The 57671-nt window shown below is 36.5% G+C and carries 66 protein-coding genes and 3 pseudogenes (1 of these 69 running past the window's edge); 64 read left to right on the top strand and 5 right to left on the bottom strand.

The window, feature by feature from the left end:
- The first annotated feature begins 177 nt into the window (after positions 1 to 177).
- From IGI58_RS11870 to IGI58_RS11885, 4 genes are all read left to right on the top strand, one after another.
- On the top strand, positions 178 to 1224 hold the full coding sequence (locus IGI58_RS11870; protein ID WP_429953239.1) for a glycosyltransferase: 1047 nt from the start codon (positions 178 to 180) through the stop codon (positions 1222 to 1224).
- 20 nt (positions 1225 to 1244) lie between these two features.
- Positions 1245 to 2468, top strand: a complete 1224-nt coding sequence (locus IGI58_RS11875) for a glycosyltransferase family 4 protein (RefSeq protein WP_225532760.1) — start codon at positions 1245 to 1247, stop codon at positions 2466 to 2468.
- A 75-nt stretch (positions 2469 to 2543) separates the two neighbouring features.
- Entirely contained in the window at positions 2544 to 3422 is an 879-nt protein-coding gene (locus IGI58_RS11880; protein ID WP_429953237.1) for an NAD(P)-dependent oxidoreductase, read from the top strand.
- A gap of 112 nt (positions 3423 to 3534) precedes the next feature.
- Positions 3535 to 3765, top strand: coding sequence for a YkuJ family protein (locus IGI58_RS11885; RefSeq protein WP_069663497.1), 231 nt, complete (start codon positions 3535 to 3537; stop codon positions 3763 to 3765).
- Positions 3766 to 3821: 56 nt separating this feature from the next.
- On the opposite strand, the gene IGI58_RS11890 is transcribed toward IGI58_RS11885, so the two are convergent.
- A complete protein-coding gene (locus tag IGI58_RS11890) occupies positions 3822 to 4883 on the bottom strand; it encodes an NAD(P)H-dependent flavin oxidoreductase (protein ID WP_429953235.1) in 1062 nt (353 codons plus the stop codon).
- 278 nt (positions 4884 to 5161) lie between these two features.
- On the opposite strand from IGI58_RS11890, the gene fabT reads away from it, so the two are divergent.
- From fabT to IGI58_RS11950, 12 genes are all read left to right on the top strand, one after another.
- Positions 5162 to 5602 carry a fatty acid biosynthesis transcriptional regulator FabT gene (gene fabT, locus IGI58_RS11895; RefSeq protein WP_069663499.1) on the top strand — a complete coding sequence of 147 codons (441 nt, stop codon included), beginning with the start codon at positions 5162 to 5164 and terminating at the stop codon, positions 5600 to 5602.
- Positions 5603 to 5617: 15 nt separating this feature from the next.
- Positions 5618 to 6577: a beta-ketoacyl-ACP synthase III gene (locus IGI58_RS11900; RefSeq protein ID WP_429953234.1), complete on the top strand. Its 960-nt coding sequence runs from the start codon at positions 5618 to 5620 to the stop codon at positions 6575 to 6577.
- Between the two features lie 49 nt (positions 6578 to 6626).
- A complete protein-coding gene (locus IGI58_RS11905; RefSeq protein WP_087639257.1) occupies positions 6627 to 6854 on the top strand; it encodes an acyl carrier protein in 228 nt (75 codons plus the stop codon).
- A 174-nt stretch (positions 6855 to 7028) separates the two neighbouring features.
- Positions 7029 to 7985 carry an enoyl-[acyl-carrier-protein] reductase FabK gene (gene fabK / locus IGI58_RS11910; RefSeq protein ID WP_429953233.1) on the top strand — a complete coding sequence of 319 codons (957 nt, stop codon included), beginning with the start codon at positions 7029 to 7031 and terminating at the stop codon, positions 7983 to 7985.
- Between the two features lie 112 nt (positions 7986 to 8097).
- The gene (gene fabD, locus IGI58_RS11915; protein ID WP_225532765.1) at positions 8098 to 9027 is read left to right on the top strand and encodes an ACP S-malonyltransferase; all 930 of its coding nucleotides are present in this window, start codon (positions 8098 to 8100) and stop codon (positions 9025 to 9027) included.
- A gap of 3 nt (positions 9028 to 9030) precedes the next feature.
- Positions 9031 to 9768, top strand: coding sequence for a 3-oxoacyl-[acyl-carrier-protein] reductase (gene fabG, locus IGI58_RS11920; protein WP_087639260.1), 738 nt, complete (start codon positions 9031 to 9033; stop codon positions 9766 to 9768).
- A 24-nt stretch (positions 9769 to 9792) separates the two neighbouring features.
- Positions 9793 to 11031 carry a beta-ketoacyl-ACP synthase II gene (fabF, locus tag IGI58_RS11925; protein ID WP_429953232.1) on the top strand — a complete coding sequence of 413 codons (1239 nt, stop codon included), beginning with the start codon at positions 9793 to 9795 and terminating at the stop codon, positions 11029 to 11031.
- A 1-nt stretch (position 11032) separates the two neighbouring features.
- Complete coding sequence (gene accB, locus IGI58_RS11930) at positions 11033 to 11530, top strand: acetyl-CoA carboxylase biotin carboxyl carrier protein (protein ID WP_429953231.1); 498 nt, start codon at positions 11033 to 11035, stop codon at positions 11528 to 11530.
- A 2-nt stretch (positions 11531 to 11532) separates the two neighbouring features.
- Positions 11533 to 11952 (top strand): 3-hydroxyacyl-ACP dehydratase FabZ, encoded by a 420-nt coding sequence (gene fabZ, locus IGI58_RS11935; protein ID WP_225532768.1) that lies wholly within the window; start codon positions 11533 to 11535, stop codon positions 11950 to 11952.
- 7 nt (positions 11953 to 11959) lie between these two features.
- Positions 11960 to 13330 (top strand): acetyl-CoA carboxylase biotin carboxylase subunit, encoded by a 1371-nt coding sequence (locus IGI58_RS11940; protein WP_225532769.1) that lies wholly within the window; start codon positions 11960 to 11962, stop codon positions 13328 to 13330.
- 14 nt (positions 13331 to 13344) lie between these two features.
- The gene (gene accD, locus IGI58_RS11945; protein WP_225532770.1) at positions 13345 to 14211 is read left to right on the top strand and encodes an acetyl-CoA carboxylase, carboxyltransferase subunit beta; all 867 of its coding nucleotides are present in this window, start codon (positions 13345 to 13347) and stop codon (positions 14209 to 14211) included.
- A gap of 1 nt (position 14212) precedes the next feature.
- Positions 14213 to 14998, top strand: a complete 786-nt coding sequence (locus tag IGI58_RS11950; protein ID WP_225532771.1) for an acetyl-CoA carboxylase carboxyl transferase subunit alpha — start codon at positions 14213 to 14215, stop codon at positions 14996 to 14998.
- Positions 14999 to 15306: 308 nt separating this feature from the next.
- Here IGI58_RS11950 and IGI58_RS11955 read toward each other — a convergent pair whose 3' ends face one another.
- The gene (locus IGI58_RS11955; RefSeq protein WP_429953230.1) at positions 15307 to 15699 is read right to left on the bottom strand and encodes a VOC family protein; all 393 of its coding nucleotides are present in this window, start codon (positions 15697 to 15699) and stop codon (positions 15307 to 15309) included.
- Positions 15700 to 15916: 217 nt separating this feature from the next.
- Between IGI58_RS11955 and IGI58_RS11960 the strand changes: the two genes are divergently transcribed.
- From IGI58_RS11960 to IGI58_RS12015, 12 genes and pseudogenes are all read left to right on the top strand, one after another.
- Positions 15917 to 16444 (top strand): YqeG family HAD IIIA-type phosphatase, encoded by a 528-nt coding sequence (locus IGI58_RS11960; protein ID WP_225532773.1) that lies wholly within the window; start codon positions 15917 to 15919, stop codon positions 16442 to 16444.
- Positions 16441 to 17556, top strand: a complete 1116-nt coding sequence (gene yqeH, locus IGI58_RS11965; protein ID WP_429953229.1) for a ribosome biogenesis GTPase YqeH — start codon at positions 16441 to 16443, stop codon at positions 17554 to 17556. Before IGI58_RS11960 ends, yqeH begins: the two co-directional genes overlap by 4 nt.
- Before the next feature lie 31 nt (positions 17557 to 17587).
- Positions 17588 to 17899 (top strand): ribosome assembly RNA-binding protein YhbY, encoded by a 312-nt coding sequence (gene yhbY / locus IGI58_RS11970; RefSeq protein ID WP_087639270.1) that lies wholly within the window; start codon positions 17588 to 17590, stop codon positions 17897 to 17899.
- A gap of 19 nt (positions 17900 to 17918) precedes the next feature.
- The gene (locus IGI58_RS11975) at positions 17919 to 18563 is read left to right on the top strand and encodes a nicotinate-nucleotide adenylyltransferase (protein WP_225532776.1); all 645 of its coding nucleotides are present in this window, start codon (positions 17919 to 17921) and stop codon (positions 18561 to 18563) included.
- Complete coding sequence (yqeK, locus tag IGI58_RS11980; protein ID WP_429953228.1) at positions 18553 to 19158, top strand: bis(5'-nucleosyl)-tetraphosphatase (symmetrical) YqeK; 606 nt, start codon at positions 18553 to 18555, stop codon at positions 19156 to 19158. The genes IGI58_RS11975 and yqeK overlap by 11 nt, the downstream gene beginning before the upstream one ends.
- 7 nt (positions 19159 to 19165) lie before the next feature.
- Positions 19166 to 19504: a ribosome silencing factor gene (gene rsfS, locus IGI58_RS11985; protein ID WP_087639273.1), complete on the top strand. Its 339-nt coding sequence runs from the start codon at positions 19166 to 19168 to the stop codon at positions 19502 to 19504.
- A gap of 1 nt (position 19505) precedes the next feature.
- The gene (locus IGI58_RS11990) at positions 19506 to 20243 is read left to right on the top strand and encodes a class I SAM-dependent DNA methyltransferase (RefSeq protein WP_225532778.1); all 738 of its coding nucleotides are present in this window, start codon (positions 19506 to 19508) and stop codon (positions 20241 to 20243) included.
- 105 nt (positions 20244 to 20348) lie between these two features.
- Positions 20349 to 21518, top strand: coding sequence for a nucleotidyltransferase (locus IGI58_RS11995; protein ID WP_429953227.1), 1170 nt, complete (start codon positions 20349 to 20351; stop codon positions 21516 to 21518).
- Positions 21519 to 21613: 95 nt separating this feature from the next.
- On the top strand, positions 21614 to 22333 hold the full coding sequence (locus tag IGI58_RS12000; RefSeq protein ID WP_087639276.1) for a YebC/PmpR family DNA-binding transcriptional regulator: 720 nt from the start codon (positions 21614 to 21616) through the stop codon (positions 22331 to 22333).
- Positions 22334 to 23085: 752 nt separating this feature from the next.
- A pseudogene (locus IGI58_RS12005) lies at positions 23086 to 25335 on the top strand (hypothetical protein).
- 60 nt (positions 25336 to 25395) lie between these two features.
- The gene (locus IGI58_RS12010) at positions 25396 to 26136 is read left to right on the top strand and encodes a WxL domain-containing protein (RefSeq protein ID WP_429953226.1); all 741 of its coding nucleotides are present in this window, start codon (positions 25396 to 25398) and stop codon (positions 26134 to 26136) included.
- 242 nt (positions 26137 to 26378) lie between these two features.
- Complete coding sequence (locus IGI58_RS12015; RefSeq protein ID WP_429953225.1) at positions 26379 to 27476, top strand: DUF916 and DUF3324 domain-containing protein; 1098 nt, start codon at positions 26379 to 26381, stop codon at positions 27474 to 27476.
- Between the two features lie 281 nt (positions 27477 to 27757).
- On the opposite strand, the gene IGI58_RS12020 is transcribed toward IGI58_RS12015, so the two are convergent.
- Positions 27758 to 28318, bottom strand: a complete 561-nt coding sequence (locus tag IGI58_RS12020) for a YdcF family protein (protein WP_429956322.1) — start codon at positions 28316 to 28318, stop codon at positions 27758 to 27760.
- 179 nt (positions 28319 to 28497) lie between these two features.
- On the opposite strand from IGI58_RS12020, the gene IGI58_RS12025 reads away from it, so the two are divergent.
- The 20 genes from IGI58_RS12025 (at position 28498) to IGI58_RS12120 (ending at position 45492) form a co-directional block, all read left to right on the top strand.
- The gene (locus tag IGI58_RS12025; protein WP_429953223.1) at positions 28498 to 29364 is read left to right on the top strand and encodes an aminoglycoside 6-adenylyltransferase; all 867 of its coding nucleotides are present in this window, start codon (positions 28498 to 28500) and stop codon (positions 29362 to 29364) included.
- Between the two features lie 407 nt (positions 29365 to 29771).
- Positions 29772 to 31244: a L,D-transpeptidase family protein gene (locus IGI58_RS12030; protein WP_429953222.1), complete on the top strand. Its 1473-nt coding sequence runs from the start codon at positions 29772 to 29774 to the stop codon at positions 31242 to 31244.
- A gap of 63 nt (positions 31245 to 31307) precedes the next feature.
- Positions 31308 to 31901, top strand: a complete 594-nt coding sequence (locus IGI58_RS12035; protein WP_429953221.1) for a class I SAM-dependent methyltransferase — start codon at positions 31308 to 31310, stop codon at positions 31899 to 31901.
- 348 nt (positions 31902 to 32249) lie between these two features.
- Positions 32250 to 32570 (top strand): hypothetical protein, encoded by a 321-nt coding sequence (locus IGI58_RS12040; protein ID WP_429953220.1) that lies wholly within the window; start codon positions 32250 to 32252, stop codon positions 32568 to 32570.
- Positions 32571 to 32862: 292 nt separating this feature from the next.
- A complete protein-coding gene (locus tag IGI58_RS12045) occupies positions 32863 to 33102 on the top strand; it encodes a hypothetical protein (RefSeq protein WP_429953219.1) in 240 nt (79 codons plus the stop codon).
- A gap of 317 nt (positions 33103 to 33419) precedes the next feature.
- Positions 33420 to 34181 (top strand): tandem-type lipoprotein, encoded by a 762-nt coding sequence (locus tag IGI58_RS12050; RefSeq protein WP_429953218.1) that lies wholly within the window; start codon positions 33420 to 33422, stop codon positions 34179 to 34181.
- Positions 34174 to 35442 (top strand): hypothetical protein, encoded by a 1269-nt coding sequence (locus IGI58_RS12055; protein ID WP_429953217.1) that lies wholly within the window; start codon positions 34174 to 34176, stop codon positions 35440 to 35442. The genes IGI58_RS12050 and IGI58_RS12055 overlap by 8 nt, the downstream gene beginning before the upstream one ends.
- Before the next feature lie 3 nt (positions 35443 to 35445).
- Positions 35446 to 35817, top strand: a complete 372-nt coding sequence (locus tag IGI58_RS12060; protein WP_429953216.1) for a hypothetical protein — start codon at positions 35446 to 35448, stop codon at positions 35815 to 35817.
- On the top strand, positions 35810 to 36088 hold the full coding sequence (locus tag IGI58_RS12065; protein WP_429953215.1) for a hypothetical protein: 279 nt from the start codon (positions 35810 to 35812) through the stop codon (positions 36086 to 36088). Before IGI58_RS12060 ends, IGI58_RS12065 begins: the two co-directional genes overlap by 8 nt.
- Before the next feature lie 52 nt (positions 36089 to 36140).
- Complete coding sequence (locus IGI58_RS12070) at positions 36141 to 36395, top strand: hypothetical protein (RefSeq protein ID WP_429953214.1); 255 nt, start codon at positions 36141 to 36143, stop codon at positions 36393 to 36395.
- A 212-nt stretch (positions 36396 to 36607) separates the two neighbouring features.
- Positions 36608 to 36844, top strand: coding sequence for a recombinase family protein (locus IGI58_RS12075; protein WP_429953213.1), 237 nt, complete (start codon positions 36608 to 36610; stop codon positions 36842 to 36844).
- A 66-nt stretch (positions 36845 to 36910) separates the two neighbouring features.
- Complete coding sequence (locus IGI58_RS12080; protein ID WP_069662156.1) at positions 36911 to 37090, top strand: 2-hydroxymuconate tautomerase; 180 nt, start codon at positions 36911 to 36913, stop codon at positions 37088 to 37090.
- A gap of 375 nt (positions 37091 to 37465) precedes the next feature.
- On the top strand, positions 37466 to 39406 hold the full coding sequence (gene thrS, locus IGI58_RS12085) for a threonine--tRNA ligase (protein WP_429953212.1): 1941 nt from the start codon (positions 37466 to 37468) through the stop codon (positions 39404 to 39406).
- A 177-nt stretch (positions 39407 to 39583) separates the two neighbouring features.
- Positions 39584 to 41716, top strand: a complete 2133-nt coding sequence (locus IGI58_RS12090) for a peptidoglycan D,D-transpeptidase FtsI family protein (RefSeq protein WP_429953211.1) — start codon at positions 39584 to 39586, stop codon at positions 41714 to 41716.
- Between the two features lie 118 nt (positions 41717 to 41834).
- Positions 41835 to 41984: a 50S ribosomal protein L33 gene (gene rpmG / locus IGI58_RS12095; protein WP_002296119.1), complete on the top strand. Its 150-nt coding sequence runs from the start codon at positions 41835 to 41837 to the stop codon at positions 41982 to 41984.
- A 412-nt stretch (positions 41985 to 42396) separates the two neighbouring features.
- Entirely contained in the window at positions 42397 to 42699 is a 303-nt protein-coding gene (locus tag IGI58_RS12100; protein WP_225532788.1) for a WXG100 family type VII secretion target, read from the top strand.
- Between the two features lie 120 nt (positions 42700 to 42819).
- A complete protein-coding gene (locus IGI58_RS12105) occupies positions 42820 to 43569 on the top strand; it encodes a tandem-type lipoprotein (RefSeq protein WP_429955302.1) in 750 nt (249 codons plus the stop codon).
- A complete protein-coding gene (locus IGI58_RS12110) occupies positions 43562 to 44860 on the top strand; it encodes a hypothetical protein (protein ID WP_429953210.1) in 1299 nt (432 codons plus the stop codon). Before IGI58_RS12105 ends, IGI58_RS12110 begins: the two co-directional genes overlap by 8 nt.
- A gap of 1 nt (position 44861) precedes the next feature.
- Positions 44862 to 45236 (top strand): hypothetical protein, encoded by a 375-nt coding sequence (locus IGI58_RS12115; protein ID WP_429953209.1) that lies wholly within the window; start codon positions 44862 to 44864, stop codon positions 45234 to 45236.
- Positions 45229 to 45492 carry a hypothetical protein gene (locus IGI58_RS12120; protein WP_429953208.1) on the top strand — a complete coding sequence of 88 codons (264 nt, stop codon included), beginning with the start codon at positions 45229 to 45231 and terminating at the stop codon, positions 45490 to 45492. The genes IGI58_RS12115 and IGI58_RS12120 overlap by 8 nt, the downstream gene beginning before the upstream one ends.
- A 329-nt stretch (positions 45493 to 45821) precedes the next feature.
- Here the strand turns inward: IGI58_RS12120 and IGI58_RS12125 are convergent.
- Positions 45822 to 46088 (bottom strand): annotated as a pseudogene (locus IGI58_RS12125) (transposase); the annotation flags it as partial.
- A 65-nt stretch (positions 46089 to 46153) separates the two neighbouring features.
- Positions 46154 to 46612 (bottom strand): annotated as a pseudogene (locus IGI58_RS12130) (ISL3 family transposase); the annotation flags it as partial.
- Between the two features lie 199 nt (positions 46613 to 46811).
- Here IGI58_RS12130 and IGI58_RS12135 point away from each other — a divergent pair.
- From IGI58_RS12135 to IGI58_RS12210, 16 genes are all read left to right on the top strand, one after another.
- A complete protein-coding gene (locus tag IGI58_RS12135; RefSeq protein ID WP_429953207.1) occupies positions 46812 to 46988 on the top strand; it encodes a hypothetical protein in 177 nt (58 codons plus the stop codon).
- Positions 46989 to 47451: 463 nt separating this feature from the next.
- A complete protein-coding gene (locus IGI58_RS12140; RefSeq protein ID WP_088271859.1) occupies positions 47452 to 47754 on the top strand; it encodes a WXG100 family type VII secretion target in 303 nt (100 codons plus the stop codon).
- Between the two features lie 62 nt (positions 47755 to 47816).
- Positions 47817 to 48104 carry a TIGR04197 family type VII secretion effector gene (locus IGI58_RS12145; RefSeq protein ID WP_429953206.1) on the top strand — a complete coding sequence of 96 codons (288 nt, stop codon included), beginning with the start codon at positions 47817 to 47819 and terminating at the stop codon, positions 48102 to 48104.
- Entirely contained in the window at positions 48104 to 48490 is a 387-nt protein-coding gene (locus tag IGI58_RS12150; RefSeq protein ID WP_429953205.1) for a hypothetical protein, read from the top strand. The genes IGI58_RS12145 and IGI58_RS12150 overlap by 1 nt, the downstream gene beginning before the upstream one ends.
- Positions 48480 to 49619 (top strand): T7SS effector LXG polymorphic toxin, encoded by a 1140-nt coding sequence (locus IGI58_RS12155; protein WP_429953204.1) that lies wholly within the window; start codon positions 48480 to 48482, stop codon positions 49617 to 49619. The genes IGI58_RS12150 and IGI58_RS12155 overlap by 11 nt, the downstream gene beginning before the upstream one ends.
- A complete protein-coding gene (locus IGI58_RS12160; RefSeq protein WP_429953203.1) occupies positions 49610 to 50161 on the top strand; it encodes a hypothetical protein in 552 nt (183 codons plus the stop codon). The genes IGI58_RS12155 and IGI58_RS12160 overlap by 10 nt, the downstream gene beginning before the upstream one ends.
- A gap of 18 nt (positions 50162 to 50179) precedes the next feature.
- A complete protein-coding gene (locus IGI58_RS12165; protein ID WP_429953202.1) occupies positions 50180 to 50479 on the top strand; it encodes a DUF4176 domain-containing protein in 300 nt (99 codons plus the stop codon).
- Between the two features lie 363 nt (positions 50480 to 50842).
- Entirely contained in the window at positions 50843 to 51325 is a 483-nt protein-coding gene (locus IGI58_RS12170) for an ATP-binding protein (RefSeq protein WP_429956323.1), read from the top strand.
- Positions 51307 to 52335: a P-loop ATPase, Sll1717 family gene (locus IGI58_RS12175; protein ID WP_429955300.1), complete on the top strand. Its 1029-nt coding sequence runs from the start codon at positions 51307 to 51309 to the stop codon at positions 52333 to 52335. Before IGI58_RS12170 ends, IGI58_RS12175 begins: the two co-directional genes overlap by 19 nt.
- Positions 52336 to 52604: 269 nt before the next feature.
- Positions 52605 to 52868 carry a hypothetical protein gene (locus tag IGI58_RS12180; RefSeq protein ID WP_429953200.1) on the top strand — a complete coding sequence of 88 codons (264 nt, stop codon included), beginning with the start codon at positions 52605 to 52607 and terminating at the stop codon, positions 52866 to 52868.
- Positions 52869 to 53046: 178 nt separating this feature from the next.
- Complete coding sequence (locus tag IGI58_RS12185) at positions 53047 to 53475, top strand: pyridoxamine 5'-phosphate oxidase family protein (protein ID WP_429953199.1); 429 nt, start codon at positions 53047 to 53049, stop codon at positions 53473 to 53475.
- A gap of 325 nt (positions 53476 to 53800) precedes the next feature.
- The gene (locus tag IGI58_RS12190) at positions 53801 to 54721 is read left to right on the top strand and encodes a hypothetical protein (protein WP_429953198.1); all 921 of its coding nucleotides are present in this window, start codon (positions 53801 to 53803) and stop codon (positions 54719 to 54721) included.
- 24 nt (positions 54722 to 54745) lie between these two features.
- The gene (locus tag IGI58_RS12195) at positions 54746 to 55507 is read left to right on the top strand and encodes an alpha/beta fold hydrolase (protein WP_429953197.1); all 762 of its coding nucleotides are present in this window, start codon (positions 54746 to 54748) and stop codon (positions 55505 to 55507) included.
- 225 nt (positions 55508 to 55732) lie between these two features.
- On the top strand, positions 55733 to 56593 hold the full coding sequence (locus tag IGI58_RS12200; RefSeq protein ID WP_429953196.1) for a MerR family transcriptional regulator: 861 nt from the start codon (positions 55733 to 55735) through the stop codon (positions 56591 to 56593).
- A gap of 537 nt (positions 56594 to 57130) precedes the next feature.
- A complete protein-coding gene (locus IGI58_RS12205; RefSeq protein ID WP_087639291.1) occupies positions 57131 to 57415 on the top strand; it encodes a BMC domain-containing protein in 285 nt (94 codons plus the stop codon).
- 19 nt (positions 57416 to 57434) lie between these two features.
- Positions 57435 to 57671, top strand: partial view of a DMT family transporter gene (locus IGI58_RS12210; protein WP_087639292.1) — the beginning only. The gene runs 774 nt beyond the window's last position; 237 of the gene's 1011 nt are visible here — the first part of the coding sequence; it begins with the start codon at positions 57435 to 57437; the stop codon falls past the right edge of the window.

A 57671-nucleotide genomic window follows, 5' to 3' on the forward strand; every position in this document is an offset into this window, starting at 1 on the left:
AATCGATTAATTTTATCTAACAGTTTTGTCATATCAGCGATCTATTTTGTAAAAATTTAGCTTTGTTACTAGGTTTTTTGATATAATTGTTTGTAATCCGAACGAACTAGGTCTTAAGATTGAGTGGAGATTCTTCAACCTGTGGTATAATAGCTTGGAGAAGTTAGGAGGAGCAACGTGAAAGTATTATTATATTTTGAAGGTGAAAAAATATTAGCCAAGTCAGGAATTGGCCGGGCACTTGACCATCAAAAGCGAGCACTTTCTGCTGTGGGAATCGAGTATACATTGGATGCTGAATGCACAGATTACGATATATTGCACATAAATACATATGGAATCAATAGTCACAATATGGTGAATAAAGCTCGGAAAATGGGAAAAAAAGTGATATATCATGCTCATTCAACTGAAGAAGACTTTAGAAACTCCTTTATCGGTTCTAATCAACTATCACCTTTAGTTAAAAAGTATTTGGTAAGTTTGTATTCTAAAGCGGATTATTTAATTACACCAACACCTTACTCTAAGGATTTGCTAGAAGGCTATGGAATAAAAGTCCCGATTGCCTCAATTTCGAATGGTATCGATCTGAAGCGTTTTGAACGTTCGAAAACAAAAGAAGAAAAATTCAAGGAGTATTTTAATATCTCAAGCAATCAAAAAGTAATTATTTGTGTAGGATTATATTTTGAAAGAAAAGGAATCATTGATTTTGTTGAGTTAGCTAGACAGTTTCCAGACTATCGTTTTATCTGGTTTGGTCATACACCAATGTATTCAATTCCAAGAACGATTCGTACGCTTGTTAGAGAAGATCATCCTAAGAATGTTGAATTTCCTGGTTATATAAAAGGAGATATTATTGAAGGTGCCTACTCAGCAGCAGATTTATTTTTCTTTCCTTCTTATGAAGAAACAGAAGGAATTGTGATATTAGAGGCTTTAGCAAGTAAGCAGCAAGTTTTAGTAAGGGATATTCCAGTATATAAAGGCTGGCTTAAAGATAAAGAAAATTGTTACATGGGCTCAACAAATGAAGAATTTGCTTCTTTGATCGAGTCGCTGATCGAAAAAAAATTGCCAAATACCTGTGAGTCAGGATATGAAGTGGCCAAGCAAAAAAGTATTGAACGAATCGGTCATGATTTAAAAGAAGTTTATGAAACAGTATTAAATCGTGGTCATACAAATGAAAGTGAACAAGTCTATCTAAAAAATTGAAAGTAATGGAGGGGAACATTGTGAAATTTGGTTTCTTTACAGATACATACTTTCCCCAGGTCAGTGGGGTTGCTACATCAATAAAAACACTTAAAGAAGAATTGGAGAAAAAAGGACATCAGGTCTATATTTTTACGACTACAGATCCTAATGCAAAGGAATTTGAAGAAGACGTGATTCGAATGCCCAGTGTTCCTTTTGTATCTTTTAAAGATAGAAGAATCGTTGTTCGGGGAATGTGGTATGCTTATCTGATTGCCAAAGAGCTGGAACTAGACTTAATCCATACACATACAGAATTTGGAGCAGGTTTATTAGGAAAAATGGTTGGGAAAAAATTAAAAATACCTGTTATTCATACCTATCATACAATGTATGAGGATTATTTACATTATATTGCCAAAGGCAAAGTTGTTCGCCCAACGCATGTAAAATATTTTTCTCGTTTTTTTGCAAATCATACAACAGGTGTAGTTTGCCCTAGTGAGCGTGTCATTGATAAGCTAAGGGAATATGGAGTGACTGCTCCCATGAGGATCATTCCAACGGGTATTGATATAAAAAAATTTGAAAGACCTGATATCACCGACCAAATGAAAGAAGACTTACGAGAAGAGCTAGGGTTAACTAAAGAGAATATGATGCTTTTATCTTTAAGCCGTATCTCATATGAAAAAAATATTCAAGCAATTATTCAAGGTTTACCAATTATATTTGAACGATTTCCCAATGCTCGTTTTGTGATCGTAGGAGATGGACCCTATGTAGAAAAACTATCTTGCTTAGCAGAAGACCTGAATATTCGTGAAAAGATTCAATTTGTCGGTGAAGTACCTAATGATCAAGTAGCAATCTATTATAAAGCTGCTGACTATTTTGTCAGCGCCTCAACATCTGAAACACAAGGATTAACATACACTGAAGCAATGGCTTCGGGTGTTCCATGTGTAGTTGAGGGGAATGCTTACTTAAATAATCTATTTGACCATGAAAGTTTAGGACATACATTTGAGAGCGATGATGAGTTTGCATCAGCATTTATTTCCTATGTTGAATCAGGGATCAAACCAGATGAAACCATTTTAAAAGAAAAACTTTATGAGATATCTGCTTCTTATTTTGGTAATCGAATGTTTGAATTTTACGAAGATATGATCAAATATTATGATCAACGGTTGGTGGAAAAAGAAGCTGCTGCTTCAATTGAACGTATTAAAGTTAAATTTACATCTTTAAGAAAATAAATGTTAAAACTTTTATTCTTAGTTTATACTGAGGATAGAAGTTTTTTTATTAAACAAAAATAGGGAGGAAATAAAATGCCACAAATAGGATTTATTGGAACAGGTGTAATGGGTGCTTCGATTGTTAGAAACATGATGAAACACGGACTAAAAGTCAATGTCTATAATCGAACAAAGAGTAAAACTGATGAACTTGTAAAAGAAGGTGCGATTTGGAAGGAGACGCCAGCAGAAATCGCTGCTTCAAGCGATATTGTTTTTACAATGGTTGGCTTTCCAAAAGATGTCGAAACGATTTATTTCGATGATAATGGGATCTTCACTGAAAATATCCAAGGAAAAATTATTGTAGATTTGACCACAAGTACACCGACATTGGCACAAAAAATTGCTGAAAAAGCCAGTGACTTAGGTGGAGTTGCTTTGGATGCGCCAGTATCAGGAGGAGATTTAGGTGCAAAGAATGGCACATTAACAATTATGGTCGGCGGAGAGAAAGAGGCATATGATCAGTTACTGCCTGTTTTTAAGACGTTTGGAACAACTGTCACTTTACATGGAAATGCTGGAAAAGGTCAGCACACTAAAATGGCAAATCAAATCATGATAGCAGGAACGATGACAGGGATGACTGAAATGCTTGTTTATGCCAATAAAGCTGGTTTAGATTTGGACAAAGTGATCGAAACTCTTTCTGGTGGAAGTGCTGCAAATTGGTCTTTAAGTAACTATAGTCCAAGAATTCTAAGAGAAGATTACACTCCAGGCTTTTTCGTAAAGCATTTTATAAAAGATTTAAAAATTGCATTGGTTGAGGCAGAAAAAATGGACCTTGACCTACCATCGACGAAATTAGCGGTTGAACTCTATGAAAAGCTTGCTAATAAAGGTTTTGAGAATGATGGAACCCAAGCTTTGATCAAACTTTGGTGGGATGAAGGAAAACGCTCTTAGATCAAAAATTAAAGAACAGCAAAAAAATGAAAAAAAATGACGAAATATCATGCAAGAAACGCAATGTTTTGATACAATGGTACAGAACTAGTTTGCAGAGGGAGGCCCATTTATGAAACATTCACAACTTGTGGCGATCATTAAAAGACTTGAAGCGATGACTGAAGCAACAGACAACGAAATTCAAGTACGCCGCTTTGAAAAAGAAGGCGTAGAAAAATGCATCGTGAATTATGATAAATCGACTGAAACATTTGAATTAACAGAAAGTGATTCTCAACAAAGCTATCAATTTGATAATATCGATATTGTAGCAATGGAGATATATGATTTAATTCAATAAAAGAGAATACTCAAAAACCTTGTGGCATACAATTTGTATGCCACAAGGTTTTTTTACTAAGCGGTTGTCAATTCTTTAAAGATAGTTTTCACAGTAGTTTTTTCTTTGATGCGGTAAGCATTTGAACCAGCAAAGACTAATGCATCCTCTGGTTCTTTCGTCACTGCATTCAACAATGTCTCAGTGATACAATATGGAATCGTTTCGCGATCACAATGTTTATAGGACAAGCAATTACGGCATTTTTCAATCGGAATTTGCTCATGTTTGATTCGCTCAGAAAAACGATTTTTTATTGCTCTACCCGGCATACCTACGGGACTTTTAATGATAGTGATATCTTCTTTTTCAGCTTTGATATACGCCTCTTTAAAAGATTCTGGTGCGTCACATTCTTCTGTCACAACAAAACGTGTAGCCATCTGTATGCCTGAACAACCTAAACTGAGATAATGATCGATATCCTCACGATCAAAAACACCACCGGCAAAAATAACTGGGATCTTTTTATTGAAGTCTGCTCCAAAAGAGTTGACTGTTTCAACGATTTTTATAATCTCTTCGTCCATTTGTTCAATGCTCTGCTCGATCATTTCAGCTTTAAAACCAAGATGTCCTCCAGCTTTCGGACCTTCGATCACAACAAAATCCGCTGTTTTGTTGTACCTTTTTTTCCAGGTACTTAGAAGAACCCTTGCACCCTTATTAGAGGAGACGATCGGTGCTATTTTAGTTTGGCTTCCTTCAACTAATTCGGGTAAATTGATCGGTAGCCCAGCTCCGGAAATAATGACATCCGCGCCAACTTCAACACATCTTTTTACATAACGATCATAGTGAAAAGTTGCCGCCATGATATTGAATCCGATCAGCCCGCCACAAGCGATCTCTTTTGCTTTTTCAAATTGTTTTTGGATGGCGATCATGTTTGCTCTTAGTGGTGACTTTTCAAACAATTCTTCTTGATATCCGATTTGTGCGGTTGATAAAATACCGATGCCACCTTCGCGGCTAACTGCACCAGCTAAATTCGCTAAGCTGACTCCGATGCCCATACCACCTTGGATGATAGGCACTTTTGCAACAAGACCGTCTATTACTAATGGTTTTAAAGACATATTTTTGCTCCTTTGTATTAGTAAAAAAATGTAAATACTTTGATATTCAAACTAAAACAAATGATAGTCAATTGAAAGGAAACTGTCAAATGTTTTTTTTAGAAAGTCAAGAAAATACCAATTTAAAATTTTTTTTATTTAAAATAGTCTTGATATGATGGGCTTTTTAGTTAAGAATAATTAAAAATCAAATATTTTACTTGCAATCTATTTTTATATGCGATATAGTTTGAACATCAAATGATTTGATTATCAAACTATATGGATGGTGCGCACACATGGAACCTAATTTAGAAACAGTCAACGATTATCTTGTCAGTGTCTTCAATGATATTTTAACGATTGAAGAATCTGAGCTAAAAAAATCACAATTTAATGATCTATCCATTACAGAGATGCATACGATCGAAGCGATCGGTATGTACAAAAAGAAAACCTCTTCAGAAGTCGCAAAAGAATTGTCGATTACTGTTGGCACTTTGACTGTTGCAATCAATAATCTTGTAAAAAAAGGTTATGTTGAACGGATTCGAAGTGAGGATGATCGTAGAGTTGTTAAATTAGGTTTGACAAAGAAAGGGAAGTTACTTTTCAGAGTCCACCAACATTTCCATCGAGAAATGGTGAAACGAATTTTAAGCGGAATGGATAAATCAGAAGAGCAGGCATTATTGAAAGCTCTAAAAAATCTTCATGATTTCTTGAAGGAATATAAGTAAAAAGTGAGGGCCAAAATGAACCAATTCGCAAAAATAACTTGTACAGGCCGATATGTTCCTGAAAATGTTGTTTCCAATCAGCGGTTATCAACAATGATGGAGACATCTGACGAATGGATTTCAAGTCGGACCGGGATACGGGCAAGAAATATTGTTACCAATGAAAATACTTCGGACTTATGTATCAAGGTAGCCGAACAGTTATTAAAAAAATCTGGTAAAAAACCGGAAGAATTAGATTTTATTCTAGTTGCTACGATGACACCGGATTATGGGACACCTTCTGTTGCATGTTTGGTTCAAGGAAGTATCGCTGCACAAAATGCATTTGCTTTTGATATAAGTGCTGCATGTTCTGGGTTTGTTTATGCTTTAAGTATGGGTGAAAAATTGATACGTACTGGCAAAAGACTTGGAATGATCATTGGCGGTGAAACTTTGTCAAAAGTGATCGATTGGAATGATCGTACAACAGCTGTGCTGTTTGGAGATGGGGCGGCAGGTGTAATACTTGAAGCAGATACTGAAGAACATTTTCTTAGTGAAAAGCTTCAGGCAGATGGGAAAAGAGCTAAGTCGCTAACTTCAGGATATTTAGAAAACAAGAGTCCTTTTTATACAGAATCTTCAGAAGAATCTAATTATCTTAAAATGACAGGCAGAGATATTTATGATTTTTCTTTAAAAGATGTAGCAAGTAATATTCGTGAAATCGTCGAAGAAGATGTTGATTACTTATTACTACATCAGGCAAATAAACGAATCATCGAAAAAATATCTCGAAAGCTCGCTATTCCAAGAGAAAAATTTTTAACGAATATGGAACAAAATGGCAATACTTCTGCCGCGAGCATTCCCTTATTATTAGATGAATCAGTAGAAGCAGGAGTACTGAAAATTGGCTCTGGACAAAAAATCGTGTTAACAGGTTATGGCGGCGGTTTAACGTGGGGATCGATCCTCTTAACGCTATAAGACTGTGACTATATAAATTAAAAAAGAAATTTATTGGAGGAATATACACATGGTATTCGAAAAAATTCAAGCAATTATTGTAGAAGAATTAGGTAAAGAGCCGGAAGAAGTAAAATTAACAACAAACATCCAAGAAGAGTTAGATGCAGATAGTTTAGATCTATTCCAAATCATCAACGAAATCGAAGATGCATTCGATGTAAAAATTGAATCAGAAGACGGCATCACAACAGTGCAGGACTTAGTGACATACGTAGAAAAACAAACAGCAGAATAATCAAGCTCATTTGCTTACACATAGAATTGGCAAAACAAAGTATTTTTGGGAAGCCAAAGGCTTGCTGAAAATCTAGCTTTTTTACACTGTTAGTTGGAATTAGAAAGGCTGGTACTAAACTTATTGAGTTTTGTTCCAGCTCTTTTTTCATTAAGGATTTAAGGGAGGTCGTTTATGCGATCACAGATTTGTAAGTTGCTTAACATTCAGTATCCAATTTTTCAAGGTGGAATGGCCTGGATTGCAGATGCTTCCTTAGCAGGAGCTGTTTCAAATGCTGGTGGTTTGGGAATCATCGCAGGAGGTAACGCGCCCAAAGAAGTTGTACAGGCAGAAATTCAAAAAATAAAGAAGATGACAGATAAGCCATTCGGTGTCAATATCATGCTGCTTTCGCCATTTGCAGAAGATATTGTCGATTTAGTTTGCGAAGAAAATGTTCCTGTCGTCACAACGGGCGCAGGAAATCCGAGTAAATATATGGCACGTTTTAAAGAACATAATATTAAAGTAATTCCAGTAGTTCCTTCAGTCGCATTGGGTGCACGAATGGAAAAAATCGGTGCAGATGCTGTAATTGTTGAAGGAATGGAGGCTGGAGGACATATCGGTAAGCTTACGACGATGAGTATCGTACCTCAAGTAGTCGATGCTTTATCGATCCCAGTCATTGCAGCAGGAGGGATCGGTGATGGTCGAGGCATGGCAGCTGCATTGATGTTAGGTGCAGAAGGAGTTCAAGTTGGTACACGTTTTTTAGTCGCAAAAGAATGTACAGTACATGAAAATTATAAAGCTAGGATCATAAAAGCACGAGATATTGATACAACGGTTACGTGCCAACATTTTGGACATCCTGTACGGGCAATCAAAAATAAACTAACGAACGAATATGATCGATTAGAAAAAATTGAATTGAGAAATCCTGAACCAGATCTTGTAAAATTTGACGAATTAGGTCAAGGAGCATTGCGAAAAGCGGTGGTTGAAGGCGATGTGGATCATGGCTCGATCATGGCAGGACAAATTGCAGGAATGATTACAAAAGAAGAAACAGCAAAAGAAATTATTGATTCGTATATTATTGAAATGAAACAAGTTTTTGTAGAGAAATATAGCCAGTGGGGATAATAGTCGTTCACATGGCTTTTATGATAAATAAATTGAATGAAACGAAAAAGTTTTCGGGTGACGAATATTGAGAAATGAAGCTCTTTCGATTTTAAAAGTAAGGAGTAATAGTATGAGAACTGCTTTTGTATTTAGTGGACAAGGTGCTCAATATAGTGGGATGGGCAAGGAATTATTTGATAAAGAAAAAATCGTTCAAGACACGTTTGAAGAAGCTAGTGACGTTTTAGGCTATGATATGGCAGAACTTTGTTTTACTGAAAATGAGCGTCTCAATGAAACGATGTATACACAACCAGCTATTTTAACTGTAAGTATTGCTTTTTTCCGCTTATTGCAGGCAAAAGGCTATCGACCAGATGTCGTAGCAGGACTCAGCTTAGGTGAATATAGTGCACTTGTTGCAAGTGGAGCCATTTCATTTAAACAGGCTGTTCAGCTAGTGGCTAAACGAGGCAAATTTATGTCGGAAGCAGCACCTTCGGGGACTGGGAAAATGGTCGCAGTGATGAACGCAGACCGTTCATTGATTGAAGAATGTTGTCTAAAAGCCAGTGAATTTGGGATCGTTTCTCCAGCAAATTACAATACTCCTCAGCAAATTGTGATTGGAGGAGAAGTGACCGCCGTTGATCAAGCAATAGAATTATTGACAGAGGCTGGAGTAAAACGAATGATCCCGCTAAATGTCAGTGGTCCTTTCCATACCGCACTATTAAAACCAGCTTCTGAAAAGCTTGCGGCCGAATTAGATCAAATTGAGTTTACTGAGATGATGATTCCTGTAATCAGCAATACAACAGCGCAAGTAATGAAACAAGCTGAGGTCAAGCAGTTATTGGAACAGCAGGTTATGTCTGCCGTACGTTTTGCAGATAGTATTGAAACAATCAAAAAAATGGACGTTGATACAATTATAGAAGTTGGGCCAGGAAAAACATTGACTGGCTTTATCAAGAAGATCGACAAAGAAATTCAAACAGCTCGTGTGGAAGATGAAAAAACATTAGCTGAAGCAGAGAATCTTTTGAGTGGGAGGTAACCTATGGACGTAAAAGGAAAAAATGTATTGATAACTGGCAGTACACGCGGCATTGGCAAGGCAGTTGCTTTGGCATTTGCTAAAGAAGGTGCAAATGTTGCTTTAAACGGACGTGGAGCAATCGATCCAGAACAAATTGCAGAGCTTGAAGCGTTTGGTATAAAATGTATCGGAGTTTCAGGAGATATCGCAGACTTTGGTTCTGCAGGTGAGATGATCCAAGAAGTCGTTGACAGCTTAGGCTCAATCGATGTGTTAGTGAACAATGCAGGGGTCACGAATGATAAATTATTATTGAGAATGACAGAAGAAGATTTTACTCGTTGTATCCAAATTAATTTAACTGGAACGTTCAATATGACACAACATGCAGTTAAGCGGATGATGAAACAACGTAGTGGAAGAATCATCAATATGTCCAGTGTTGTTGGTGTGATGGGAAATATAGGTCAAGCAAATTATGCGGCAAGTAAAGCTGGAGTGATTGGGTTGACTAAATCAGTTGCAAGAGAAGTAGCAGCAAGAGGAATCACGTGTAATGCAATCGCACCGGGTTTTATTCAAACAGAAATGACAGATGTATTATCAGATAAAGTAAAAGATCAGATGAGTCAGCAAATCCCGCTGAAATCTTTTGGACAGGTCGAAGATGTCGCTGATGCGACGATCTTTTTAGCTAAAAGTCCTTATATTACAGGGCAGGTCCTAAATATAGATGGCGGCTTAGTAATGAACGGCTAAAAAATGCTTGAAAGGAGCGATCGCATGAATCGCGTAGTAATCACAGGTTACGGTGTTGCATCACCGATTGGAAATGATGCAGATACGTTTTTGGAAAGCTTGCAAACTGGGAAAAATGGCATAGGGCCGATCACGAAGTTTGACGCTAGTGAAACAGGTATAACATTAGCCGCAGAGGTCAAAGAATTTCCATTTGATAAATATTTTGTGAAAAAAGATGCCAAACGAATGGATCTATTTTCATTATATGGCATTTATGCAGCATTAGAAGCAATGGAAATGAGTCATTTAGATACTGAAAAAATTGATGTTGACCGCTTTGGTGTAATGGTAGGTTCTGGCATTGGCGGCCTGCAAACCATTCAGGATCAAGTGATTCGAATGCACGATAAAGGACCGAAAAGAGTTGGTCCGCTATTTATCCCGATGGCGATCGGCAATATGGCTGCTGGTAATATTGCTTTACGTGTGGGTGCAAGAGGAATTTGTTCTGCTACAGTTACAGCATGTGCGACAGCCAATAACTCTATTGGTGAGGCGTTTAGAAACATCAAGCATGGCTATTCTGATGTTATTTTAGCTGGAGGAGCAGAGGCTTCGATTACTGAAATCGGCATTGCTGGATTTGCTTCATTGACAGCTGTAACTTCTTCGGAAGACCCTAACCGTGGTTCGATTCCTTTTGATAAGGATCGTAGCGGTTTTGTCATGGGAGAAGGTGCTGGTATTTTAGTTTTAGAGTCACTGGAACATGCTCAAAAACGTGGAGCTGCGATTTTAGGAGAAATCGTTGGTTATGGTTCTAACTGTGATGCTTACCATATGACATCACCAAGACCAAATGGCAGTGGGGCGGCGAAAGCAATGCAGTTAGCTATTGAAGAAGCATCTGTAGAAGCTGCTGCGATTGGTTATATCAACGCTCATGGTACCAGTACACCATCGAATGATGTAGCAGAAACGAAAGCCATTCAAACAGCCCTAGGAGAGGCTTCAAAAAATGTTCGAGTGAGCAGTACGAAGAGTATGACAGGACATTCTTTAGGAGCAACTGGCGGAATCGAAGCAATTGCAACACTTAATGCATTGCAACACCAATTCATCCCGCCAACGATCAATATCGAGCAGCTTGATGAAGCGATCGAAATCGATAATATCGTTATCAATGAAAGTCAAAAACATACGTTTGATTATGCTTTGACGAATTCGTTTGGCTTTGGTGGTCATAACGCAGTACTTTGCTTAAAACGGTGGGAGGATTAACATGAATATCAATGAGGTAAAAGAATTATTAACACAATTCGATCAATCTACACTGACTGAATTTGATTTAAAAGAAGGTTCATTTGGTCTTTATATGAATAAAAATAAAGGTACGCAAAGAGTTGTTTCTATTGATGAGAATCAGCCAGCCGTGAATTCTAATCCAACTGTTCAAACAGTTTCAGAGCATTCTGTGGAGCAAAATACAGCGGTCAATGAGCCTACTGAAAGTGCTCCTGTTCCGTTAGCAGAAAATACAGAAGAAATCGTTTCGCCAATTGTTGGTGTTGTTTATTTGAAACCAGCCCCTGATAAAGAAAATTTCAAGCAGGTTGGGGATACTGTGAAAAAAGGTGAAGTCATCTGTATCGTTGAAGCGATGAAATTGATGAACGAGATTACTGCGACTGTTGATGGCGTAATCACTGAGATTCTGATACAAAATGAAGATGTTGTTGAGTTTAATCAGCCATTATTCCGTGTATCAAAAGGAGTGTAAGTATGAATATTCAGGAAATCAAAGAAATCATTCCCCATCGTTATCCTTTTTTATTATTAGATACAGTTGAGGAAATCGTTATTGGCGAAAAAGTGATCGCTAAAAAAAATGTTACGATCAATGAGCCGTTTTTCCAAGGGCATTTTCCAGGTGAACCGGTCATGCCGGGGGTTTTGATACTTGAGGCCTTAGCACAAGCTGGCGCTGTAGCATTATTATCTATGCCTGACTTCAAAGGGAAAACAGCGTATTTCGGTGGTATTGATAAAGCAAAATTTAGACAAAAAGTTGTTCCTGGCGATACATTGATGCTAGAGGTAGAAATTGTGAAAGTAAAATCAGTTGCCGGGATCGGCAAAGGAACTGCGACTGTGAACGGTAAAAAAGTAGCAGAAGCAGAATTGACCTTTATGATTGGATAGGTGAGCTATGTTTTCAAAAGTTTTAATCGCAAATCGAGGAGAAATAGCAGTTCGGATCATTCGTGCATGCCGTGAGCTAGGTATTCAGACTGTTGCAGTATACTCTGAAGCTGATAGGGAAGCATTGCACACACAACTTGCAGATGAAGCAATTTGTATTGGACCGGCCAAAGCAGCAGATTCTTATTTAAATGTTCAGCACGTATTGAGTGCGGCAATCGTTACGAATGCAGAAGCGATTCATCCTGGCTTCGGTTTTTTATCAGAAAATAGTCAGTTTGCTGCGATGTGTGAGGAATGTAATATTACTTTTATTGGTCCTAAGGCAGAAACGATCGATGCAATGGGCAATAAGATCAATGCCCGCACGTTGATGCAAAAAGCAGATGTTCCAGTGATACCTGGCAGTACTGGAGTAATCAATTCGGTAGAGGAAGCACTGGAAATCGCAAATACGATTGGTTATCCTGTAATGTTGAAAGCTGCAGCTGGCGGTGGAGGCAAAGGGATTCGTAAAGTTTTAACGAAAGATGAGCTGCCGCAGCATTTTACATCTGCTCAACAAGAAGCGAAGGCGGCTTTCGGTAACGATGATATGTACTTGGAGAAGATCATTTATCCTGCGCGCCACATTGAAGTTCAGATTTTAGGTGACAAATATGGGCATGTGATCCATTTGGGCGAACGTGATTGTTCCTTGCAAAGAAACAATCAAAAAGTTCTTGAAGAATCTCCATCTATTGCTATTACACCTGAAAAGCGCCAGTTGTTAGGAGAAACAGCTGTACGAGCTGCTAAAGCTGTTCACTATGAAAATGCCGGAACCATTGAATTTTTGATGGATGCAGATGGAGAATTTTATTTCATGGAAATGAATACGCGTATTCAGGTAGAGCATCCAGTTACAGAAATGGTTACAGGCATCGATCTTGTAAAAGCACAGTTAAAAATTGCTGCAGGTGAAGAATTACCTTACACGCAGAAAGATGTGATAATGACTGGTCATGCCATCGAGTGCCGAATAAATGCGGAAAATCCAGCATTTAATTTTGCTCCTTCACCAGGGAAGATCAATAATTTATTATTGCCAAGCGGTGGTATGGGGCTAAGAGTAGATAGTGCAATGTATTCGGGCTATTCAATTCCGCCGTATTATGATTCGATGATCGCAAAAGTTATTGTTCATGGATCGGATCGAATGGATGCCTTGATGAAAATGCAGCGAGCCTTAAATGAGATCGTAACAGATGGCATTATTACAAATGCTGAATTTCAGCTGGATTTGATCACTCACGACAATGTATTGGCTGGAGAATACGATACTAGCTTTTTACAAGAAACATTTTTACCAAATTGGAAACCAGAAAGCGATAATTAAAAAGGAGCAGGTGTATGGCTTTATTTAAAAAGAAAAACTACATTAGAATCAATCCGAATCGCGCGGGGGACCAATCTTCTGTAAAAAAACCAGCAGTTCCTGACAATATGTGGGCCAAGTGTCCATGTTGTAAACGAACACTCTATACAAAAGATATGGGGGCAGAGAAAGTCTGCCCTTATTGTGGTTATAGTTTTAGGATCGGTGCTTGGGAAAGGCTTGCGTTGACGGTTGATGAGAAGAGTTTTGAAGAATGGGATACAGACATTGTAACGAAAGACCCGCTAAACTTTCCGGATTATCTAGAAAAAATCACTAAAATGCAGGAAAAAACGGAGCTTCATGAAGCTGTTTTGACTGGGAAAGCCCGTATTGATGAACAAGAAATTGCGATCGGTGTGATGGATGCTAATTTTATTATGGGAAGCATGGGAACAGTTGTGGGGGAAAAAATCACCCGCTTATTTGAACGAGCAACACAGTTGCGATTGCCGGTAGTCATTTTTACAGCTTCCGGTGGAGCACGAATGCAGGAAGGGATTTTTTCTCTGATGCAAATGGCAAAAATTTCAGCCGCTCTTAAGCGTCATAGTAAGGCTGGGTTGCTTTATGTAACAGTTTTGACGGATCCAACGACTGGCGGCGTTACTGCTAGTTTCGCAATGGATGGCGATATTATTTTAGCTGAGCCGCAAAGTTTGATTGGTTTCGCAGGACGTCGTGTGATCGAACAGACGATTCGTCAAAAATTACCTGATGATTTCCAAAAGGCAGAATTTTTACTGGATCACGGCTTTGTCGATCAAATTGTCGCTAGAAATCAATTACGGGAAGTTCTTAGTAAATTGATAAAGCTCCATACGATGAAAGGGTGGGAATAAAATGGAAAAAACAGCCAATGATATTGTCACCCTAGCCAGAGCACAAGATCGTTTTACATCTTTAGAATATATCGATGCAGTTTTTGATGACTTTATGGAATTTCATGGCGATCGCTATTTTGGTGATGATTTAGCAGTTGTCGGTGGTATTGCGACTTTAGATGAAAAACCGATCACTGTAGTCGGCATTCAAAAAGGGCGTAATTTACCAGAAAATATTGATCGCAATTTTGGTGCGCCGCATCCAGAAGGATATCGGAAAGCCTTACGATTGATGAAACAAGCAGAAAAATTTGGTCGCCCAGTGATTACTTTTATTAATACGGCGGGTGCTTATTGCGGGATTGAAGCAGAGGAACGCGGTGAAGGTGAAGCAATTGCCAGAAACTTATTGGAAATGTCTGATTTAACAGTTCCGATTATTGCCATCATTATCGGTGAAGGCGGCAGCGGCGGTGCTTTGGCGCTTGCTGTAGGTGATGAAGTTTGGATGCTGGAGCATACGATTTATGCGGTATTGTCTCCAGAAGGATTTGCTTCGATATTGTGGAAAGACGGTAGTCGTGCAAAAGAGGCAGCGGAACTGATGAAAATCACAGCAAATGAGTTAAAAGAATTGACGATCATTGATCGAGTGATACCAGAAGAAATGAATGGTGAAGCTTTAGAACAACCTCAAATCAATCGAATGATTCAAAAAGCACTTATTAGTAAATTAAAAGAATTAGCCCAACTTGATACAGAGACGTTACTAGAAAAACGTTACGAACGTTTCCGTAAATATTAAGCCAAAACGGGAATGTGACTGGTTCGAGCAATTGTAGTAAAAATAGAACAGTCCGTTTTTTGTATTGCTCAGTTTTTTGAAATTGCCGAGGAACCTGACTTTTGGCTATTATTTATCAAGAATTAGAGAGGTTGAGACAGAGGTGTTCAACTCTGAGAAATAAGAAAGAATTCACGGAAATTGATCTTCAAATTTTTGTGAATTTCAGCTTATATCCGAAGGAGTTACTTCTGTTCTCACCGTTTATTCATTTTAAAGGGACTGGGTGGTAACTCATAGAGTTATGTCCCAGTCCCTCGTTTTTTCCATCAATCACTGTAGACTTCTGAGATCGACCAGATAAAGCCAAAAGGATCTTTGATATTTGCTACTTTGAATTTGTTTGGAACAATGGTTATAGGCATTTCTAAAGTACAGCCGGCATCAAGACTTTTTTCTACAAGTTCGTCAACATTGTCACAGATGAGTTGGATGCAAAATGGTGTGCCGTTTAACGTTAAAGGAGACTTTGCTTCGGAGCCAGGTTGCTCATCTGCTAATGCGAATAAACTTTCACCGATACGAAAGCGAGCAGAACTGCCTTCCTCTGAATGATTCAGTTCGATTCTTTTAGCATTAAACAGCTCTTCATAAAAGTTTATGGCTGTCTCTGTTTTTGGAACAAAAAGATTGATAGATGCTTTTTTGATCGTTACGCTCATTGAGATTCCTCGTTTCATTTTGTTTAAAAAAAGTGTACCATACAAAGTGAAAACAAGGGAAAACGATTGCTTATAACAGAAATTATGTATGAATGAATTTCTGATTAGCATTTATAGAAATTTTTAGGAAAATGCAGTATAATACATACTTAAGGAGTGCTGGTCTAGTACTCCTTTCATTATGAGAAAATTCATCGTGAGGATGAAAGGAGTTTCTATGTTTTCAAAATTTAAACCAACATGGATGGTTGATGCGATCTATAAAATCACCCCGAATCAATTAAAAAAAATGGGGATCAAAGCGGTCTTAACAGATTTAGATAATACATTGATTGCCTGGGACAACCCTGACGGCACAGAAGAATTACTAACGTGGATCTTGGAGATGAAAAATGCTGGGATTCCAGTTGTAGTTGTGTCTAACAATAAATCCAGCCGAATCAAACGAGCTGTCGAAAAATTTGATCTAGCGTATGTATCAAGAGCTCTGAAGCCTTCTACAAGAGGATTTAGAGAAGCTGAAAAAATGTTGAATTTAAAGCCAAGTGAGTTAGTGATGGTGGGCGATCAAATCATGACAGATATCCGCGGTGCTAATGCAGCTGGGATCAGAAACATTTTAGTACGTCCTATCGTAGATACGGATGGCTGGAATACACGAATCAATCGATTTTTTGAACGTAAAATCATGAAACACTTAGCGAAAAAGCACCCAGATATGGTGTGGAAAGGCGGACTAGAATGAGTGAACTTGAAGAAATTCACTGTATAGGCTGTGGCGCAGTCATTCAAACAGAGCTTCCTGATGAATTAGGTTATACGCCAAAAGCGGCGTTAGAAAAAGGCTTGGAGACAGGCGAGGTTTATTGCCAACGCTGTTTTCGCTTGAGACACTATAATGATATTCAAGATGTTCATTTAACTGATGATGACTTTTTACGTCTGTTGAATGAGCTAGGTCGTGAAGATGCTTTGATCGTGAACGTCATTGATATTTTTGACTTCAACGGGTCACTGATTCCAGGTCTGCATCGTTTTATTGGTGATAATCCAGTATTGATGGTGGGCAATAAAGTCGATATCTTGCCAAAATCATTAAAGAAACCGAAAATGATCCAGTGGATGAGAGAACGGGCGCATGAAGAAGGATTGCGTCCAGTTGACGTATTATTGACAAGTGCGAAGAAACCACAGGAAATGGAAAATTTGCTTGAAACGATCGAAAAACATCGTGAAGGTAGAGATGTTTATGTAGTGGGGGTGACCAATGTTGGGAAATCAACACTGATCAATCAAATCATCAAGCAAACGGCTGGTGTGAAGGATGTTATCACAACGTCGCAATTTCCAGGGACAACATTAGATAAAATCGAGATCCCGTTAGATGATGGTCATTTCTTGATCGATACGCCAGGAATCATTCATCGTCACCAAATGGCTCATTATCTAGGTAAAAAAGATTTGAAATTGATTGCTCCGCAAAAAGAAATCAAACCAAAAGTTTATCAGTTGAACCCAGAGCAGACCCTATTCTTGGGTGGATTAGCTCGTTTTGATTTTGTTCAGGGGGAACGTAGTTCATTTATCGCTTATGTTTCTAATGATCTGTCTATCCACAGAACGAAGTTAGCAAAAGCAACAGAGTTTTACGAAAAACATGTTGGCGGATTGTTACAACCGCCGCGCCCAAATGAAGTGGCAGACTTTCCAGAGTTGGTTCGCTTTGAATTTTCGATCAAAGAAAAAACAGATATCGTCTTTGCAGGGTTAGGTTGGATCACTGTGACGCAACCTTGTGTAGTTGCAGGCTGGGCTCCCAAAGGCGTCGATGTTTTAAGAAGAAAAGCATTGATATAAAAACGAGTGAACATAGAGAGAAGGAAAATTAGTGGAATTAAGAGGAAAACAAAAGCGTTATTTACGTAGTCAAGCCCATCATTTACAACCAATCTTTCAAATCGGTAAAGGTGGATTAAATTCAGCGATGGTCGTACAGATCAACGAAGCACTAGAAAAGCGCGAACTGATCAAGGTCACATTATTACAAAATACAGATGAAATAGCTGAAGAAGTAGCAGAATCTTTAAAAACTGAGATTCATTGCGACATCGTTCAAATCATCGGTCGTGTACTCGTTTTATTTAAACCATCATCAAAAGAAAAATACCAAAAGATCTCTAAAGAAGTTAAAGCAATTTAAACCTTGGAGGGAAGTAAAAATGGGGACAAGTACGAATGCTGCATTGAAAACGCAAGTGATTGTTGAAGAAGCTGAATTATTTCAAAAACGAAAGCAAGTAGGAATTTTAGGCGGTAATTTTAATCCAGTTCATACAGCTCATTTAGTGATGGCTGACCAAGTGCAACAACAGCTTGGTTTGGATAAAGTTTATTTGATGCCGAGCTATTTGCCGCCGCATGTGGATGAAAAACAGACGATCGACAGTGAGCATCGCTTAAATATGCTGGAGTTAGCGATTGCTGACAACAGCAATTTAGCGATTGAACCAATTGAGTTATTTCGTAAAGGCAAAAGTTATACCTATGATACGATGAAGGCCTTGACCCAAAACAATCCCGATACAGATTATTATTTCATCATTGGTGGAGACATGGTAGAATATTTACCAAAGTGGTATAAAATCGATGAATTATTGACACTTACCAATTTTGTTGGGATTCGCCGACCTAATTATGGGACGATCACACCGTACCCGATCATTTGGGTCGATGTTCCGCAAATGGATATTAGTTCGACCTTGATTCGTGAAAAAATGAAAAATGGCTGTTCGACTCGTTACTTACTGCCTGATAGTGTGATACACTATATAGAAGAAAAGGGGCTGTATGTCGATGAAATTTAGCGGAGCTTATACATCCTTAAAACGAGAAGAACTAATGCAAAAAGTTCAAATGCGTATGAGTGAACGTCGTTTTTTACACGTATTAGGTGTGGAAGAAATGGCTGTTGCCTTAGCAGCTAAATACGGTGCTTCCGAAGAAAAAGCCAGTATTGCAGCTTTGACTCATGATTATGCAAAAGAACGTCCAGATGAAGAATTTGAATTAATTATTCAGCGGGATGGATATGATCCTGAGCTTTTAGCCTATGGAAACGCAATTTGGCATGGGTTGGTCGGTGCTAGTATGGTGGAAAGAGAGCTTGGTATAGAAGATGAAGAAATTCTTCAGGCGATTCGTCTTCATACAACAGGTGCTGCTGAGATGAGTTTGTTGGATAAGATCATTTACGTTGCTGATTATATTGAACCTGGTCGAGATTTTCCAGGAGTGAAGGAAGCAAGAGAATTAGCTTTACTTGATTTAGATCAAGCTGTTGCTTACGAAACGAAGCATACACTGATGCATTTAATTGAAAAAGAACAAAAAATTTATCCCAAAACAATTGAAACATACAATTATTGGGTAAGTAAGAAAAGAGGAAAAGATCATAGATAGTCAACAGATATTAGAAATCGCTGTAAAAGCAGCGGATTCAAAACGTGCAGAGGAAATCGTCGCTTTAGATGTACATGAGATTTCACTTTTAGCAGATTACTTCATGATTTGTGAAGCCACAAGTGAACGTCAAATCAACGCTATTGTGGAAGAAATCATTGAAAAAGAAGAAGAAGCGCAAGTAGAAGTAAAAAGAATCGAAGGGAAAGATGGCGGGAAATGGGTCTTGATTGATCTAGGTGAGATCATTGTCCACGTCTTCCAATCATCAGAGCGTACTTTTTATAATCTAGAAAAACTTTGGTCAGATGCACCAATGGTCGATCTTCACGCTTGGGTCGAGTAACATGGCGTATGAAACATTTGCTTTTGTATACGATGAAGTAATGGACGACAGTCTTTATGACGAATGGCTGGCTTTTTCAAAGCGTCATTTACCAGAAGATAAAAAAGAGGTCTTAGAAATGGCTTGCGGTACAGGTGCATTGGCTGTGAATTTTGCGAAGGCGGGTTTTTCAGTAACGGCATTGGATCTATCTGAAGAAATGCTGATGATGGCAAGCAAGAGAGCGGCAGAAGAAGAGGTCCATATTCAGTTTGTTCAAGGGAATATGATGGATCTATCTGAAATGGGCCAATACCAGGCAATCACCTGTTTCTCTGATTCTCTATGCTACATGGAAAATCGTCAGGAAGTTCAGCAAGTCTTTGATGATACCTATCAAGCGTTGGAAGAAGAGGGTATTTTTATTTTTGATGTCCATTCTGTTCATCAAGTAGATCATGTGTTTCCAGAGTATAGCTATCATTATCAAACGGAAGAGTTTGCTTTTTTGTGGGATAGCTACCCTGGAGAAAAAGAACACAGTATTGAGCATTTTCTGACTTTCTTTGTGAAGGAGCATGAGAGTGATGAAGTGTTTATTCGTCAGGATGAACTTCATAAAGAGCGGACATATTCTATGGATAATTACTTGATGATGCTTGAAAGTGCGGGATTTGCGAATGTTGAAGTTTATGCTGATTTCACAGATGAAGCACCCACAGAAGAAAGTAAACGCTGGTTTTTTGTCTGCCAAAAATAAAAAGATACTTAAGATCGACGTGTGAGCAGTGTGAAGCTTTTGAGCTTTTTCCTGCTCTTTTTTTATAAGGAAAGTAAAAATAATCTGAGTAAAGGAGAAAACGAAATGAAGAGCTGCGGTATCATCGTTGAATATAATCCTTTTCATAATGGCCACCAGTATCATACAAAAATGGCTCGGGAACTAAGTCAAGCGGATGTAGTGATTGCTGTCATGAGTGGAAATTTTTTGCAAAGAGGAGAGCCAGCGATCATCGATAAATGGACGAGAGCAAAAGAAGCGCTAAGTCATGGTGTTGATTTAGTGGTCGAACTGCCATTTGCTTATGCTGTGCAATCGGCAGATTATTTTGCTAGGGGGGGCATCAAGCTTCTTCATGCGCTGGAGTGTGATTCATTATGCTTTGGTACAGACGATCGCTCTGAGATGGATTATCAAAGATTTGGTGCGTTTGTGAAAGACCACCAAACTGAAATCGATCAGCAATATCAAACGATCAAAAATAATGGGATGAGTTATCCACAACAGATGACAGAAGTTTTTCGCAAAATTTATCCTGAAAACGGACTTAATTTTTCTACGCCAAACCATATCTTAGGCCTAAGTTATGCAAAAGAAAATGCTCATTATGATAAACCGATGGTGTTATATCCGCTAAAACGAGAGCAGGCTGGCTATCACGACTTGAAGATACATAGCCGATTTGCTAGTGCAACGGCGATTAGGCAAGCTGTTTTTGCTAATGAACTTTCAGGAATCAGACAAGTTTTACCTGAACAAGTAAGTAAAGATCTGGAACAAGCTGCTATCGTGTCATGGGAAAATTATTGGCCGTTATTGAAATATAAATTGATCAGTAGTTCAATCGAAGAGTTGCAGGAGATTTATCAAATGAAAGAAGGCATTGAATATCGCCTAAAAGAAGCTGCCAAGGATGCTGATTCTTTTTCTGTATTTATAGAAAAAGCAAAAACAAAGCGTTATACTTGGACACGTTTGCAACGTTTAGCAACTTATATTTTAATTAATGCAAATCAACAGGAAATCGAAGCTTCCTGGCGCCATAGTCATTTACATGTATTAGGTTTTACAGAGAAAGGACAGCAGTATTTAAAAGAAAAGAAAAAGACCGTATCGTTACCCTTGATCACTAAAGTATCTAAAACTTTGAATGATCGATTGTCATTAGATATCCGTAGTGATCAGATTTATCGTTTAGGAAATACTGCTATTTCGGAACAAAATTTTGGTCGAAGTCCAATCCGTTTGCCATAAAAGCAAAAAAGACTTAACAAAAGTTTGATTGACAAGTATAATAAGAAAGGCGCAATAATCAAAAAAACTATAATGAATGAAAGCGAAGTGAGAATATGGGTCGTAAGTGGGCAAATATTAAAGAGAAAAAAGCTGCCAAAGACGCAAATAACAGCCGAGTTTATGCAAAATTCGGAATCGAGATTTACGTAGCAGCGAAATCGGGTGATCCTGACCCTCAAGCAAATCAAAAATTACGGTTTGTTATCGAGCGCGCAAAAACATATAATGTACCAAAACATATCATTGATCGAGCAATTGAAAAGGCGAAAGGCTCAGGAGACGAACAATACTCTGAGTTACGCTATGAAGGCTTTGGTCCAAATGGATCGATGGTGATCGTAGACGCACTGACAAATAATGTGAATCGTACAGCTTCTGATGTGCGTGCAGCTTTTGGTAAAAATGGTGGAAATATGGGTGTCAGTGGTGCTGTTGCTTACATGTTCGATCATACAGGTGTGATCGGTTTTGCTGGTGATGATGCAGATGATATTCTTGAATACTTGATGGAAAAAGATATCGATGTTCGTGATGTAACAGAAGAAGATGGACAAATCATTGTTTATACTGAGCCTGAGGATTTACATGCAGTGCAAGAAGCATTAAAAGAAAAAGGCATCGAAGAATTTTCAGTGGCAGAATTAGAAATGATTGCACAAAATGATGTCGAGCTGTCTGGAGAAGATCTAGAAAAATTCGAAAAAATGATTGATGTGCTGGAAGATTTAGATGATGTTCAAAAAGTATACCACAACGTTGACTTAGGTGAATAAGGGATTTTTTAACAGAATGATACAAAAGCCGCTTTGGTTCTAGCAATAGGAGTAGTAGCCGAACAATATGTTTTTCGTCTTGCTCGTGTGTTGCAAAATTGCTGAAGAATCTGACTTTTGAATATCGTTTATAAAGAAAGTAAAGACCTGAACAAAACTAGAATACAGTTTTGTTCAGGTCTTTTTTTGTACCTAAAAAGAAGACAAAAAAACCCTTCATACACACACTATATGAAGGGAAACACAATATGAAAAACTAAGAACAAGAATATAATATCACTTTCTTTTTAAATTCTCAAATATTTAGCATTTTATAGAAATTTTTGAGAATTTATAAGATGAAGAAATCTATTTATATAATCTTTCGTTATTTAATTGAGTGTGTTAGAAAAGAAACCATAGCGTACTATATTATAAAATAATTTTAAATATTCTTTTTATGTTTCATTTATAACAAGTATTAATCAATAAATAATCCTAAAAAAAACAAAGCGTAGCATAAGGAAATCAACCTCAAAATATAAGCTGTTATTAATAGAAATTATTCTTCGATTTCTGTTTCAATTATTTTACTTTATCATTTTAGCAGTATAGAATCTATGTAAAACTATTGTTTATATAGATAACTAAATAACATTTAGATAATAAAAGCGGCTGTGAAAGTAAATTTGGTTAAGGGGGAGAGGAAGTTGAAAAGAGTAGGAACTGTTTTGTCTTTATGTGTTCTGCTATTATTCGTCATTGGAGATTCTATTCGAGCAACTGCTGATGAGAGTCAGACTACGCTTCAGACAACTTCTACAGAAAATTTGAATGAATCAACAGAACCATCCAATGAGATATCATCAGAAATAAACATCCAATCAACGAATCAAACAGAGGAAACAATCAATAGCGAAGAAGAAGTCGTAGAAAATGAAACCGTTCCTACAGATGTCAAAGAGTATGTGGCACCAGATCCTCGAACAGTTTCTGTCGGAAATAGTACGCTCAGTTCTTCGGTAGCCAGCGGTTCATATGGACAGGATATCGTTACGATTTCTTATGAATACAGTATCACCTTGATTGGACTGGCTATCAATGATAAACCTATTATTGCTATACAACTACCATCTGAGATCGCTAACCAAATAAACAACGATGTCACAAAGCAGCAGGATTTTTTAGCTTTACTCACAGGGACAGTCAGCTATCCTGGAACCACAAATCAAGATATCCATAGTACGACGAATTCAGTCAGTTTATCCTACAATAATGTTTATAATTCCATTTATGTGACGTTTCCAACGAGTTCATTAGTTTTACTTCCAGGAACTAAATGGTCTGTTTCTCTCTCCTTTGATGTTGGTGCGATGTATAAACGGGGGATCTCGATTCCAGCAGCCACAGGGGCAAATTATCCGATTCGAGGAACCTTTACAGATGTCGGCACAGGGTTAGGGGCAATCAGTATCATTGTCGGAAACAATACTAAAACAGGGACGATCAATAAAACGCCGTTGGTTTTAGGCACATATCCAGTGCCGCGTGTCACGCCAGCTAGCGTCAATGCACTTTCCCATCTTCAAACAAATGTGACCGGGAATATCCAGCAGACATAAGACAGTGGCTATAATTATACCGTTCAGCTCACTATCAATCATACAGATGGGACAACGACACCGATTATTGTTAACAATATACCAGTAGACAGTTCGGGAAACTTTAGTACAACATTATCTTCTGCGCTTGAGTATGGTGATACGCTATCTTCAATCGTTTATGCTAGATCCAAAACAAATACGGATTATGTTCAAAGTGCATCTTCAACACTTCGAACAGTGAGCTGGACGATCAATCCAGTCAGTGCTATCACAGCAGTCGGCGGGACAACTCAATTGTCAGGAACAGCAACACAAACTTCACTGGGCAATTATCAAGTGAAATTACAAATAAACAACGGTACGACCTATACTACTTCTTTAAATGCTAATGGAAGCTTTCTGTTTTCTGGGTTACCCACTTTCCAAGGTGGAGAATCTGTCAAAGTCTGGATCCAAGGTCTAAGTACACGTACAGGGGCTCAGCTTTTAGCAAGTAGTGATTTCATACGGACAGTTCCTTATCCAATTCCACAAATCTCACTCGTTCAAACGATTGAACGTAGAAATGCTCAAGGCAATTGGGAGTCTGCATCATCGGTCGTTACGGGTCAAACTGTTCGTTATACCTTGACGGCTACTTTAATTAATCAACCGGCAACATGGATGAACCAACAATTGAAATCGTCGATTCCAGCCGGTTTAACGCAATTGAGTGCAGCAACGTTGACGAAAAAATCAGCAGCTGGTGTCAGTACACCAGTCTTGGGTGTTCAGCTCTTAACAGATACGAATTCAAATACACAATATTGGTATTATCAAAATACATTAGCAGCGAATAATTTTACTGAAGCCAATACCAGTTTTATCTTGCAATATACAGGAGTTGTAGCTGATGGAGCTGTAGATCAAACCCTTGCATTTTTAGATACGATCAACGGGAGTGATGGTGGAGGAACAGCAATTCCTACACAAAGCAGTACCACTTCTACAACAGTAAAAAGCGGTGCATTACGATTTGTTCAGTCTCCTACACAAATTTCATTCACTAAAATACCGATTCCAAATAAAACAACTGCTTACAGTCCTAGTAATATAAACGCTCCTCTTGTTATTGCAGACGGCCGTGTGACAAAAAGTCAATGGCATTTGCTTGTTAGAGAAAGTCAAGCGATGCACTCGACAACAACAAGTAAAACAGTCAATCAGGCGTTTGCTTACCGGAAAAGCGGGGTTGATTATCCGATTACTACGTTAGCTTCAGAAGTGTATGCCTATACAGCAGCAGATGATACGAACGTTCAGATCCCTTGGAATCAGCAGAATGGACTGTTTTTAAAAATAGGTCCAGATATCAATATAAATGTAAATGAGGCATATACAGCTGAATTACAGTGGATTTTATCTGATACACCAATTTAAATTGCTTTAGCTTCTTTAATCAGGAAGTTAAAATAAAAAAATGGAAAGAAGGAAGTAAAAATGAAAAAGGTATTCTTTATCTCAGGCGTGTTTAGTGCATTAGCGATTTCTTTTAGTTTCTTTGGTGGAAGCAGCGTTGAGGCAGCACAAGCAGGTACGATCAAATCAAATGCAGATATTACATTCGCTTTAGACAATTCAACAACGTCCCCAGTGAATCCAACCGATCCGACACAACCTGTGACACCAAATCCAGCAGATCCTCATCAGCCTGGAACCGCAGGCCCATTGAGTATCGACTATGTTTCTAACTTTCATTTTGGCACACAGCAAATTAAACCGGGAAGTGCTACATACTATGCCCAACTGGATCAAGTTCAAAATAGTGGAGGAAATCTTATCAGTGTACCAAACTATGCGCAGGTAACAGATAAACGTGGGTTGAATTTAGGTTGGAAGTTATCAGTAAAACAAGATGCACAATTTGCGACAAGCGATACGACGCCAGCAGTTTTAGATAATGCTGTTTTAAGCTTTCTAGCAGCGACACCAAATTCAACTCAGTTGATTGCTTTAGCGCCAGTTTCAGTACCAGTGATCTTAGACCCAACAGGTGCTGCAACGTCTCGAGTGGCAACTGCTGCAGCTTCAACTGGGATGGGTACTTGGACGCTTGCCTTTGGTACAGGTGCAAGTGCTGCACAAGGGGTGCAATTAACAGTACCTACAGCAACCAAAAAGGTAGCTTCAAGCCAATACAAAACAACACTGACTTGGATTTTAGATGATACACCATTATAGGTAAGAAAGATTTAAGTAATTTCTGAAAAGAGGTTGAGACAGAAGTGTTTAATCCCGAGAAATAAGCAAGAATTCACGAAAATTGCTTTCCAAACTTTTGTGAATTCTTGCTTATTTCCGAAGGGATTGCTTCTGCTCTCACCGTTTATCCGGATTACAGGTGTCCAGGATTTGACTCGTAGAGTTATGTCCCAGTCCCTTTTCAATTACATAATTAAAGGTATCTAAAAGGAGTTTTTATGATGACTAAGAGTAGGCTAAAAAAAGGATTCGCACTAATTTTATTCTTTATTTCTTTTGTTGCTGGTCATAATGTCTATGCGAATGAAATGGATTTTTCTGTAAGAGCCATTTTACCGGAAAACCAGCGAAGTCAAGATGCCAGTTATTTCGATTTGAGGGTAATACCCGGACAAAAACAAACGCTCGATATCGAATTGACCAATGATACGGACCATGATATCACGATCATCACTTCTGCCAATTCAGCGATTACTAATGATAATGGAATCGCTGATTACTCTCATAAGAAGACGAAAAAAGACCCATCAGCTGCAATAACGTTTAGTGAAATAGCACAAATGCCGGAAGAAATCGTTTTGGCAAAAAAATCCAAAAAAATTGTAGAATGTGTCATTACAATGCCGGAAAAATCATTTGATGGTTTTGTTTTAGGCGGACTATACTTTGAACAGAAGAAGGATGAGGCAGAAGAAACGAATAAAAATGAAGCCGTAGCTATCGGGAATCGTTTTTCTTACGTCGTTGGAGTTTTGCTGAGTGAAACGGATCAGGAAGTGAGACCAGAGTTAGCTTTGAATGAGGTTAAGACAGACCAGTTCAATGGAAACAATATTGTCACGATGAATATTCAGAATAAACAATCAGCAATGATCAAAAAGCTGCAGGTAGATGCAAAACTTTATTATGAGCAGGAGAAAAAGCCGCGCTATGAAAACCATCAAGAAGCTCTGACAATGGCTCCCAACACCAATTTCAACTATCGAATCGATTTAAAAGAACAACCCTTTGTAGCAGGGAATTATACAGTAAAAATCAAAGCGAATGATGGTTATAAAGATTGGACTTGGGAACGGAAATTTGACATAAAAGAAAAAGAAGTAAAAAAATATAATGCAACAGCTGTGAATTTACCTCCTGAGCCAAAAAAACAATTCCCTTGGGCGATCGTGATCAGTATAGGAATCGGACTTCTTATAGTTATCGTTGGTATCATTTATTATTTCAAACAGAAAATGAAAAAGACACAGCAAGTGCACCAAGAAAAATATGATGAATTGAAAAAGAATCTCGATCAATTAAATGAAAAAGAAAAATAGATAAGTCCGAATATATCACGTAACTTAAAATAGTTAAACAATAGTAACAGAATGCAAACATAAATATCACAAATTCTTCACAGTTGAGCAGTATTATTAGTTCATACAAAACAAACAACCCTAACAAAACACTTTTTCATTTTTAACTCCTTGCCCGCCCTTCCCCGAGGGTGGGCTATTTTTTATTAGATTTCCGTTTATTAAAAAAATCATCTGATTTATCTTTTGACATACGAGATAAACCAGATGAAGCAGAAATAATAGTATTTAATTCGTAACGATCAATGATCAAAAATTAGGCCGTATCCTAAGGCGCAAACTTCTCTAATATAAGTTTTGATTTTTGCTGAGGATCTTGAAACAGCTGGAAGCCCGCTAACACTAGAAATTCCTAAGCGTTTGGCTAATAATTTTGATCGATAGATATGAAAATCGCTAGTTACGATGACCGTTTTGCTGAGTGATTGTTTTTTTTGTGCATTCTGAATGTTTTCTTTGGTTCGGGTAGAGGTATCCTCTTTTAAAATTTGAGTGTCGGGAATTCCCTTGACTCTTAAATATTCAGCCATGACATTCGCTTCACTATCAGGTTCATCAGCTCCTTGGCCGCCGCAGACGATCACTGTTGCTTCTGGGTGCTCCTTCAGATAGGGAACCGCGGCATCAAGTCTTTCTTTTAAAACAGCACTTGGATAGGCATTATCTTTTGAAGAACCTTTGACTTGCGCACCTAAAATCAAGACAGTATCTGGATTCTTTACGGGTTGATCCTTTGTTCCGCTAAAAATCATTGCTAGAACAACGGCAGCATATATTGTTCCAATACCAATTATTATGACCACGATTTGTCTCATCCTTTTCACCATACCACAACCTTTCATTATTCAGTTTAGTAGATAAACGAAAGTAGTGGCAGGCAATTTATTTTATTTAAACTATTTTTAACTTTTTTTAGAAAAGCATAATATCGTTAGTCATTTATAGTACACTATATATGACTTGAATGAAAGGGGAGAGACATATGAGAACAGAGCAAGAAATGATTCGCTTGATTTTAGATACCGCTAAAAATGATTCTCGAATCTTAGCTGTAGGAATGAATGGTTCAAGGACAAATCAGCGGGTGCCAAAGGATACATTTCAAGATTTTGATATTGTCTATATCGTTGATGCTGTTGCTCCATTTATTGAGGATCAAGAGTGGATCGATCGCTTCGGTACACGTTTGATCATGCAGACGCCAGAAACTATGACGTTGTTCCCTGCGACTAAAAATGGACGTTTTACATATTTAATGCTTTTTGAGGATGGAAATCGGATCGATTTGACTCTGTGTCCAAAAGAGCAGGCAAACAATTGGAATGAGGGAGACCGTTTGGCGGAAATCTTATTGGATAAAATACAGATACTGCCTATTTTATCTCAAGCGACAGATCAGGATTATTGGGTCAAAAAGCCGACACAAGAAGAATTTTTGGATTGCTGCAATGAATTTTGGTGGGTGAGTACTTATGTAGTCAAAGGACTGTGCCGAAATGAATTACTGTATGCTGCTGATCATCTATATGAACATTGCCGCAAAGAGCTTTTACGATTGTTGAGCTGGCAAGTGGGGGCAGAAAATGATTATGCACTCAGTGTCGGGAAAAACTATAAATACTTGCCGAACTACTTGTCGGATAAGGATAATGAGCTGTTGTCAAAGACGATGAGGATGTCAAATAGTGAACAGCTATGGGACTCTTTGATTTTACTACAAAAGGCATTCTGTTCTTACGCACGAATTTTTTCACAAATGAACCATTTTGGTTATGATCATAGTCAAGCAGAAAAAGTGATGACTTATACAAAAAAACACTACTTAGTATCAGAAAACAAGCAGTACTGATGGAATAGAAGGATAAAAGAACATTAAGAGTTTATTTTACTTAAATCATTTATAAATAATTTGGAAATTAGTGAAAGTTATTAGAAAATGGGCTTTTTTCCTAGCCCTGATGTGTGGTAGAATGATAAGTGCACTGTATCAAATTTTGATACATACGATTTCCTTTATATTTGAAAAAAAGTAAAATTAAGCATTTATACATATAAAATAAATTTTTCTCATATATAAGCAAATTAATTGAAGATTGTCAGAATTTTAACTACACTAATCGAATAAAGCTACTTATTTTATATTCGTGAGATATTTTAAACAATTAAAGGAAGCATGGCTTCTTTTCTGCTATTTTAATTAGGGAAACGTATTGAATCAAAGTCAGCATACAAATCATAAAAAAGGAAGATAGCTCAATGGAAAATGAAGAAACAGTCAGCCGCTCAGCTAAGAATGGAAGAGCCCCTCAAAATAACAATCATTCAAACAAAAAGAAAAACCGTTGGTTAGTACCGGTTGTCGGCTTACTGATTGGTTTATCGTTGGTATTTACAGTTGGTCTCTTTTATTTTCAATCTCATTTTTTCGTCACTGCTAAAGCGAATGGTGTAGATATCGGGTTCTTGAGTGTCAAGGATGCAAAGAAAAAATTAGAGGAATTGAACAAGTCTGAGCCAGTAGTGATCAAAGCTGACGGCAAGGAAGAAACGATCGAATTACCTGAAAAGTATGAGATCACAGAAGAATATTTGAAACAAAGCATCAGCAATCGTTCCATCAAATTGCCAATCAATGAAGATTATAAAAACGAGCTGAAAAATAAGCTGGGTGCACTTTCATTCGCAGAAGGAACACCAAGTCAAGATGCTAAAGTCGAAAAAGTTGATGGTGTGTATCAAATCGTGCCAGAACAGCTTGGAACAACGGTGGATAAGGAAGCATTGATCGCTCAGGTTTTGAAAGACGTTGACGAAAATAAAGGCACCTATGTTTATGATGTGAAAGACTTCTATCAAAAACCTGCTGTGACTAAAGATGATAAAGGGCTGCAGGATAAATTAGCGGTATTATCTAAAAAAGAAAACAAGTCGATCACTTTAGATATCAATGGTGAAAAATTGACACTGACTAAAGAAGAATTACAATCATTTATGAATGAGTCAGGGGATGTTGATCCAAATAAAGTATATGTTTGGGTAGAACAAACAAATCAAAAATATGGTTCGATTTTCAAACCGATCATTTTTACAAACGTTCATGGTGTAACAACGAAATATAAGAATAATGGCAGCTACGGCTGGGATATCAATATGCCGCAAACAAGAGATTTGATCGTTCAAGCAATCAATAGTGAAAAAGAAACAGAAGAAATCACTGTACCGATCGATGGAGATGTTACTCAATCATCAACGGTCAATAAAGATTATGTTGAGATCGATTTAAATGATCAAAAAATGTACTTCTTTAAAGATGGTGCTAAAGTCGTTGAAACCGATGTGATCACTGGTCGTTATAATAAAGGAACGGCAACTGTTCCTGGTTTCCATACGATTTTATATAAAGACACAGATACAAAACTAGAAGGTGAAATGCTGGATGGTTCAGAGTATAGTGTGCCAGTAAAATATTGGATGCCATTGAAGAGTTATGGTGGTGTAGTCACACAAATCGGTATTCACGATGCTGATTATAAAGCTGAATACTTTGGAAACAAAGAAGCCTATAAAACAAACTTCGGAAGCAACGGATGTATCAATACACCGGGAGACGCGGTTGCTCAAATCTTTAATGGTGCGTATGCAGGAATGCCAGTCATTATTTATGGACATATCTACGATGATGCTCCAGGAGAATTTGATAAACCAGTTGATTATGGTGAACCAGCGTAAGAGAAAAAAGAAGTCCTTTATGGGCTTCTTTTTCACTAGCATAGGAATGGAGGAAAATGAACGATGAGTGTGTTTGATCGAATTGCTTCACATTATGATTCACCAAAACAATTAGAATTAGCTCAAACGATTCTAAACGAACTTGAAAGGCATTTAGGACTGACAGCTGGAAAAACACTTTTAGATTACGGCTGTGGCACTGGCTTGATCGGGTTACAATTAGCTGATCGATTTGAACATGTACTTCTTGTGGATCCATCTAAAGAAATGATCAAAATCGTCGATCAAAAAGTTGAACAGATGGAACTAAAAAATACTAAGACAAGTGTAGACTATTTTTCTAGTGAACATGTTCTGCAACAAAAAGCGGATGTGATTATTGTTTCGTTGGTTCTGCTGCATATCCCAAATACACAAGAAATTTTAGAAGCTCTGTACCAAGTGTTAACGCCAAAAGGAGCTTTATTGATCGTTGATTTCGATACGAATGAAAAGGTCAGTCATGAGAAGGTCCATAATGGTTTCGATCAAGCGGAACTAAAAGCTGAACTAGAAAAAATTGGCTTTCAGACCGTTCAAAGTAAAACATTCTATCACGGAGAAGAATTGTTTATGAGACAAGATGCTTCAATGTTTCTTCTTCGTGCTGAAAAATAAAATAGAAAAGAGGATAAAAATATGCCATTTGTACATGTAGAATAAATGGTATAGTTGTCATATTTATTGATATATAAGTTTTTTCGTTGGAAATAAAAGTATAGATTGTGCAGTTTGTGTGCTGATAGGTATACTTTTTTTCTAAAAATTTAGGGTGAGCTACATTACCATGTTTTTTATAGAACGTCAATCCATTGAAGAGATAGCTATTTGATAGTTATCTCTTTTTGTTTTATTTAAATGAGAATAGAATTGAAAATTTTTTGAAAAAGACTTGATGAAGTGTTTGAATAGAGTTATCCTATTGATGCAGCGATTTGAAAAGGTTTACAAAAGAGGGTGATTAAAATGTCAACAACAGCTAAGATTAAAAATGCTTTAGTAGCAATGTTAAACGAGGAAGAAAATAAGGCAGGGCTTACATTTTCAGAGGTTTGGGATAAATTGGAACAAACAGATTTTAAAAATGAGCTTTATAACTCAAAAGGGGAAAAGTGTAGTGGAACATTAATCGGATTAACAACTCGTATCAAGCAGAATAAAGTAGAAGGTATTAAAGTAATCAAAAATAGTAATCAGCTTGTGTACGTTTCAAGCAGTAATGAGATTGAATACTTAGTCAATTTAACTGAAAAATACTTACAACAAGCAACAATTAGAAACTGCTGATTACAGCAAAGAACATGCAGAAATTATTAGAAAATATAGCGATTTACTTACTCAATTACAGAATTTTGGTAAACATCTGAAAAAGGAAGGAATTTGAAGATTTAGATTTGATAGAAAATGATTGGAAAACTAATTATGTTTCTGTAGCAACAATTAAAGATTGATAGTTCAATTTTAGATTCTTTACAGAATCGTACTAATGAAGAAGCATTAGCGTTAAAACAACGATTTAAAGTAGCATTTGAAAAGAAAAATCTTGTCTATGAAGATTTTATATAAGAGGTGAAGGAGGATGAATATAGATAAAAATTGGGATAAGCTGTTAAGTAGAACTAAGACTAATACTGAACAGAAATTCAAACAAAAAAAGGAAGTTAAAAATATAGATAGCATCGTTAAAGAGTTAGTATTAGATGCGGATGTCGATGACGATAATATTTGGAATTATATCTATTATCTTAAAAGTGGAAATGATTACATATCTTTTAATGAGTATATTTTAGCACATGCTCTAAAATGTAGCATACACTAAAACATACAAATACATATTAAGATATTTTAATGAAGCAGTGAACAGTCAAGCTATGGAGGTAGCTTAACTATTTACTGCTTTTAATTTTTTTTGAAGAGTATCTTATGAAGAGGATGAAAATAACTATCTTCAAGTAAAAAATTATACTATTACTGAAATGATAGTTATGATAAAATTATTTATAACAAAGTGAGTTTAAACGAGGAATAACGATGTGTTTTAGGAAAAAAGCAAGGATAGAGCATGAATAGCGCTACTTTTTTGTTATAATAAATAATAGACAATAAATTTCATTCTGTTTAGAAGGAGTTACTATTTTGAAAAAGATATTTATACTTTTAGGAGGACTTATAATTATGAGTGGTTTAACTGGTTGTGAAACAAAAGATAAAGCAGAAATTGAACAAAGTTTTGATAAAGTGTTAGCAATGTATCCAACACCGAACTTAGAAGATTTTTATGATAGAGAAGGGTACAGAGATAGTGAATTTGATGACAACGATAAAGGAGTTTGGTTACTTCATTCTAGCATGTCTATTAGTACATCAGAAGACTCTGGTTTAGCATCAGAAGGCATGGTATTACGTATGAATCGAAATAACGGAAAAGCAAAAGGGTATTACTATACAATAACCTTCTGGAATGATTCAAGTAAACCTAAAGGTGAAAAAAGATATCCTGTAACGTATGACGAAAATGGATTTCACTTAACGGAAGAGATAAATGATGAAAAATTAAAAGAAAAAATCATGAATTTTCAGTTTTTTGTTCAATATGGGAACTTTAAGAAACTAGATTCTTATGAGAATATCAGAAAAATGTACAACCCAGAAGTACCAATGTATGAATTGGAGTATCAATTAACAAATGAAGATGAGAATGTTAATGCATTAAGGGAACGATATAATATTCCTACTGAAAATACCCCTATTCTATTGTTAAAAGGGAACGGAGATTTAGAAGGAAGCTCTGTAGGATATAAAGAAATAGAAATACGTTTTTCTAAAAATCCTAGTATAGTGTTTGATGATTCCATTGATTATCAACCGTTATCAGAGGAGGATGTTATAAATGAGTAAATATACTATAAAAGATAAAAATCTTAAAAAAGACAGTGAATCGACTAGTGCGGTTTCTACAATTTCTTATGAAGTAGAGAATGCACATGTAAATAAAGTCGAAAAAAAAGATATAGATAAACAAATATATGATTTACAAAACAAAAATAAATTTCCCTCTAATCTACAGTATATAGACTCATTCTATGACTCTAAGAACAGTTCAAGTGGTGTCGCCTTTTTGGATAAAAACACAGGGAAAGTGGTCGTAGGATTTGCTGGCACAAATTGGGATAATGGAAAATTAGAAGGTTTAAAAGATGTCGGTCAGTGGGGCAATATCGCTACTACGGCAAATAGTCCGACAGCTGATTATTTTAATTCCAGCAATACTTTTATGACGGGCTTAAAAGACAAAGGATATGACATAGATACCGTTACAGGTCATTCTTTGGGTGGACGAAATGGAGCAATTATGGGGATGGCACATGAGGTGCCGAATATTGTATTGTATAATTCCGCTCCATTAATGAATAGCCTTTTTCGTGTTCCAACGCCCAATAATTTAGCAAATATGAACGAGTTAAAAAATATGATTAAGCTATACGAAGGGAATCTGATATATTTTGTTTCTGAAAATGACCCGTTAAATTTGGCTGCTGGAATTGGTAATACCAGTTTATATCCAGGTAAAATCTATGTCATGAAAAATGGAAAAGCACATGACGTGACAGGATTTTTAACAAAAGAAGAACAGGCATTTATTCGTAGTCATACACCAGACTTGAATAAAATCGCTCTTGCTGTACAAAAAGTTAAGGACAATACCAGTAAAAAATTAAATGATTTAGTGAATTTACGTTTGAAATTTTTGAAAAGTGGTGGAGGTCTATCTGCTTCAGAAGAAATTTATTTGGATGCCTCAGAGGCATTGATTATAACGCAAGGAATGAGTGATACACTTCAAATTGAGATTGATGATATCAAAACAATGTACCGAGAGGCACAAGATGATGCAGATACTGTATGGACAAATACGTTAAAAATGGGTGATTCTATTGGAGCGACTTTGACACAAGGAGAAGTATTAAGCGCATTGAGTGTTGGAGGAGCAACGGAATCGTTTGAACGAACGGAACCTAAGCAAGAATATGAACAAAAGATAGCAGAATTAACGTCTATCCAAAGAGAGTATACAGAATTTATTGGACAAGTGAAGTCCGCCATCAATAAACAAGTTGAAACTGACCAAAGCTTAGCTCGTCAAATAGGGAGGGCATAGGTTATGGAAAAAGTATATTTACGAAAATTAGAAGACTTGGAACTAGAATACGAAAAGAAGCAGAGAACAATTGAAGAATCCATAGAAGAGGTTCTGTATGATAAACGGCAATTTAATAGAGAATTGGAAAATCTGTCAGAAAATTATCGCTATCATTACCAACAAGCTAATTTTAGTGAACCAATCGCTATGAGAACTGTCTATCATTTACTAGAACAATGTCAAGACGAGGGGAATAGAGTTGTAACTCAGACTGTCAGAGATTGGGAAGATGAGAAAGAAGAAAATAGAATTAGTTATCGGAAAGAAATGCAATCGATAGAAGACGAACTTACCCTTTTTAAAGAAAAAGAAAGAGGACAAGAACATGAGTAATGAAAAAATGAAGTTAGAGTTAGAACGGTTAAAAAAACAACTGGAAAAAGTCCTAATCAGTACCTGTGTTGCTCCCCCAAGTGTACAAACAACAATTACTAAAAAAGAACTTGTTAAAAGTATGGGACAATCCCGAATGGAGCGATTAAAAAGCAATAGTTCAAACTATATGTCAAATTTCCAATCGTCCGCCAAAGGTGCTTGGGTAACAAAAGCAACGGAAACGTTGGAAACTACCTCAACAAAATTAACAGCAATAGCAACTAAATAACCAATTAATCCCCTGTTATTTGGCGAAATTAGAGTAAAAAGGAGTGTTTCTAATGGACGATAAAGAACTAGAACAGCGCAAAGAAGAACAACGTCAAAAGATTCGTGAAATTGGGCAGAATGCCCGAATCAAAAGTTTGGAAAGCCAATTAAAAACAGAAAAAGAAGCCAATAAGCATTTTGAAAAAATCGGAAAAACGTTGGAAGAAATGCAACAAGTGGTTGATTCTTGGGACAGGAAACATGAGAATACGCCCGAAAAAAGACGAATAGACTTTCATATCATTAAGCCAACAGATTCAAAATGAATCTGTCCAACAAGACTTGTTAGATAGTTAAGGACAAGGAGCAAGATAATGATAAAATCTGGTAGAAAATTGAGAGAATCAAGCAGACTATTTTTTATAACTATTGACTTCTATTTAGTTTAGAAAAATATTTTATGAAACATATTCTTCTTGAAATAATAGTATTTGGAATAGTGTTAAATACTAAAAAAATTATTTCAAGGAGGATTTTTATGAAGAAAAACAAAACTGTAGGGTATATCCGTACCTCAAAAAATAGCCAAAATTTAGGGATTGAGGTACAAAAAGAGGCTTTAGCAAGATATGAAATTGATGAATTATTTATTGAACAAATTTCAGGCAGAAAAGAGAACCGTGTTGAATTAAACAAGGCATTAGAAAGTTTAAATATTGGTAATGTAAAAAGTTTGTATTGTCAATGGATAATCGTCGTAAGTGCTGATTTATAGCGGCTATAACAGCTTTTTTATATAGAGTCAAGAGATATAAATAACGTAGAATAAGGGGAGATTATTATGCCATTTGTACATGTAGAATTAATTGAAGGACGCTCTGAAGAACAATTGACGAATATGGTGAAAGACATTACAGAAGCTGTTGCAAAAAATGCTGGTGCGCCGAAAGAGAATATTCATGTGATCGTGAACGAGTTAAAAAAAGATCGTTATGCTCAAGGCGGCGAGTGGAAGAAATGATCTGTTTGAATTAATGCTTGCTTTTTATTTAAAGAAGTGTTTAAATTAATTCATAAATGATTGATGAGAAAGACAACTGAACTTGTAGGCAGTCTATTAGAGAGGGAAATCTCGGCTGAAAATTTTCCAGACCAGCACAAGGAATGACCACTTTTTCCAACCTTTGTCGAAACAAAGGCGGTCGTACCGTTAACACGTTTGAGGAACATAGCTATTTGCTGTGTTTAAACATTAGGTGGAACCACGAATTTTTCGTCCTAGTATTCGATTATATGATCGAATGCTAGGACTTTTTTTATTTCAGCAAATTTTTGAAAAAACTACTGTGTGTCAATCGATCTTTTCAATCATAAACATTCTTAAGGAGGAAACAAAATGTCAATCAATATTACATTTCCAGATGGTGCAGTCAAAGAGTTTGACGCTGGTTCATCAACACTGGATATCGCTAAAAGTATCAGCAACAGTTTAGCTAAAAAGGCTTTAGCTGGGAAATTAAACGGAACATTAATCGATCTAACTCGCCCGATCGAAGAAGACGGAAGTCTTGAAATCGTGACACCTGATCATGAAGATGCGTTAGGAATTTTACGTCATTCGACTGCGCACTTGATGGCGAATGCACTTCGTCGTTTATTTCCGAACATTAAGTTCGGTGTCGGTCCTGCAATTGATTCAGGTTTTTATTATGATACTGATAATGGAGAGAATGTTGTAACGGCAGAAGATTTACCAGCCATCGAAGCTGAAATGATGAAGATCGTGAAAGAAAATAACCCGATCGTTCGAAAAGTAGTCACAAAAGAAGAAGCACTGGAATTGTTTGCTGATGATCCATATAAAGTTGAGCTGATCACTGATCTGCCTGCTGATGAAGAAATCACAGTGTACGATCAAGGTGATTTTGTTGATCTTTGCCGAGGCGTTCATGTACCGTCAACTGGACGAATCCAAGTCTTCCAATTATTATCTGTAGCTGGCGCTTACTGGAGAGGGAATTCTGATAATCAAATGATGCAGCGGATTTATGGAACAGCATTTTTTGATAAAAAAGAATTAAAAGAATTTATCAAATTGCGTGAAGAAGCGAAAGAACGTGACCATCGTAAATTGGGGAAAGAGCTTGACTTATTTATGATTTCTCAAGAAGTTGGTTCTGGATTACCATTCTGGTTGCCAAAAGGTGCAACGATTCGTCGTACGATCGAACGTTATATCACTGATAAAGAAATCAGTTTAGGTTATCAACATGTGTATACACCGATTATGGCAGATGTGAATTTATATAAAACTTCTGGTCACTGGGATCATTACCATGAAGATATGTTCCCGCCAATGGATATGGGTGATGGCGAAATGCTCGTTCTTCGTCCGATGAACTGTCCGCATCATATGATGGTCTACAAAAATGATATCCATAGTTACCGTGAGTTACCGATTCGAATTGCTGAACTTGGCATGATGCACCGTTATGAAAAATCAGGCGCATTATCTGGCTTGCAACGTGTGCGTGAAATGACCTTGAACGACGGTCACACATTTGTTCGCCCAGATCAAATCAAAGAGGAATTCAAACGTACATTAGAGCTTATGGTAGCGGTCTATAAAGATTTCAATATCGACGACTACCGTTTCCGCTTAAGCTATCGCGACCCGAACAATACGGATAAATATTTTGACGATGATGCGATGTGGGAAAAAGCACAGGAAATGCTGAAAGCTGCTATGGATGAAATGGAACTGGATTACTTTGAAGCTGAAGGAGAAGCGGCCTTTTATGGACCTAAATTAGATGTTCAAGTAAAAACTGCTTTAGGCATGGAAGAAACGCTATCAACTATCCAATTGGACTTCTTATTACCAGAACGCTTTGATCTAACTTACGTAGGTGAAGATGGTGAAAACAATCATCGTCCAGTTGTTATCCACCGTGGGATCGTATCAACAATGGAACGTTTTGTCGCATACCTGACAGAAGTTTATAAAGGTGCATTTCCAACTTGGTTGTCACCGATCCAAGCGACTATTATTCCAGTTTCTGTAGAAGCGCATTCTGATTACGCTTATGAAGTGAAAAAACGTCTACAAGAACAAGGCTTACGTGTTGAAGTAGATGACCGTAATGAAAAAATGGGCTATAAGATTCGGGCTTCTCAAACACAAAAAGTTCCTTATCAAGTTGTTGTCGGCGATAAGGAAATGGATGATGCAACTGTCAATATCCGTCGCTATGGTAGTAAAGAGACGGATGTCATGGATCTAAATATCTTTGTGGACAGTATGGTTGCAGATGTGGCAAACTACAGCAGAAGATAAACAATGCTTTGATCAGAGAAACAGTGCAAGGGTGAATTCCTTTGCGCTGTTTTTTTAGAACAAAATTAGAAGAAATTTTAAATATTTGCTTAGTAAGAGGATTCCCTCTATTTTTTTTTGCATTTTTTCGTTACAATAGAGGGGCAAGACTTTTCTCATATGGAAGGACTAGGATAAATGAAAAAAATGAGCTTTTTAGATAAATTAAAAAATGAAAATGAAGAACCAGATACACAGCGGACCAAAAAATCCCATATCCCATTTCGATTGAATCTATTATTTTTCGTCATCTTTGGATTGTTTGTCGCATTGATCGTCCGCTTAGGTTATTTACAGATTGCAGAAGGACAGGAATATGCTCAAAAAGTCGATGCCAATTCGACTCTGAAAATCAAAAGCAGTGCTCCACGTGGGCAAATTTATGATGCTTCCGGCAATATTTTAGTTGGCAACAAATCCAATTTAGCTATCACCTATACTCGCGGGAAAAAAGTGCAGGCAAAGGATTTAGTTGATATTGCGTATAAGGTAAATGAGTTGATCCATGTACCAGCGGATGAGCTAACAGAACGTGATAAGAAGGACTTCTGGCTGGCAAATCCAGATAATCTAAAAACGGCACAAAAACGTTTGACGGATAAAGATAAAGTGGATGAAAAGGGCAATGCTATTACCGATGAAGGTACGTTATATGTCAAAACCGTGGAAAAAGTTACTCCGGAAGAAATCAATTTCGATGAGCAGACGATGCAGGTCGCGACTATTTTTAAACGGATGAATGCTGTTCAAGAGCTAAATACAGCTTTCATCAAAAATGAAGGTGTGACACAGGATGAGATTGCAATCATTGGTGAACACACATCAGAAATCGCTGGTGTTTCTACAGGAATGGACTGGGATCGTGAGTATCCGCATGAGACAGACCTGACAAGTATACTTGGAAAAGTTTCCTCTGAAAAAACTGGACTGCCGGCAGAAGAAGCTGATGAGTACTTGGCAAAAGGCTATGAGTTGAATGACCGTGTCGGAACCAGTTATTTAGAGAAACAATATGAAGATGTTCTTCAAGGCAAAAAATCGATCTCAGAAGTAACACTGGATAGCGAAGGAAATATCGTGACTCAAACACCGATTTCAAATGGTGCAAAAGGCGAAAACTTGAAATTGACGATCGATATGGACTTTCAAGCAAGGATCGATGCAGTTGTTCGTGCACAGTATCAACAGCTTTTAGCAACCGGAAATGCCAATTATTCAGATGGTGCCTATGTGGTTGTTATGAATCCTAAAAATGGAAATGTTATGGCCATGGTTGCTTTGGATAGAGATCCGGCAACGAATGAGCTGACTTCTAATCCATTGGCAACAATCAATAAAGCCTTTGAACCAGGATCTGTAGTAAAAGGTGCAACGATTTCTGCTGGTTATGAACAAGGTGTAATCACAGGGAATGATGTGTTGATCGATGAACCTATCCAAATTTATGGAAGTAAGCAGAAAGCTTCGGTCTTTAATAATCAGATCGTAGGAAATCAAATACGATTGACAGCAGAACAAGCTCTAGAATATTCTTCGAACGCCTATATGATGAAATTAGTTTTGAAAATGATGAATACCGATTACGAGTATAATATGCAGTTGCCGTACAAAACAGGTGATCCAACCTTATTCGAAGTTTTGCGCAAAACATTTGGTGAATACGGTATGGGTGTTTCCACAGGAATCGACTTACCTGGAGAAGAAACAGGACTTTCTAACAAAGCCTTTAATGATCCTGAATATGCGCCAATGCCAGGTCATCTACTTGATTTATCTTTTGGTCAGTATGATACGTACACAGCGATGCAGCTTGCACAATATGCTTCAACGGTTGCAAATGGCGGTACACGTTATGCACCACGTGTTGTCGAAGGGATTTATGAGAATAATTCAGACGGTTCAATTGGCGAGCTGAAAGAAGCTATGGGACCTAAAGAATTGAATAAAGTAGATATTACGCCAGAACAAATGCAGATTATTCAAAACGGGTTCTATGATGTGGTTCATGGAAACGGAACTTTCACTACGGGGCGCTATATGCAGGGAGCAGCTTTAGATATTGCAGCGAAAACAGGTACTGCGGAAACCAATGTAGGAGAGCATGTTACTGTAAATAGTAATGTTGTCGCTTATGCACCGTCAAATGACCCTGAAATCGCTGTGAGTGTGATTTTACCTCATTTAACAAGTGAAAGCAGCAGACCAAACCAATCAATGGTAACGGCGATCGTAAATGAGTATGCGGCGTACAAAGCTGAAAAAAATTCGTAAAGTAGTTTTCCTTTACAAATTTAGCTAAAAGGGTAGAATTTCATGAATAAACATGGTATGATATTTGAGGCTAAGAAATATCTTAGGAATACGAAATTAGATATAGGAGGGAAAACACATGCGCGTAAACATTACTTTAGAATGTACTTCTTGTAAAGAACGTAACTACCTTACAAGCAAAAATAAACGTAACAATCCTGATCGTTTGGAAAAACAAAAATATTGCCCACGTGAAAGAAAAGTTACTTTACACCGTGAAACTAAATAAGATTTTAAATTATACGCTCAATCCTTTGTCAGATAAGGGATTGAGCGTTTTTTTTGTTTATAAATAGTTTTGAATACCATCAGCTAAAAATTAGCAAATCTAATTAATTTTTTAACAGTTTCTTACTTTGTTTTATCAGTCAGATGGGTATAGATATCCATTATTTCTGTAATGGAACTATGTTCAAGCAGTTCTTATGCTTAACTACAGCTTTAAAAAGCATATAAAGCAAATACAATTAAATAGAATCCTTTCACGGCACGTATAACCTTTTTTGTTTAACTATTCATCACAGTATGACCGTTTTTTATCAAAAATTATCGAGATTAGTAAATAATTTGATGAAAATATTCTGCACGATATGTTAAACTATTATGGTAATCCATTTCGAACAAAAAGGGGATAATGAACTATAGCAGGAGACCGCATTAAATTATCACCACAAGAACTAAGAACCTCAGCAACTAAATACACGGATGGTTCAAACCAAGTGAACGACATTTTACGGAAGTTACAAACAGAACAAGACACCATCCAAGGAAATTGGGAAGGATCGGGTTTTGATAGTTTCAACGATCAATTCACAGCGTTAAAACCAAAAGTGAGTGAGTTCGCAGAATTGTTGGAACAAATCAACAAGCAATTAAACGAGGTTGCCCAGATCATGGAAGAAACAGATCAAAATATCTCTTCTGCAATTGGCAGAGGGCTATAAAAGGATAAACAGGAGCTGTAAAGTTCCTGTTTTTCTCTAGAATAAGCAAAGCAGGTAAAACTCAGTTGCTTATCTTGTGTACATAGACTGGAGGTCATAACGTTGAACAAGAAAAAAATAATGTTAGGCATAATAGGAGGAATATTCATGGTAGGTGTATTGAGTGGTTGTGAAACAAAAGATCAAGCTGAATTAGAACAGAGTTTTGAAAAAGAGTTGTCTATTTATCCGACAAAGAATTTACTGGACTTTTATGACATGGAGGGCTACAGAGATGATGAATTTGACAAAGATGATAAAGGTGTATGGTCGCTTATTTCTAGTATGAATATTGCGCAAACAAAAGAGTCACCTATGTACAGTGAAGGTATGGTGTTACGGATGAATCGAAATACTCGAACTGCGAAAGGATATTTTTATCAATCGATGTATGCCAAAGACATAGAAGATGATACGGAAGAACGATTTTCTGTAACTTATGATGAAAATGGGTTTCATCTAACAAACGAGGTTTCTGATACTAAGCTAAAAGATAAAATATTGAACTTCCAATTTTTTGTACAGTATGGCTCGTTTGAAAAACTAGATCGTTATGAAAATATAAAAAAAATGTATAACCCAGAAGTTCCTATGTATAACCTTGAATATCAATTAACAAATGACGATGCAAATGTAAAAGAATTGAGAACGAGATATGATATTCCAACAGAAGAAGCTCCCACCTTGTCATTGAGTGGGCGGGGTGATTTAGAAGGCTCTTCTGTGGGGTCGAAAGAATTGACGTTTCAATTCTCAAAAGATCCGTCAGTTTATTATAGAGCATCGATAGATTATCAACGATCAAGTGAGGAGGATATGAAAAATGAGTGACTATCAATTAAAAGATAAGGGGCTTAAAGGAAATTCAGAAACGACAAGTGCAGTTTCTGCGATTGCTTATGAGATAGAGAATGGTAAATATGCAGGATTGAAAGAGGATCGTATACGTGACCAAATTAGAGAGTTTCAAAAAAATAATAAATTCCCTGAAAACCTCGAATACGTGGACTCATTTTTAAATAAAGACACAAGTTTAAGCGGTGTCGCTTTCAGAGATCGTAATACAGGCATTGTTACGGTTGGTATAGCGGGGACAAATGCCGACAATGGAACAATCGATTCAATGAAAGATTATCTTGCCGATGCTTCAATCGCGTTCAATGGGTCAAACCCATCGTCTAATTATTTTGCATCTGGAAATGATTTTATCAATAAATTGCAAGAAAAATACCCCGTAGGTACGATCACAGGGCATTCAAAAGGCGGAAGAGATAGCGTTATTTTAGGTGTGGGAAATGATATCCCGAATATTGTAACGTATAACCCCGCCCCAGTTTCACATGATTATTTACAACTACTAACCACTTTTAATAGTCCAATATGGAAATTAGGCGACCGGGCGTTTTCTGCGGCTGATATGAAACAACGCTTCTTTGATTATAAAGGAAATGTGATCCATATTGCCTCCAGTAAAGATATGTTGACGGGGTTGTCTGATCTTGGTAAAGCATATTATTTTGGGCAACGGGTAACGATCCCTAATGGGAAAGGGCATTCGATTACAGGATTCTTGACAGACAAAGAACAACAGTTTATTCGCTCATCTTTAGGAAAATATACAACAGTAAATAAAATTATTGGTCAACAAATGGCAGAAGCATCTACGAGACAGAAGCTAAAAGAGCTTTCAAATTTAAAAAAGAAGTTTCTAAAACAAGGTGGCGGACGTTTGACTTCTTCACAAGAAATTTATTTAGATGCTTCCGAAGCGTTAGCGTTAACTCGTGGCATGAAAGCAACCCTACAAGTAACACTAGATGGGTTAAAAGTAGCATATAAGCAAGCAATGGCGGATAAAGACAGACACTGGACGGATGCTCTATCTGATGCGGGGACGGTGGGTTCTGTTCTTTCTAGTGGGGAGCAATTAGAGAGCTTAAACCAAGGTAGGGCAACTGAGGAACGTATACGCCACCAACCTAAGGCAGAACTTGAAGTATCCCTTGCGAAATTAACCGCCCATGAAGAGAAATACGATCAATTGATTGAACAGACTAAACAAGCAATAGACGAACAAATACAGGCAGATAAAAGCTTGGCGCAACTGGTGGGGATGAATTAAGATGGAACAAGAAAAACAATACAGAAGAGAATTAGAGCAGGTACAGGACGATTTTATCCGAGAAAATAGAAAAATTTCGGATCAATTTGACCAACTTTTTCAAGAAAAACAACGTTTCATTCGAGAGATGGAAGAGACAGGTAATGCGGTTCGTTATACGCTAGGAAGACATGAAGAACAAGCTCTGATAGAATTATCTCAGGTGTATCATCTTATTGATGAGGCACAGGAAGAGGGTCTTTTTTTGGCGAAAGAGCAAGAACGATTGCTAGAAGATAAGCAAGAAGAAATTGCCTTCGAGCATAAAAAACAAACACTTGACTATGAAGAGAAAATAATCGCTTGTCAAAAAGAGAGGAGTGAGGCAGATGCTTGATGGTGTCGGCAAATCATTTAAAGAGATCCAGAAAAAGCTACAAAAAACGATTATTCGCACAGTTACGGCTAGTCAGCATGTCACGATCTCTGAAAATGCAAAATTAATCACGAAGCAAATGGAAACAGTAGCATTTGATGAAATACAGGCGGATAGTAGTGCCTATATAGAAAAATTTAATGCGACAGCAAAAGGACAATGGGTTAAAACGGCTCAGCAATCATTTAAAGAAACTGCCAAAGGGTTTGAACAATAACTATACTTAATGTTCTAAAATAAGAGTCTTGATTTGAAATGAATGGCCGTGTACCATAAATAATGGAAACAGGGTCTTTTTTATGTTTAAATACACTAAAAAGCATCTACACTACAAATAACTTTGAGGCAGATGTTTGAAAAAAACGTTCTACTCGCAACGCTTTTTTTATTGACCTTGACAGTGTTCGTACTGCTTTGTGTATATACGTAGTATTAAAGATAATAGAGTCTAATTAGCTAGGATACTAGAACCTAGTTGTATCCATCAAATAGGAGGCTCTTAAAACTATGAAACAAAATAAGGTTTTAAATTTTGTGCTCAATCCTTTATGGCTCATGGTTATTTAAACCTTCTAATGGTCCATTAGAATAAGACAATTCTAGCGCATGTTTAATTTCATTTTGGTACTTCTTAAACGTACCAATAGTCTTTTGATAGTAGGGAGGAAGACGGCGGAAATCTTCGTCTAATAGTGCATGAAACCGATCAAAGTCTCTTGTCTGTATAGCATAAAGAAAGTCCTGATAACAGGTGTGGCCACTTTTCAACTCGTCATCATACGCAAGTAATCGATCAACGATCTCTGTTTCAGTTAAATAGGTGCGGAAGGAAGAACGCCAAAGGCGTTTTTCAAAATCAAGCTTCGATTGATTTTTTTTGGCTCATAAAATCGTTTCAAGACACGGTAAACAGAGGAAACAGAGACCTTCTTTTGACGTGCGATTTCACTCATAGAAGTGACGTTTCGGAGGCGGTCAGCAATGGACAGCTTCACCTTCGATGAAATCGAACAACCTTTTTCAACAAGACTCGTTTCTGCAACAAATGTTCTGTCACAAGAATGACAGAAGAAACGGCGTTTCTTCAAGCGTAAATACGTTTGATACTCCGAAACATCGTTGAGTAAAATCAAACAGCTTGTAAAGCCCCAACGGATAATTGCTTCCTTTTCTTCTTGATCACAGTGAGGACAAACATGCGCAGTATAATCGAGCGTGCCAGAAAAGACCTGACAGATTCTTCCTTTGACCCGTTCTTTTTTTAAGCAATTTTCATTAAAAGTGATGTTTAAGTCTAGAATATCTAAGGTATTTTTGATAAGATTTGTATAGGACATCTTGATTTCCTCCTTTTTGAATGGTTTTAGACGACTTAATTCTAAAGGATATCAGGGTGTCTTTTCTATTATTTTGCATTAAAAAAGATGCCAGTGATTTCTCACCAACATCAGAAAGTATAGAGCCTAAATTAGCCGTTTATACGGCTTTTTTTGTTGAAAAAATAAAAATATGAAAAGAAGAAAGTAGGAATTTATAATGGCAATTAAAATGGATCAAAATGTAAGTTTAGGACAAGTAATTTTTAAGAACTGCGCACCGATTTTTAACCGTGTGCCGAGATTAAGCCCGCAAGGCCAACAAATGTTTAATGCGGATGGTACACTGCAAATGATGAACTCACAAGAAGTAACCGGAGAGATTCGTGATTTTTGAGTTTGATCGATGGAAAGCCGCTGCACGCAAAATCCCACTTTTTGGAAAGGTGGGTATAAATGAGCACTATAAATTTTAGTGCTCATGTCTGTAGAAAAAATTACGCCCTTTTGACGCACTTCATATGTTCCAACTATGGACTTTATACGGTCGCAACTATGTTCCTGGCACACTTTTTATGTACCCACACCAATCACCTAGCACTGCTAGGATACCCGCTTTTTTGGGTACAGATTTCCCTTATGCTCTTCTTAACTTTTGCTTGCTGTTCCAGGCAATCTAAAGTTGAACGCTCTCTGCAGCGTTTATTTTAGTTCTTTACATGACTAATAGATAAATCCAAAAGACTTATTTTCTATCAGAAATATAGGTCTTTTTTAAATATTTTGATAAAAATAGAGGGCTTATTGTGGTAGACTAATAAAGAAATGGTTTCAATCAAAAAGTAAGGGAGAGAACACATATGGCAGGAGATCGCATTAAATTATCACCACAGGAACTACGTACGTCTGCGACAAAATACACAGACGGATCTAATCAAGTAAATGACATTTTGCAAAAGCTTCAATCAGAACAAGACACCATTCAAGGAAACTGGGAAGGTTCAGGTTTTGATAGCTTTAATGATCAATTCGCCGCTTTAAAACCAAAGGTGAGTGAGTTTGCGGAACTATTAGAACAAATCAACAAACAATTAAACGAAGTCGCTCAAATCATGGAAGAAACAGATCAAAATATTTCTTCTGCGATCGGTCGCGGACTATAAAAAAATTTAGAGAGACCTGGAGCGATTGTCTCCAGGTCTTTTTTTACAAGGAGGAGGAAAATATGGCAATTTCAAGTAATAGCAGTATTGCTGGTAGTGTATCTGCTTCATTCAGTCAATCTGCGAGTGCTTTAAACAGTATCTCTGTATCTGTTGCTTCCGGACAAATCAATGTTGCTGGAAATAGCTCAGCAATTCAGAGTTTTTCGACCTTTCAATCAAGCTTAACGGGTATCTCTACTAGTATTGTTGCAGCAGGAGACAATATCAACTCTGTTGCGAAAGAGTTTGAACGGATTGATCAAAAGATCGCTCAATTACCGAATCTTTCTTTCGGAGGTCTAAACTAATGGATTTAGCGTCTCAACAAAAAATTGAAGATCAAAATTATCAGTATAGACTCCGATTGGAAGAACTTCAGGACGCACAGGTAGAAAATAAAAAAGAACGACGTTTTCTTGAGTCACTACAGGAACAGTTTTATCACGTACAACAACAAGAAAATACGATGTATCAACAATCACTAAACGAAGTTGAGCCAGAAGAGCGTGCTTTCTTCGAGGAGCGACTGACTGAAGGAACACAATTATCACGGAAAGCTCTACAAGAATTTGAAGAGGAACAAGAACAATTACAGAAAGACTATGAAGATTTGTTAGAAAATGAAGATTCTACCCGTTCAGAGCAACGAACGTTTTTAAAAAATGAAGGAGAGGAGAATAAAAGTGGGTCTTAAATTTATTGTGTCAGAAGCACAGACAAGAAGTTCACAAGCGTCACAAGTAAGCAGTCAAGCACAACAAGCAGCTGTTTCATTACAACAAAGTATTCAATCGTTTTTATCAGCACCTCTATCAAGTAAAGCCTATGATTCCGCTAAGAATTATTTTATGGTCGCTTATACCCCTATTTGTCAGTCGATTATTATGACTGGCGAAGCGCTTGCTAGTGCGCACAAGAAATTCCTAAGTGAGTATCAAGCAACTGTTGGTGGTTTAGATACGGATGAAGATAAAATTCAAGCAGAAATTGATGGCTATCAAGACTTGATCCATTCACTTGATGACTTGATTCGCATGGCTAAGACACCAAGACCGGATTTAGAGAGGCGGTCAATGAATGCCTATGAAGCCATGCAAAAGAGACAAGAAAAATTAGAGAAATTACGTACTTATAGCGCTCAGTCTGCTAGTTTCTTTTCGGAGTATGAATCTTCTCAACAAGAATTAAATAATGGTTTAGCTCAAGTAAAAAATTGTACCGCATGGAATGCGTCTTCAGGAACATTCAATATCAAAAAGTTAGATATGAACTGGGCAAAACCGATTAACTCTCGGTGGAAAGATCGCGAAAAAATGAAAACCAAAGTGACCGCGAAAGCACAAGGGAATTTCATAGAAGATACGGTATTTCCTATCAATCAAGATGTTGCAATGGGACTAGGAGAGGAATGGTTAAACCAAAGTGGTCCTAAAGTTGCAACCACTATGTTTAATGCAGGAACGAAGTATTTTGGAGGTACCGAAATTGCTTCAGGATTCTATGCCGGTTCTAAGATTATAGGAAGTGCTGGTAAGGCTATGCCATTTATTGGCGCAGCAATTGATTATGGATCACAAGTAGCTAGCGGAGAAAATGCACATGATGCATTAGCTAAAACCGGTGCACATGCCATTGCTGGGGTTGGTATTGGACTTGCTGTAGGAGCCATTTCGGGATTACCTATTTTAGGAGCTGTAGCTCTAACTGTAGGAGCTGGACTTATAGTTAACACAGCTATAGATTACGCTTACGACAAATTGAAAAAACCGGTTGGGAACGCCGTCAAATCAGTAGGAAAGTGGCTTGGTTCACTATGGAAATAACTACAAAAGAAAAAAGAAAATATACTTATCTCAGCAAAAGTATAGACACAAATATATCCATCTATTTTGAAGAAAAATCTGGTAAATTCTATTCTTTTCAAAATCAAGTTATTGATAAAAAATGGGGATTTTCTGCTATGTTTCTAGCTCCACTAAGCATAATTTTAAGAAATACATTTATACAAAGTACTAAAAATGCATATTTTACCTTTTGTATATGCGGTATTATTTTAGGGATAATCAGTTTATATTTTCTCCATAAATCGTATTCCTCAGATCAATTGATTGAAATAGAACTTTCCAATGAAGAGATTGAACATTGCATAGAAAATCTAAAACAAGTGAAACAAATAAAAATAACCTTAATAGGAATATGGTTGTTTTTATTCACATTAATGTCTGTTATGTTTTTTGACGAAAAAAATTATATATCGTTGTTAAGTTTAAGTTTATTATGTTGCTTTTTGATACCACTTATAGAAAATTTGAATTTCCTTAGAGATAATAGAGTAAAGAAAAGTCTTATGCTAAAAATAAATTGATAAAGAAGGTATTAAACAATGGAATTATTACCAATAGGAACAGTAGTACTTTTAGAAAATGGGGAACAAGAATTAATGATCACATCGCGATTTCCTTTGTATAACAATGAGGGCGACATTGGATATTTTGATTATGCGGGGTGTTTTTATCCGCAAGGGCAATTTAACGAAGGTAATTATTTTTTCAATCAAGAAGATATTAAAGAGATTCTCTTCAAAGGGTATGAATCACCACAAGAAATAGAATTGAGACTTAATATCATGAATCAAATTGACAATACCTCATACAAAAAAATTACAATCAAAGAAACACTGTAATTAAAAATTCAATAACAAACCTCCTCAAAAAAAATGAATGAGATCCACGAAAACGAAAAAACAGAAACCTTGATCTAATAGGGTTTCTGTTTCCCTTTTGAGGTAGACCAATTGATTTTAGTGTTTTTGGTTGCTGAAAGGGTTGGTATGCCTGGTACTTGGTATAATTGTTTATTATGTCAACTAAGCGATTAAATAACGAAACTGTCAGATCAATTGTGTCTTTATTTATAACTAAAAAATTAGTTTTAGCTGAAAAAAACTTGGAGTTTCTAAGGATATTCATAAGAGTGATTTTAAAAAAATTGAGATTAGGACATTAGAAGTGATACTTACTTTAATAATGAAAAGGAGATAATTTATATGAAACTGCAACTTAAAGATTTAGATTTTGGGAAAACTGATGCAAGAAATGAATATGATTTTGATAAGAAGTTTTTTTTATCTTCATTTTATGCACCAATTAGTTTTGATTATAATGATTTTTTAGAGGGAAAAAAATATTTCATAGTAGGTGGAAAGGGTACTGGAAAAACTGCGTTGTTAATGTATTTACACTCTTTGAAAAAAGGAAATTCTAGATTTATTTTATATAAAGAAGACATCGATGAAGAACAAAAATCTGATTTTTTAGATTTGATGAATACAGATTTGAAAAACTTTAACAATAAAGAGATAAGTGCACTTAATTTTGAAAAAGTATGGCAGCTATATTTGCATAAATTGGTAGCTGAAGAACTATCAGAAAAAAAATTTTTTGTTAATAACGATTTTTTTAAAAGTATAAAAAAATTATTGATAAAATTAATAAAGAATCACTATTGTCTGTGGATACATTTTTATTAAAATTAAAATCTGGTTTTAAATATACCTCAGCCAGTATTGATATGAATGTTAATGTACGAGAGAAAGAAAAAGAAATAAGTAGTACATTAAAAGAATTGGATGAATTATATTTGAAATTAACTGTAATAGGTCCAAAAAATTATTTCTTTTTTATTGATGAAATTGAGTTAAATAAAATAGATGAAAATAATTTTGTTAGGGATACAGTCCTAATAAGGGATTTAATAATAGCAGTAAAAAGAATGAATTTTCTTTCAAATAAAAATAAATCTTCTGTTAAATGGATTATGGCTATAAGATCAGAAGTAATGTCTTCGGTTTATTCTTATGGGAAAGAAATAAATAAGTTAATGGAAGACTTTGGGCATGTTCTTAGTTGGACACAAACTGGAGGAAATCATATAGATAATCCCTTGATAAAGATAATCTCAAAAAAAATTAGGGCTTCTGAGGAAAAATTCAATATTAATAACCAGAATATTTCAGATAAACAAATTTTTTATAATTATTTTGTCAAAGAGATTTTTAAAGAAAAATTAGCAACTGAAAATTATATTTTAAGACAAACTTATATGAAACCTAGAGATATAGTAAGACTATGTAATCTGGCTGTATCTAAGTATGGGAATAAGTATTCTTTTTCTCAAGAAGTACTAGAAGGAATTAGAGAGTCGTATGGACAAAATACTTGGTCAGAACTATGTGAAGAACTGACTAGTAAGTATACTTCTGATGATCTTATAGGCATAAAAATGATACTTCAAGGTTCAAAATCTATTGATTACAATCAATTATGTATTGAGATTGAACGGAAAAGACAACAAATTCCTATAATAAGTGAACTACTTGAAAAGCATGAATTAAGTAAAATTTTACAAGATCTGTACTCAGTTGGAATAATCGGAAACAATTCAAATGGTAAAACAAGATTTTCTTATAGAGGACAAGATTATTTGGATTTGGATTATCCAATAATTAGACATGAATCAATAAAAAAAATATTAATTTAATCTAGGTACCAGTGAAAGATTCCGAAAATTAGTTTCTTTCAACTCATGGTGCTAGTTAATTTAAATTTCCTATAAAGTCAGTATTTTGTATCTATAAATCTTGCTGAAACAAAAATATTAGTACTCTTTAATAAATACAAGATACTGACTTTAAATGGATTTATAGGTTTAAAAAAATTAACTAGTACGGATTGCCTTCGAGCATAAAAAACAAACACTTGACTATGAAGAGAAAATAATTGCTTGTCAAAAAGAGAGGAGTGAGGCAGATGCTTGATGGCGTCGGCAAAGCATTTAATGAGATTCAGAAAAAGCTACAAAAAACGATTATTCGCACAGTTACGGCTAGTCAGCATGTCACGATCTCTGAAAATGCAAAATTAATCACGAAGCAAATGGAAACAGTAGCATTTGATGAAATACAGGCGGATAGTAGTGCCTATATAGAAAAATTTAATGCGACAGCAAAAGGACAATGGGTTAAAATGGCTCAGCAATCATTTAAAGAAACTGCCAAAGGGTTTGAACAATAACTATACTTAATGTTCTAAAATAAGAGTCTTGATTTGAAATGAATGGCTGTGTACCATGAATAATGGAAACAGGGTCTTTTTTATGTTTAATTACAAATTTCCTCCATTCTTCATCATATGATTATTTCTATTGGCTATTTCATGTTATATTTTAGAAAAGAATGTAAAGGTGAAGCATATGGATAAACAAATAATCGAACATGCAAAAGAATTATTGGCAACGTGTGACTCATTTTTGCTGTCCACAAATGATCGGAACGGATTTCCAAATGCGATCGTAGTGTCAAAACCCATCATTAGAGCGAGTTTTTACAATCTTAAATTTTATGTAAATGGTAATGGTCAAACAGTGGAAAATATTCTGCATAATAAAAAAGGCAATGTTTGCTGTTTTGATGAAGCCAGGCATGAAAGTGTTTTGTTAAAAGGGATTTTCAGCGTTGAGGACATCGAAGAATTCAAACTACTCAAAGATCGTTTGAATCACTATCAAAAAGAATTGAATCATGAGAATCCTGTCGTTCTTTCTTTTGAAGTCTATACTGTGAAGGTTCATTCTCAAACAAAAACCTTTTGGAAAGATGTGGATGATTTTGATGATCATTGAAGGATGAGCTAAATCAAAATGATTTACAGCTGACGATTTTTATTGAGCAAAAGTTATTTACAAACTGAAAATAGTTGATGAGTGCATGAAATCTCTGAAAGGAGGTTTTGTGCATTTTTTTATGCTATTAGATTAAGTTTAAGAAGTCAAACTGTTTCTTATTTTCCTATATTTACTTTAAAAACATCAAATATCCATTGCTTTACGCTGTAAATTCTTTATACTCTAATTAGAGGGACAACTGTTATTTAATAAGGAATGTAAGGATGTCATTAAATGAACGTTCATCTCAAAGGGTAGGTACAAAGGTGTTGGAGGAGTTTCTATGAAAAAATTGATTGTTATCATTAGTTTATGGGTACTTTTTTTTCCTAGTATTTCTTATGCAGAAGACGTAACGGACTTTTCTGAAAGCAAGTTTGATTCGTCGAATGAGCTGTCGAGGAAATATATGCGAAAACAAGTACTCAATGGCAAGACAACAAAGATCAAAAAGAAAAAAGGAGAGACGTATTTAAGATTTCCATTTGAAAAAAGACCATATCAGTATTTTGCAAATTTTGTACTAAATAGTCCAGCCAATGTTTATGCTGGATTTGTAGAGACGATTTATTATAGAGATAAGCTCAAAGTCAAACAAATCTACTATGAAAAGAATCCCGTTCGAACGGATAAACTAGGTATTTTTACAACAGATTTATATATCATTTCAGAGGATGATGAAATCTATCACTATAAAAATGTTCCCTATGTGGTGAGTAGTGATCAGCCAACGGCTTTTTTTTCTAGCATCGATTTTGATAAGGAAAAAACAAAGATATCTGGAGAGATAAAAATGTTTGCTTCTAAAAGTACCTATCAAGTAGAGCTGTTTTATACAGATCATGATGAGTATCATTATCAGGAAGTTGTTGTAGAAAACAATGGAAAATTTACAATTGATCTAAACCGAGAGGGTCAGCCAGGTAAAATGTATCTAAGAGCCAGTGATGGTTTAGGAAATTATGCGAATGCTCTCGATATTTTAAAAGAAGGGCGGACGACATATCAAATTCCGCAAAAAAAATTACAAGAGATAGAAAACAGCTATAAGACGCCAGTGCGTGCGAATAAAATAGCGGCAGTCGCATTATTGATGTTAAAATGGCTATTGGGGCTATTTGCAGCAATTTTGATATTGTTGCGTTTAAGAGTTATTCTAAAGAGAAGAAAAAGACGCAGACTGCGGAAAAAGCAGTTTCGTTGAATCATCGATGAAGGAGTGATAAGAGTGAAAATCAGTATTCGACATCGCTATATCAAAAAAATTCCTGTACTGGAAGTTGTTTCAGAAGAAGAAAAAAACAAAGCTTTGCCTTTGGTCGTCTACTATCATGGCTGGCAGTCGGCTAAGGAATTATCATTGACTCAAGCACGAAAATTAGCGAGAAAAGGAATGCGGGTGATTTTACCGGATGCTATGAATCATGGTGAACGTAAAACAGGTCCTGTATCACCGATTCCGTCTGTGACATTTTGGTCTAGCATCCAATACAATATCATAGAGTTTTCACAACTGATTCGTCATTTTGAAAAGCTTGAGCTGATCGAAAATAATAAAATAGGTGTGGGGGGTGTTTCGATGGGCGGGATCACGACATGTGCTTTACTAACTCAGCATCCGGAAATCAATACGGCAGCCTGTATGATGGGAACGCCAGCCCCCTTACGCTACATCGAACGGGTAATGGAACGGGCAGCTGAAATGAATTATTTTGTACCTAAGGATTTGCCGTTACTGCAAAGTTGGGTCACACATTATGACCTATCAAAAGCACCTGAAAAAATAGCGGAACGTCCTGTTTTGTTCTGGCATGGTACGAAAGATCCTAAAATTCCGTATGAAGATATGGCAGACTTTTATCAGCTGATTTCAGATGAAGCTTATGCTCGAAACAGTCGTTTTATGACTGGCGAAGGAGAAGGTCATCTAGTGAAAGGTGAAATGATGGATGTTGTGGCAGAATGGTTTGAAGAGAATTTAAGAGCCTAAAGCAAAGTATTTTGCTCTGGGTAGCAAGAAGCAGCCTGTTCAGATTTAGTGTGTGGAACAAAATCGATCATTCGTTTTGTTCCGCACTTTTTAAAATAGCTCGTTTTAATTCATTGAAAATATACGTTAATAATGGAAAATGAAGTTCATTTCTTAGAATCGCTCTTGACAAACTTTCGTGTATTATGAATAATGTAAGGGGTTGCGTTTATTGGAGATAGGCAAATGAATAAAATGGAAAACTGTACGAATGTAAATCAAATGTACTCGATTGGTGAGGTAGCAAAGATTTGTAATGTTTCCCGCAAAACATTGCGTTTCTATGAACAATTGGGCTTATTGACGCCAGATCATGTTAGTTTGGAAAATGGTTACCGTTATTATACGGAAAAGACTATGAATTTGATTCCTGTCATCAAGTATTACAAGCAGATGGGCTTTAAGTTACAGGAAATGGGTAATGTGCAGAACACTGGAGACTATTTTTATCAAGAGACGAATTTTCTAACGAAGCTGTCTGAGTTAAAACGAGAAGAACAGCGTATTCGTAATAGTTATACAGCTGTCTCAGACTGGATCGGTTTGTTGAGAGAAGGATCGATCGCAATTGAAAATCAGCTGCAAAATGTCAATGTGAAATATTTGGACCGTGAAAGCTATGTATTTATGGAACAGGATTTTTGTTATAACTATATGGATGCGGTGATCAATATTCCTTGGGTCAATTATTTAGAGGAGCAGGATTGTGAAATTACGGGTCCTGTGATTCTTCACTTTGAGAACTGTGAGGAGAAAATGGCCTCTAAGTCCCGTAAAATGAATGTGATGCAAAAACCTGTCAGTATTGCAAATAGTGAGATGCCGACGACTTTTTTTGGTGGGCAGATGTTTTTATCCAGTTATTATTTAGGAGATCCGGCTGAGATTTGTCAGCAATATAAAAAGATGCTGTTATGGGCAAAGGAACATGATTATCAATGCTCAGATGAGGTGTATGAACGTTATGTGATCGATTATTGGTCTACCATGAATGTTGATAATTTTGTGATCGAACTATTGATTCCAGCGGAAAAAAATAGAAAATAGGATTGTGTAGATCGGCTTGTATGGATTTTGTAACTAACAGAGTTCATGGAAGTCGATTTTGTTTATCAAAGAAATAATTATTGAAGGTTGCCCTTAAGGGCAACCTTTTTTTATTGTTATAAAAAGTATATTAGAAATTGTTTTATCAAAGTTTTTTTGTGTTTTTTACGTTATTTTTGGATTGTGCTTCCTCTTTGAAAGTGAAAAAATGAGCAAGATAGATTTGCTCAGAAATCGGTCATGTGAAAAAAACAACAAATTCTGTATCAACGCAAAAGAGTCGTTCTTTTTTGATAAATAAAATCAATCTAATCATTTGATTGTTATAAAACACGATTTCCATTATATTTTGCGTACTATAACAGGAGTGGATTCTCATTTATACAGGATAATTGAGAAAGGGGAAGCTGTATTACCCAGTAAAAGATGTGTTTCAGAAAAAAAATCTTCTTGACTGCTCCCTTAAGGTAAGACTGTAAAGTGAGTGCTAGAAGAATTGAAACCGGTTTACGGTAACTATTTTAGGAGGAATAAACGATGAAATATGATGCATTAGGAATGGTAGAAACAAAAGGATTGATCGGATCGATCGAAGCAGCAGATGCGATGGTCAAAGCAGCAAATGTTTCTTTGATCGGGAAAGAATTTGTTGGAGGCGGAATTGTTACTGTGATGGTGCGTGGAGATGTTGGCGCAGTGAAAGCAGCGACTGATGCTGGTGCGAGTGCTGCTGAACGTGTAGGAGAGCTTTTATCCGTTCATGTGATTCCACGCCCGCACGGTGAAGTGGAAAATATTTTGCCAGCAAATAAAGCCAAATAAATAGTTAGGGGAAACGTCAATGAATAGTGAAAAAAGTATTCTGAGTGCAAGTTCAAATGCAGATCTAAAAATGAAAGAAGTTAGCAAAGGATTTCAAGTCAAGGGGATTACAAACGGGCTTGTTTCAGGGATCACTTATGGGATTTACTCTACTTTAGTTGTGGTTGCCAGTGGTTATGATCCGCTGATCAGCGCTGCAGGATTTTTAGCTGCGCCATTTGTTTGTTCAGGGTTAAATGATTTTTTTGCTGGTATT

Source organism: Enterococcus sp. AZ020 (genome assembly GCF_050499205.1).
GTDB classification, from domain to species: domain Bacteria; phylum Bacillota; class Bacilli; order Lactobacillales; family Enterococcaceae; genus Enterococcus_L; species Enterococcus_L dunnyi.

Excerpts from the sequence above, each read along its gene's own strand:
- IGI58_RS11880 (WP_429953237.1), top strand. The coding sequence starts at position 2,544 with ATGCCACAAATAGGATTTATTGGAACAGGTGTAATGGGTGCTTCGATT.
- IGI58_RS12140 (WP_088271859.1), top strand. The coding sequence starts at position 47,452 with ATGGCAGGAGATCGCATTAAATTATCACCACAGGAACTACGTACGTCT.
- fabD (WP_225532765.1), top strand. The coding sequence starts at position 8,098 with ATGAGAACTGCTTTTGTATTTAGTGGACAAGGTGCTCAATATAGTGGG.
- thrS (WP_429953212.1), top strand. The coding sequence starts at position 37,466 with ATGTCAATCAATATTACATTTCCAGATGGTGCAGTCAAAGAGTTTGAC.
- IGI58_RS12025 (WP_429953223.1), top strand. The coding sequence starts at position 28,498 with ATGAGAACAGAGCAAGAAATGATTCGCTTGATTTTAGATACCGCTAAA.
- IGI58_RS12070 (WP_429953214.1), top strand. The coding sequence starts at position 36,141 with ATGGACGATAAAGAACTAGAACAGCGCAAAGAAGAACAACGTCAAAAG.
- fabT (WP_069663499.1), top strand. The coding sequence starts at position 5,162 with ATGGAACCTAATTTAGAAACAGTCAACGATTATCTTGTCAGTGTCTTC.
- IGI58_RS12110 (WP_429953210.1), top strand. The coding sequence starts at position 43,562 with ATGAGTGACTATCAATTAAAAGATAAGGGGCTTAAAGGAAATTCAGAA.
- IGI58_RS12135 (WP_429953207.1), top strand. The coding sequence starts at position 46,812 with ATGGCAATTAAAATGGATCAAAATGTAAGTTTAGGACAAGTAATTTTT.
- IGI58_RS12035 (WP_429953221.1), top strand. The coding sequence starts at position 31,308 with ATGAGTGTGTTTGATCGAATTGCTTCACATTATGATTCACCAAAACAA.
- yqeH (WP_429953229.1), top strand. The coding sequence starts at position 16,441 with ATGAGTGAACTTGAAGAAATTCACTGTATAGGCTGTGGCGCAGTCATT.
- IGI58_RS11975 (WP_225532776.1), top strand. The coding sequence starts at position 17,919 with ATGGGGACAAGTACGAATGCTGCATTGAAAACGCAAGTGATTGTTGAA.
- yqeK (WP_429953228.1), top strand. The coding sequence starts at position 18,553 with ATGAAATTTAGCGGAGCTTATACATCCTTAAAACGAGAAGAACTAATG.
- IGI58_RS12040 (WP_429953220.1), top strand. The coding sequence starts at position 32,250 with ATGTCAACAACAGCTAAGATTAAAAATGCTTTAGTAGCAATGTTAAAC.
- IGI58_RS12055 (WP_429953217.1), top strand. The coding sequence starts at position 34,174 with ATGAGTAAATATACTATAAAAGATAAAAATCTTAAAAAAGACAGTGAA.
- IGI58_RS12105 (WP_429955302.1), top strand. The coding sequence starts at position 42,820 with ATGTTAGGCATAATAGGAGGAATATTCATGGTAGGTGTATTGAGTGGT.
- IGI58_RS12060 (WP_429953216.1), top strand. The coding sequence starts at position 35,446 with ATGGAAAAAGTATATTTACGAAAATTAGAAGACTTGGAACTAGAATAC.
- IGI58_RS12090 (WP_429953211.1), top strand. The coding sequence starts at position 39,584 with ATGAAAAAAATGAGCTTTTTAGATAAATTAAAAAATGAAAATGAAGAA.
- IGI58_RS11990 (WP_225532778.1), top strand. The coding sequence starts at position 19,506 with ATGGCGTATGAAACATTTGCTTTTGTATACGATGAAGTAATGGACGAC.
- IGI58_RS11890 (WP_429953235.1), bottom strand. The coding sequence starts at position 4,883 with ATGTCTTTAAAACCATTAGTAATAGACGGTCTTGTTGCAAAAGTGCCT.
- IGI58_RS11950 (WP_225532771.1), top strand. The coding sequence starts at position 14,213 with ATGGAAAAAACAGCCAATGATATTGTCACCCTAGCCAGAGCACAAGAT.
- IGI58_RS12000 (WP_087639276.1), top strand. The coding sequence starts at position 21,614 with ATGGGTCGTAAGTGGGCAAATATTAAAGAGAAAAAAGCTGCCAAAGAC.
- IGI58_RS12030 (WP_429953222.1), top strand. The coding sequence starts at position 29,772 with ATGGAAAATGAAGAAACAGTCAGCCGCTCAGCTAAGAATGGAAGAGCC.
- fabG (WP_087639260.1), top strand. The coding sequence starts at position 9,031 with ATGGACGTAAAAGGAAAAAATGTATTGATAACTGGCAGTACACGCGGC.
- rpmG (WP_002296119.1), top strand. The coding sequence starts at position 41,835 with ATGCGCGTAAACATTACTTTAGAATGTACTTCTTGTAAAGAACGTAAC.
- IGI58_RS12015 (WP_429953225.1), top strand. The coding sequence starts at position 26,379 with ATGACTAAGAGTAGGCTAAAAAAAGGATTCGCACTAATTTTATTCTTT.
- IGI58_RS12045 (WP_429953219.1), top strand. The coding sequence starts at position 32,863 with ATGAATATAGATAAAAATTGGGATAAGCTGTTAAGTAGAACTAAGACT.
- IGI58_RS12115 (WP_429953209.1), top strand. The coding sequence starts at position 44,862 with ATGGAACAAGAAAAACAATACAGAAGAGAATTAGAGCAGGTACAGGAC.
- IGI58_RS12205 (WP_087639291.1), top strand. The coding sequence starts at position 57,131 with ATGAAATATGATGCATTAGGAATGGTAGAAACAAAAGGATTGATCGGA.
- IGI58_RS12165 (WP_429953202.1), top strand. The coding sequence starts at position 50,180 with ATGGAATTATTACCAATAGGAACAGTAGTACTTTTAGAAAATGGGGAA.
- fabZ (WP_225532768.1), top strand. The coding sequence starts at position 11,533 with ATGAATATTCAGGAAATCAAAGAAATCATTCCCCATCGTTATCCTTTT.
- fabK (WP_429953233.1), top strand. The coding sequence starts at position 7,029 with ATGCGATCACAGATTTGTAAGTTGCTTAACATTCAGTATCCAATTTTT.
- IGI58_RS12080 (WP_069662156.1), top strand. The coding sequence starts at position 36,911 with ATGCCATTTGTACATGTAGAATTAATTGAAGGACGCTCTGAAGAACAA.
- IGI58_RS12190 (WP_429953198.1), top strand. The coding sequence starts at position 53,801 with ATGAAAAAATTGATTGTTATCATTAGTTTATGGGTACTTTTTTTTCCT.
- IGI58_RS11940 (WP_225532769.1), top strand. The coding sequence starts at position 11,960 with ATGTTTTCAAAAGTTTTAATCGCAAATCGAGGAGAAATAGCAGTTCGG.
- IGI58_RS11955 (WP_429953230.1), bottom strand. The coding sequence starts at position 15,699 with ATGAGCGTAACGATCAAAAAAGCATCTATCAATCTTTTTGTTCCAAAA.
- fabF (WP_429953232.1), top strand. The coding sequence starts at position 9,793 with ATGAATCGCGTAGTAATCACAGGTTACGGTGTTGCATCACCGATTGGA.
- accD (WP_225532770.1), top strand. The coding sequence starts at position 13,345 with ATGGCTTTATTTAAAAAGAAAAACTACATTAGAATCAATCCGAATCGC.
- IGI58_RS11960 (WP_225532773.1), top strand. The coding sequence starts at position 15,917 with ATGTTTTCAAAATTTAAACCAACATGGATGGTTGATGCGATCTATAAA.
- IGI58_RS12185 (WP_429953199.1), top strand. The coding sequence starts at position 53,047 with ATGGATAAACAAATAATCGAACATGCAAAAGAATTATTGGCAACGTGT.
- IGI58_RS12200 (WP_429953196.1), top strand. The coding sequence starts at position 55,733 with ATGAATAAAATGGAAAACTGTACGAATGTAAATCAAATGTACTCGATT.
- IGI58_RS11885 (WP_069663497.1), top strand. The coding sequence starts at position 3,535 with ATGAAACATTCACAACTTGTGGCGATCATTAAAAGACTTGAAGCGATG.
- IGI58_RS11995 (WP_429953227.1), top strand. The coding sequence starts at position 20,349 with ATGAAGAGCTGCGGTATCATCGTTGAATATAATCCTTTTCATAATGGC.
- IGI58_RS12150 (WP_429953205.1), top strand. The coding sequence starts at position 48,104 with ATGGATTTAGCGTCTCAACAAAAAATTGAAGATCAAAATTATCAGTAT.
- IGI58_RS12010 (WP_429953226.1), top strand. The coding sequence starts at position 25,396 with ATGAAAAAGGTATTCTTTATCTCAGGCGTGTTTAGTGCATTAGCGATT.
- IGI58_RS11900 (WP_429953234.1), top strand. The coding sequence starts at position 5,618 with ATGAACCAATTCGCAAAAATAACTTGTACAGGCCGATATGTTCCTGAA.
- IGI58_RS12120 (WP_429953208.1), top strand. The coding sequence starts at position 45,229 with ATGCTTGATGGTGTCGGCAAATCATTTAAAGAGATCCAGAAAAAGCTA.
- IGI58_RS12160 (WP_429953203.1), top strand. The coding sequence starts at position 49,610 with ATGGAAATAACTACAAAAGAAAAAAGAAAATATACTTATCTCAGCAAA.
- accB (WP_429953231.1), top strand. The coding sequence starts at position 11,033 with ATGAATATCAATGAGGTAAAAGAATTATTAACACAATTCGATCAATCT.
- IGI58_RS12145 (WP_429953206.1), top strand. The coding sequence starts at position 47,817 with ATGGCAATTTCAAGTAATAGCAGTATTGCTGGTAGTGTATCTGCTTCA.
- IGI58_RS11905 (WP_087639257.1), top strand. The coding sequence starts at position 6,627 with ATGGTATTCGAAAAAATTCAAGCAATTATTGTAGAAGAATTAGGTAAA.
- IGI58_RS12065 (WP_429953215.1), top strand. The coding sequence starts at position 35,810 with ATGAGTAATGAAAAAATGAAGTTAGAGTTAGAACGGTTAAAAAAACAA.
- IGI58_RS12170 (WP_429956323.1), top strand. The coding sequence starts at position 50,843 with ATGAAACTGCAACTTAAAGATTTAGATTTTGGGAAAACTGATGCAAGA.
- IGI58_RS12180 (WP_429953200.1), top strand. The coding sequence starts at position 52,605 with ATGCTTGATGGCGTCGGCAAAGCATTTAATGAGATTCAGAAAAAGCTA.
- IGI58_RS12075 (WP_429953213.1), top strand. The coding sequence starts at position 36,608 with ATGAAGAAAAACAAAACTGTAGGGTATATCCGTACCTCAAAAAATAGC.